Raw genomic sequence first — 57671 nt, forward strand, 5'->3', positions numbered from 1 at the left:
GTGGTTTGATTAAAGATTAGAAAACACGATATTATTTCTTCTTTTTTTTCATAATAGAGATTTGTTGTGGTTTGATTAAAGATTAGAAAACACGATATTATGCACGGAATTATATGGACAGACGAAAGAGTTGTGGTTTGATTAAAGATTAGAAAACACGATATTCTTCACGCCTCCTGTATAGCCTGCATCTTGGTTGTGGTTTGATTAAAGATTAGAAAACACGATATTAAGAAGCGTTAATAAAACAACTGCAGCAAGTTGTGGTTTGATTAAAGATTAGAAAACACGATATTAATTCAGGATTAAGTGAATCGCAGATACAAGTTGTGGTTTGATTAAAGATTAGAAAACACGATATTCAAAAATCAAAATTTCATCCAACACAAAAGGTTGTGGTTTGATTAAAGATTAGAAAACACGATATTTCTGGTTTCGTTTCTTCTACTGGTGCGTATGTTGTGGTTTGATTAAAGATTAGAAAACACGATATTATTTTATAATTCTGATATACGGGTTTCTTGGTTGTGGTTTGATTAAAGATTAGAAAACACGATATTATTAGTCCATATTTTTTAGCGAATTTATATGTTGTGGTTTGATTAAAGATTAGAAAACACGATATTTAACTTCTGTTGTTTTTTTATCTCGTTCCAGTTGTGGTTTGATTAAAGATTAGAAAACACGATATTGAAACAGAAATTATAGGCTGCACATCAGCAGTTGTGGTTTGATTAAAGATTAGAAAACACGATATTTTTATGAGTAATCTATGGGTTGATATACAGGTTGTGGTTTGATTAAAGATTAGAAAACACGATATTGGAATTAATGCCGGTAAACCATAAGCATCAGTTGTGGTTTGATTAAAGATTAGAAAACACGATATTAAAGTTTTAATTTTACAGAGGAAGGAACTGGTTGTGGTTTGATTAAAGATTAGAAAACACGATATTGAAGCTGCCCTTTGCAATACTCAGCAATTGGTTGTGGTTTGATTAAAGATTAGAAAACACGATATTAAATCCTTTAAATGTGAATAGTCAGATTCAGTTGTGGTTTGATTAAAGATTAGAAAACACGATATTAGTTGGCTTGTTACCATCTAATAATCAAAAGATTAAATTGAAATATCGTATAAAAAAATGCTTCTTTTTTGGATTGATAACCCACGATTGAAGCATTTTTTTGTTTCTAACAATAATTCAGTTCAGTTTGGGCTAAAACAATTCCAGTTGTGTAGGCTGAGGAGCAGATGGCACGGCTGCTTTTCCCCAGAAATTCAAAATATTACCAAATTGTTTATCGGTTATTCGTAGCACGCTTACTTTGCCTAAAGGCGGTAGTAGTTTGTGGATTCTCTTTTCATGAACATCGGCGCTTTCACTACTTGCGCAGTGACGTACATAAACAGAATACTGCATCATCGAAAAGCCATCTTTCAATAAATTAGTTCTAAATCCGGACGCATTTCGTCTGTCTTTTTTTGTTTCTGTGGGGAGATCAAAAAAAACAAACAGCCACATTATTCGATATCCGTTAAGCTCCATAGTACAGGATATTTAATTTTTTTTCGATTTCCCGTGAAGCATTGTTGGAGAGAACTTGCTGTTTTTTGTAATGCAATCATCAAAGGACTTTTCTCATCTTTAAAATAAACTGTTCTCGTTAATATTTGCAATAATTCAGATTTGATAGCAGTGTTTAGTTCCTGTTCACCAAAACGCTGCATAATTTCAAAGACTTTTTCGTCTACAATAGGACGAAAAGGTTCCATAATATCATCGGCAAGTGCAAAAGCATTGTATTTACTTTTATGGTGGATTCCTAACGTATTCAATAATCCGCTTCCGGAAAGGGCTCTTGCAGTTGCAGCTCTTAAAATGGCATAACCATAATTCAGGAAATTATTAGGATAGTCGCCATATCGTTCCCGTTTTATTCCGTCAAATTCTAAATTAGGCTGAGGGAAATATTTCCAGTATTGCTGTGCAGCAACTCCTTCCATATTTGTAGAATCTCCACTTAAGACTTTACTGGCCAGAAACGAAAAACTATTTTTGGATTCGGTTATTTTTTCAAGTAACTGCCCCTGATTTTTAATTTTTTCAACTATTGTCTGCTGCCATAACTGTTTCTTTAAAGGTATGGAAGCTTCAATTTGATTTTTGAATATTTCCTGCTGAATATGATGGCTGTTCAGGTTTAAGAACATTCCGTTGGGAAGATGGTTTTTTCCGCAGATAATGATAGAAGTGTTATTGTCAACCAGTAAATTCATGGCCGGTATGCTGAGGTAGATCTCATTATGATCAAGAACGAGAAAGCCTATATCTTCAATGGGAATAGCGCTTTCCTTCATTTCTGATTTTAATACAAGCTGATTGTTTTTAGCTGTTATAGAAAATTTGTTTTCAATTAAAATGGTTCTCTTTAGCATAAATTTAACTTGAAATTATACATCCCCGTTATTGTCGTCTTCAACAGGTATCTTTAATTATTGTTTTAAATTTAGGCTTTAAGGTGATGTTGTTTTTACGGTTTTCCTTAATTCACGTGTTTTTAATTTTGACCTTATCTAAAAAGAGATAAGCTAATCTATCAGGTAATACTTTTACTCGTTATTTTTCTTGAACCATCTTCTGGGCGCATCACTTTCATGAAGTACAATTTCGGAATGTAAGAACTCTGCGGCATCGGCTGAATCTTGCACTTTTGAGGCACTGCGTGTCAGCATTTCGGATTCAAATCCGGTTAATACACTTTCCCTCAAACCAGTTTTTTTCCAGTGAGATAAAGATTTACATCCTTTTGCAATTTCCCGTGCAAGCGCAAGTGCGTCCAGCAACGCCTGATTCGCACCCTGACCTTTAAAAGGACTCATAGGATGAGCAGCATCTCCAATCAGAGTGACTTGTCCTGAGTTCTCTAATAATTCCGGTGTGAGTAATTCGCGGTCATACACGGGATATCCCGAAATCTGAGCTTCCTGGGTAGCTAATAAAATTTGAGGAATCGGGTCGTGCCACTGAGTTCTTCGGCAGGCTTCTTCCTTGAGTGCCTGAGGACCTTTAGCACTTAACTTTTTTGCTTCATCTTCCGACATTGGAAAGCTAAGCTGCCACATTACAGAATCGGCCGTGTAAGGCATGACATAGATTCGTTCATTGCCATTAGCAGTTTGGAATACAGTAGCGGAATCTAATAAAGCACTATTCAGATTTTGGACAGCACTCAAAGGGCAAATTCCTAATATTACGATACAGCCCAAATAACATAGGGGAGTAATATCTTCTCCAATAAGTAATTTACGGACCGAACTACGAATACCATCGGCTCCAACTACAAGATCTGCTTTGGCACTCTTCATCTTTCCATCGACCTGAAAGTTGAGATGAACATTACGATCACTATGTTTAAAATCTATTAACTGATGTCCCCATTGTATGTTATCGTTTCCACCAAGTTGCTCCAATAGTGCGAATCGCAAAGATTGTCTTGCGATATGAATATTGCTACGTTTTGGGGGCATTCTCTCTTTTGACTGAAGCCACTTTCTGACTCCCCATTCACCGATAACTTTTCCTTCGGGAGTATGAACCAGATGTCTGGTTGAAAATACTCCTTCTTTTAAAGAAATAATACCTAAGCCCTGAATTGCTTTACTGGCTTGCTGTAATGTTAGTCCATAACCCTGAGATCGGGCATTAAAGTCTTTATCGCGCTCATAAAGAGTAAAAGGGATTCCACGGTGTAAACAAGCAACAGCCAGGGCGATTCCGCCTATACCGCCGCCAATAATTGCCACGTGAGGATAATTCTCTTTATTTGCAACAGGAGGCATGTGGGCAGGAAGCAGACCGGTTCCGGAACAGTTTACGCATGAATATAAGTTGCCTTTAGGCTGAACAGGAGCAGTACCTTTACCATTAGTTTTTTCAAATTCATCTAATGCGATTTGGTAATGGAGTCTTACTTTTTTAGTTAGCCTTCGACTTTTTTTTCCGCGTCCCTGGCATTCCGGACAAATAGTCCAGCTTTCCATTTCATTTTGCACTTTTTTTACTTCCACTTTTTACCGGATCTTGATTTACATAAGAAAACAAACACAGATACTATTGATGCTGAGCTCAAGAGTCTAAATAATTATAACTCTTATTTCTAATAGATACATCTGTAAGTTATATTTCCATGTTTTTGCTTTTACAGGTGCGCAAAGTTACTATAAAAGATAGGTCTCTGCCGAAGCAGGAGTAAAGATTTTCATCTATGGATATATTTGACATCAGATTAAGACTGAAAAATATCCTAATAGTTTAACAACATAAAGCAATTATATAAAAAGAATTAATTATTTGAAATCTTCATTGATTATAGGTTGTTTTCTCTAAGATTTCAATTCTTTTGTATAACGGAATCTATTGGATTCCGTCGCAAATAAGTCAGTGTAATTCATAGGTTTTGACTTATGTATTGTTTCTCAACGGGCTAAGTGAGTGTATTAGAATCTTTAAACCAATACAATTTTGTGTTTCACTGCATATAGAACCAATCCAATTCGGGTTTTTATTTCTAGTTTATCAAATAAACATTCCCGGTATCCGTCGATTGTTTTTGGACTTAAACACATTTCTGAGGCAATCTCTTTATACGTTTTTTCGGTACAGGCATGTTTTATAAAAACAATTTCTTTTTCTTTCAGATTGATTTTTTTAGAGTCATCATTGGCTTTTTTTACCAGCATCCCCGAAACTAATTCTGTTAAATAAAAGCCTTTTTCAATAACTGAAATCATGGCTTCCTTAAATATTTCCGGAGAAGTATCTTTTAGTAAGTAACCTTTGGCACCATTTGTAATCATTTTGATGATTATTTCTTCATCATCATTTACAGAAAGTGCGATTACCTTCAAATCAGGTCTGTTTTCTTTAATCCATTTCATGGTGCTAACGCCATCCAAAACCGGCATATTGACATCCAGTAAAATTAAATCGACATCTGCATTTTCATGATCTTGCAGGTAGGAAACGAAGACTTTGCCATTTTCGAATCGGTTAATTACCTCAAAATCCTTAAAACTATTGATTAAAAGTTCCAGTGATTGTGAAAAAAGCTGATGATCATCTACAATAATAATTTTGTTTTTAGGTTTCATTGTTTTGGGTTAAAGGATATTCTAAAATTACGGTTGTTCCTGATGAATTTGATTCCATTATTAAGATTGCTCCAATTAACTTGGCTCTTAATTTCATGTTGTTTAAGCCTAATCCCGAATTTATCTGACTGGTATCGTAGCCAATTCCAAAATCTTTTATTTTTAATCGAAAAACAGTATCAGTTGTATTAATGGCTACTTCAAATAAATCACTGTGAGAATGTTTAAGGCTGTTGTGCAGGGCTTCCTGAAAAATACGATAAATAAACAAATCATGTTCCTGATCAATCTGGGGAATTTCTCCCGTAACGGTATAATTGTATGGAATGTTTTTTAGTTTTTTTATACGCTCAAGATCTTGTTTTATGGCTTCAATAAAATTGCTGTGCAGTAGATTGTCTTTATTGATGATCCGGGATAAAATCCGAATCTCATCCAGTGATTTGGCTAGTATTTCTTTAAGATCATTAAGCTCATTTACCAGGACAGGTTTTCCATTGTTAAGATACATATTGAGCTGCATAATACCCACAGAAACTATCTGACCTATATTGTCATGGAGTTCTTTACTAATTTCGCTGAGAGTCTGATCTTTAATTTCAATCCTGGTTTTAATTAACTCGGATTGAAAATACAATTCTGATTCCATTTTCTCTACCAGATAATTGTTTTTCTTTTTTAAAAAATAAAAGAATATCACAAGCAAAGTAATCAGTAAAGTTAAAAAAACAATACTTAACGAAATGACTAATAATTGTATTTCTTTTCGCTCCATAAGAATCCAATAATATAGCAGCTGTGGGCCAGGACATTTAAAATAAACACTACTAAGCTAAAAATAGATTCGTCATGTTTGATCAGGAACCAGTTTAAAGCAAGCATAAAGGGCAGAAATGGTACATGAAAAACTAAAATTCCTAATATGTACCAAAAAAAGACTGATTTTTTAAAATTTAATATTTTGTTTGAATTAAAAATTTCGACTAAGTATAAGCAGGATAATATCATAATTAACAGTACACCAATGGCAAAACTATAGGTATATGATTGGTTAATATCTTCTTTAAAATATAAGATATTCAGAAAAAATGAAAGGATAAACAGTATTAAACTGAGAAGTCCTATTATTCGATAATTTGTTTTGGACAAAACACTCCTTAAAAGTAAGATAAAAGCACAAAAACTGACCAGCATATAAAAATTAAAAACATAATAATTTAATATGCCTGTCCATGCCGTAAAATAATAACCTACTCTTTCTATTGCGGCAGAAAACCAAATCAAAATTACTAAAAATTTAGCTTTATTCGTAGGAAGTTTGTGCCAGGAAATTAGGCCGATAATTCCGGAAAATAAAGCTAAATAGACAGTATAAAATCTTAAAAATTCAAACATAATCTTCTAGTATGTTTTGCTGGGAGGATTTCCGATACTTCCGTAATTCATTGGTTCAATCCCTGGTATTTCTTCGATACCTATTTGACGAACCAAAGCAAAAGGTTGTATATCATCAGGTGCAGTTTTTCTGATTTTTGTTCCTGTAGGTGTTAAAAAAATGGTCATCCGGCCTGCTTTTTCTTCATATTTTCTTTCATCAGGATATACACCATAGTAAAAACGGATTCCGTTTACATCATATCCTTTTTTCTTCCCTTTAGCCTTAATATAATGAATATAATTTTCAAGCTCTTCTACAGAAAACCAAACATTATTGGCATCTTCTTTTGTAATGTATTTAGCAATTACCCGGGCACGGTATTTCATAAAATTCAAATGCAATTCCTTCGCGAATCTTTTTGTAATTAATTGAGTGGGTCTTTCTGGTTCTCTTTCCATGATTTTTTTAATAGTTAGGGGTTAATTAATTGTTGTTTAATATTTTAAATACGTTTGTTTGAGCAAAATTATTTTAAATTCTTACAAAAACAAAGGGGAAATTCACCCTTTTTTTGTAGGGTAAATTTATTTAAAAATTTGGGTTATAACACTGTTTTGTAGGAAAATAAATAAAATCAATTTTACATCGTTCATTTGGTGCACAAAATGGATAGGTGAAATCTGAAAAGCCTAGTTAAAAGAGTAAGAGTTAATTATAATACTAAAGTTATGAGTTTATATCACGAAGTTTTTGCAGGAGAATCATTCAGCGAAGACAATTATTTTGAAGCTGTACGATATGTTTTAGGACCGGAATATGCTAATTTGAATGAAAGTGAATTAGAAGATGTCCTTTTATCAAGAGTAGATCAAATGTCTGAAAGTGAAGCAGAAGGGTTTTGGTCAAGTTTAGGAAATGTAGCCAGCAGTATTGGTTCAGGAGTTTTGCGAGGTGTTTCGGCAGTGGCTCCAATAGTAGGAACTGCTGTTGGTACTTATTTTGGAGCACCTCAAATAGGCGGAGCGGTTGGTGGACTGGTTAGTAATCTGGCAGGAGCAGGAAGTGCTGCATTAGACAACAGTCGTCAGCAACAACGCAGACAAGGACCTCCGCAACAACAGCGAAGACCAGCTAATAATAACAGACGCAGACAAGCACCTTCGCCACTGGGTCAAGCGTGGGGAAATACAACCCGCTATTTGGCCGATGCTGGAAGAGCAGCTTTGCCGGCAATCCAGCAATATGTTCAGGATAACCCTGTTCAGCTCCGTCCGCAGGCGGCACAGGATATTGCCAGAGTACAAGGTTTGTACAACCAGTTGGGAGGCGTAATTAATAATCCTCAATTTCAGGCAGGACAGGCGCAGCAAAGTTTAGGTACTGCAAGTCCAAATGCACCTATTGAAAGCCATTCTTTTGCTGAACTAATTGAGACTGTTAATTATCTAACCGAGAATATTTTATATGAATATTACAACGGAGGACTAATTCCGACAGAAGACTATTATGTAGATCAATATGGACAATTTGTGGGGTCGAATACACCAAACAGAATCAATAGAATTGAAAATTCTATTGCCAGTTTATAAAACTTAAAAGTTATACAAATGGATGCTTATATAGAATATTTGAAAGAACATAATCCCGAGATGGCTAAATATTTTGAGCTTATGCAGCCCCTGATGGAAAAAAAAGAACCGGAAGAGAAAACAGAACCGCCAAAAGTTGATTTGGAACTTGAAGAAAGAATCAAGAAACTTAAAAAAATCAATCAGAAACTTTTCACAATAATCGAGGGATTGAAATTTCAGCTGGAGTTTGAGTTAAATCAGAACGATGATTTGGCAAAAGCCATTGGAGCCTGTTCTGAATGTTTCGGTGAAAATGACGATTGCCCGGAATGTTTTGGAATTGGAAAACCGGGTTACAGCATTCCTGATTTTATTCTGTTCAACAAATATATTCAGCCTGCCATCCAAAAATATAACAAACATTATTTCAATAAAAATTAACCATTAATATTTAAAATTATGAATTATTTCGAAAGTTATTTAGATGAAGATTTATTAAATGAAGATTATTTCAACGAAGACCTTTTAGGCGAAGATTTATTAGAAAGCTATGACGAAAGTTATGATGAAGCTGCCAAACGCAGAAGACCTTCAATAAAAGGAATAAGACCAAATGTGAGTTCAGCCGTAAAGCAAAGATCTAATTTTGGAAAAGCACTAAGCGGAAGAGCAAATGATTATGCTACCAAAAGTGAGTTAAAGAAATCATTAGACGCGATTTCAAGCCAGGTAAACGAATTGAAGAAAACCTCTTTGGCAACAAATAAAACATTGGTTGCATTAGATCAAAAACATACAGAACTTGCAAAGTTGGATGCCCGTAAAGGTGAAAATCAAACTAAGGTTTTAAAGAACATGCAAATGATGAGTATGATGGGGTCTTTATTGAATCAGCCAAAACTTAAACCTGAAAATTTAGAGATTATTGAAGTTCTTGATAAAGAAGGGAATGTAATTTCAAAAAATATAGCTGAAAAAAAAGATACAAATGCTATTTATGTTGATCAGACAATGTCTATGCTTTTACCAATGATGACAACTATGGGAGATTCTGGTTCCGGAAAATCAGACAATATGAACATGATGTTACCAATGGTAATGATTATGTCTCAGCAAAATCAGGGTAATACCAGCAATAACAATAATACGATGATGCCTCTTGTCATGATGATGATGATGAATAAATAAATGTAAAAAGGGCAATTGACACCCAATTGCCCTTTTATTCTATTAACCCTTAAAAATAAAAAGATGAATCCATTTAATATATTAGTTAATTACATAATAGCAAACAGCAGGGCAGCATTCTATAATGTTCCCGGTAATCAGGAAATAACGAATACAGCCTTGTTAACAGGTATGGTTTCTGAAAATCCATTGATGAGTTATTTAATTATCGACAACAAAGCTAAAATAGAAGGGGAGAAGTTTAGTACGGCAGTTGCTGTAACAACATCTGCAGGTACCGGCAGTAATCCTGGTACACCAGCACCGGATACTACTCCGGGGACAAACCCTGCAACGGATACAGGTGCACCCACAAATCCGTCAGGAACTTCTACCGAAACTCCAACCGGAACCCCAGCAACACAGGCAGAGGTTATAACATTAGAAGCGGTAAAAAATGAAATTTCAAATAGTAATCAAATTTTAAAAGATGAGATTACTAAAGGTTTAGAAGCCAACAAAGCAGAGTTTAATAAGATGATTGCAGAAAAATTAGAAACAAAAATTACGTTTTTAGAAAAGAACCATGTAGTAATAAATGAATCAATTCTGGAAATCAAAAAGAAACTGGAGGAAATTTCTAAAGGAAATCAGTCCCCTGAGACTTCTGGAGGTACAAAAGACCAAAAAGGGCTGCCTAAAAATAATCAGAAATGAAAACGGTAGTTGATCACCCTGAAACCGTTGTATTAGGCAGGATTGAGAAAACGACCACTGAAATTCTGAAAAAAATCAATTGTATTCGTCCCGGTTTGTTTTCCAGTAATCTGAAATTTTCAAAAAAAGCCGAGGAAGAAAAAAAAATATTATTTAAAGAATTAATTCCCAAAAAGGTTTTTTCAATTGATAAAACAATCGAACTGGTTAGTAAAATAGCAGCTGATACTAATTTTTTGAAACTGCAGCAAATAGATCAGGATTTTATTTCAGGATTAAAAAAAATTGATCTTAAAAATACACAATATATTAGCGAAATCAACAATTTCATCACTCAGGAAAACGAAATAAATGTAGTTTTCTTCTCTTTGGTCGAAGAAAATCTTTATTTCACGTATCTCAATTCTGAATTGTATGAGATAAAATATAAGTTAGACCAAATTAATCTACAACCTTAAAAACAAACTAATGGATCCAAGACTCAAAGTTATATTATATGGTAATCCTGACGAAGAACTATCGTTGTTAATGCGTTTGGAAAAAGAAAAAGACTATCCTGATCATTGCAAAATTATTTCAGAATTTGGAGAAATTGTAAGCATCCAAACGCAACGTCGTTATTTATGTTCTATTTACAACAGTAAAAAAGTAAAAAGTCTGAAAGCTCCGAGTGTGATTCCTGCAAATGACGATGTTGAGCCTAATCCTGAAACCAGGGTTTTAGATAAAAAAAATGAGGTTTTAAGCGATACTGTCTCGAATGTGGTTTTTGGAATTATTGATTTTGGTTTCGATTTTAGCCATCCCGATTTTATTAATAACGGTAAAACACGCTTTGAAAAAATTTGGGTGCAGTCTGACAGATATGATGGTAATGAATTTGGATATGGAAGGATAATTAGCCAGGCACAGATCAATGAAGCTTTATTAGATGAGTTTCCTTTTAAGAAACTTGGTTATCATCCGGGAAAATCCGATTTGTTTGGTAACGGAACCCATGGTACGCATGTACTCGGAATTGCCTGTGGAAATGGCGCCGTTGCACCCCAAAGTTTTGCGCCAAATGCCTCGATTATAGCGGTAGATATGGGGACCAATTATGTAAACGGATCTAATTTGTCTTTGGGCGATTCTGTAAAAGGCTGCGATGGTTTATATTTTATTACAAAACAAGCCGGTGAACGGCCTCTTGTAATAAACATGAGTCTGGGAGGTCATGGCGATCATCATTTTGGATTAACCCTGTTTGAACAGGTCATCGACTATATTGTGACGCACAGAAAAGGAACAGCGATTGTACAAAGTACCGGAAATTATCATCAGGCGAATGCGCATACTTATGGTGATATTAAATTGAATCAGAAAGTCAAAATTCCGTGGATGTTCAAAAAGCATGATCGTACACCAAACGAAATGGAAATCTGGTACGACGGTGATGATATTTTAAGTGTGAATATTTATGATGACAATCAAAAAATATTGCTTTCGTCAACACCTTTTAAAGATGAATTAATTGTAAAAGATGATGATCAGGTTGGAATTTGTCTGCACAGATGTAAAGAACCTAATACCGGTAAAAATCAAATTAATATTCTCGTTAATGGAAAACTGAATTCTAAATTCTGGACGATTGAATTAATAGGCAGAACTGTCAACAACGGTCGCTACCATTGCTATATCGAGCGCGATGATGGCGGACAATCTATCTTTTTACCAGCTATTGTAAATAAAACGCATACAACAAACTCGATCTGTAATTCAAAATACAGTATTGTTGTAGGAGCCTACAATCAGAATGATGATACAAAACCGATCCTTTCTTTTAGCAGTTCCGGACCAACCGCTGATGGGCGAATGAAGCCAGAACTTGTCGCCCCTGGGTTTAAGATAAAATCATCCTGCTCCTCTTCGAGCAGAGAAAACAGAGCGTCAAATAAGCTTACTTCTAAAAGCGGTAGCAGTATGGCAGCACCCTATGTTGCTTCTTTGGTAATGAAAATTCTGGAGAAAGAACCTAACCTGGATATTATTTCAATACGAAAAAAACTTTTTAGCGCCTGTGATACTGCTTCTTTCAAAGATAATAAATTAGAGATTTTTAGAGCCGGACATGGTTACATCAATCCAAACAGAATAACTTAAACCTGAAATACCATGGAAAATTTAATTTCAAATACCCCGATAATTAATTCTAATTTGCCAGTTGTAGTAACACAAGGTGGCATAAATAACAGTGTTGGATTGAATGGGGTAAACAATCCGTCAGATGTTTCGCAAATTCATGATTATCTCAAAATATTAGGATATCCCATAACCAATAGCGGCAGTATTACAAACAGTTTAACGGACAATACTGTTATTTCAATTTTGAATTTTCAGACCAACTATAAAATTGTAGTTACCGGTTTGATTAATCCAAATGATGAGACTTATAATGCATTGAAGCAGTTGAGCCTGTCGGGCATATCGCTGGCAGAAGGAGAAGATGAGTCGTTGCATCAGCCGTTTTTGACCAATTCGTTTTTATTTAGGAGAAATGCCGGAAATACCGATACACTAAATGTGATTTTTGAGGGAGATTCCTGGCTGGATTACCCTGTACCAAGAGTTCTTGACTTATATGACACCATTACTGACCGAAATCAAAGGCTTAATCTAAATTGCCTGCATTTGGCAAAATTTGGAGAAACAACTTCGCAGATGTATGCTGACAGAACTCATTTTGTACAATATGTCAGTGGTTACCGAATTGACCGGATTTATTTTAGTGGTGGCGGAAATGATGTTTTTCCACAGCTGGGCCGAATATTAAATGCCGGAGTTACTTCTTTTAATTCGAATTTCTTTACTGATCAGGCAAAATTAAGTGAACTTATAAACCTTCCTTCCGGAGATGTTTTGTATCAAAAATGTATTTTATATAAAAGATATTTAAATACAGCTACTTTTGATAATGCACTTTTTAATTCAGTCAATCTGGATTTAATTTTTAATACAATTAAGCGAAATTATCTTGGTTTTGGAAGTATTGTTAACGCACATGCTACTCCCAATACAATATTTTATATGCATACTTATGATTACCCTTTATACAAACTTGGTGTGAGACCTTCAATTATAGGAGTTGATTTGCCTTTAGGGCCCTGGATTAAACCGGTTTTTGATGCTTTAGCTATTACTGATGAAATTTTGAGATGCTATATCATTATTCGGTTATTGGATAAATTTTATTCGTTATTGTGGCAAATCAAAAATCATTTTACCCATCAGGGTTATCGTTTTCAAACCCGAATCATAGATTATCGCGGACTCTTAAATTCATCCCAGTACTGGCGAGATGAAATTCATCCCAACTCAGCAGGAGCAAGAAGATTGTCGACCAGAGTTAATTTTTAAACAAAAACCCGATCACTTCGGGTTTTTTGCTTTTTAGGAAGGCTTTTTAAATATTTTGATTTAAAATTATAGGAATATTTGACTTTTTAAGACTAGTTATTATCTTTACCAGATGAACAAAAAGTTTATAGTTAGTTTAAAAAAAGGTAATGAAGCTGCTTTTAAGGAGGCTTATCTAAAGTATTACGACAAACTGATAAACATTGCCAAACGTTTTAATTTTACAGTTCTTACTCCCCAGGATTTTGTTCAGGAAACTTTTTTGAGGTTGTATAATAAAAGGGAGTTACTTAATGAAGATGTACTGTTTGATAAACAATTGTTCACCATCTGCAAGAACATTATCATCAATCATGTTAACCGTGAAAATAAAATAATTCAGCTTGACCCTTTGCAACTCGAAGTTGAACAAGAGGATACTGATAGCGGAATTTTTGAAGAAAGACAGGAAAAACTACAAATTTTCATTAATCAGCTTCCGGAGCAGCAGCAAAAAATATTTACGCTACATAAACTCGAAAACCTTAGCTATAAGGAGATTGCGGAAATTACAGACCTTTCTGAAAAGACAATTGCCAATCATATTTATCTTGCCAGTAAATTTATTCGAAAAAAAGTCGAAAACCATTAGGAACTTTTTTGTTCTCGTTTGTTATATATAAAAACGAGAACAAAAATGCATATTGAAGCGTATAAAACGAATGTCAGAACAAAGAAAGACGCAGGTCTGCTTGTAGCCCTTTTACAATTCATCATTTCTGATTGTATTATCAATTTTGATTTCAAAAACCGCGAAAGAATTCTTAGGATCGAAACCAACAGAGAGATTCAGGAAATGGTGTATGGTGTTTTTTCTAAACAAGGATTTTATTGTAAAAAACTTAACCCATAAAAGATCATGGATAAAGAAAAACTCGACAAAGAATTTGAAAAATTATGGAATGAAACTCCTATTTCACATTCAGATAGCGAAAAAGAAGCTTCGTGGGAAGAATTTCAGTCTAAAACCTTTGATGCTAAAAGACCAAAGATTAAAATTTGGCGCTATGCAGCAGCGGCAGCGGTTATCATTTTTATGCTGACAGGAACCGGTATTTATTTTAACAGAAGCCCGTTACAGGATGCTTTTTATCTTACTTCAAATACAATTGAAAATAATACTTCAATAATAAAAACGGTAGCCTTGCCGGATAGTTCAAGGGTAGAACTGAGCCCGGATTCTAAAATTGTTTATGCCAATAATTTTGAAACCAACAGAAAGATTATAGTTGAGGGAGAAGTTTATTTTAAAGTTAAAAAAGATAAAAAACATCCTTTTCAGGTTTTCTGCAATGAAACTACAACGACTGTGTTAGGTACTAGTTTTACGGTTCAGGAAAATGTACAAAAAGGAGTGACCGTTGCTCTTTATGAAGGAAGTGTTCAAATGAATGTAAAAGACCAGAATAAAGTATGGATACTTAAACCGGGAGAAAAGTTTGTCTACGGAAACAATACTGCTGAAGTAGCCGAATTTAACAGATTTACGGATTTTGAAAATGAAAAACTGAGTGCTTTCAGTAATTACATAATGGAGAACTATGGTTACAAAATGACTATTCCACGGGATTTTGATAATCAGCGAATTACAGTTCGAATCAATAAAAAAGAAGATTTAAAAACAATTGTTCAATTAATATCAGAAATGTATAACCTAAACTTTGAAATAAATGAAGATTTAAAACAGATTACTTTTCGATAGAAAAGAAAAGGATGCACTAGCCGCGAAACTAAACATCCTCATCATAATCAAGGTAGTATAGAACTATCCCATTTAATAATAATTCAAAAATACAAAATTTCATGAAGCATATAATTTCAGCGTGCTTTTTTTTATTCAGTCTGTCTATGTTCTCTCAAAACGTAACGGTAACTGTAGATCAAAATATGACATTAAAAGAAGTGTTTACGCAAATTGAGAACCAAACGGATTTTAAATTTGCTTTTACGGATCAGATAAATACAAATCAAAAGTATTTTAATCAAAAAAACACTTACAAAAATATCGAAATAAAAGCACTTATCAAGGAACTGAATAAGAACACTTCGATTCAGTTTTCTATCGCCGGAAATAATATTTTCGTAAAGCAAAAAAGTGCTAAAGCAGCTACAGCTAAAAAAAAAAACAAGCTAACCGGTCAGGTTTTAGATGAGAACAAAGAGCCCGTTATTGGCGCCAATATTTTCATCAAGGAACTTGAAATAGGAGCTACAACAGATGCAAACGGAATGTTCTCATTAGAATTAAATAAAGGAACTTATACTATTATCGTCAGTTATGTTGGTTTTAAAAATGGAGAAAAACTGATAACAATTTCTGATGATGAAAGAATAAACTTTGTTATGGATGCCGATAGTCAGCAGCTGGAACAGGTAATTATTACCAACACCAAAGCAGTTGATGTGAGAAATACTCAGATGAGTGTTAATAGGCTTACCATGGAAGATATTAAGAAGATTCCGGCTGCAATGGGCGAGCCGGATCCCTTAAAATCTCTATTGACACTGCCAGGTGTTACCAATGCAGGCGAAGCTTCGTCTGGCTTTAATGTACGTGGTGGCGCAGCCGATCAGAATTTGATTTTATTGGACGGCGCTCCCGTTTTTGGAGATTCGCATATGTTTGGTTTTTTCTCTGTTTTTAATGCTGACATGATGAGTGGTTTAGATTTATACAAAGGAGGTATTCCTTCTAAATTTGGAGGAAGGGTTTCTTCTGTTCTTGATGTAAACCAACAAACTGGAGATCTTGAAAATTATAAGGTAAATGGGGGAATAGGCTTAATCTCAAGTCGGCTTTTGGTGCAGGGACCTATAAAAAAAGGCAAAGGTTCTTTTATAATTGGCGGACGTACTTCTTATGCGAATTTGTTTTTAAAATTAGGTGATGTTAATGCTGGCATTGGTTTTTATGATCTTAACGCTAAATTTAATTATCGTTTTGATGCCAACAACACGGTTAGTTTTTCAGGTTATTTAGGACATGATGTAATCCGTTTCAACGATCTGGTTGATATCAATTTTGGAAACACTATGGGAATTTTTAACTGGAAACATAAATTCTCAGATGACTTAAATACCAACTTATCCGTTTTCTACAGTGATTATAAATTTAACCTTAACTTGGATATTCAGGAATTTAAATGGAAGAACACTGTTCAAACGTACGGTTTAAAATACAATTGGAACCAGTCCGTTACTCAAAATTTTAAACTGAACTATGGACTTGAGGGTACTTATTATAATTTTAATCCAGGAACAGTACAGCCTACCAGTTCAGATTCACAGTATAATTACCAACAATTGGATAGAAAATATTCTTTAGAATCTGCTGCTTACTTAGACTTTGAGCATCAGATTACCGAGAAATTAAATCTGCGATACGGACTTCGTTACAGTTTGTTCTATCGTTTAGGAAGCGAGGAAATAAGTATTTATGAAGATGGACAATCAGTAGTATACAATCCAAAATACAATATTTATCAGGAAGGTACTCCAACAGGAACCATATCTTATAAAAGTGGCGAAATCATAAGTAAATTTGACAATTTTGAACCAAGAGCTGCATTGTCATACACTTTTAGCGATGATGCATCTGTAAAAGCAAGTTATAACAGAATGGCACAATACATTCATATGTTATCTAACACGCAATCGCCTTTGCCAATGAATCTCTGGACACCCAGCGGTCCTTTTATGAAACCGCAATTACTGGATCAATATGCGATAGGATATTTTCAAAATATAAAAGATCGTGATTATTCTTTTGAAGGTGAATTGTTTTATAAAAAAATACAAAATCGTATTGATTATGTAGAAGGTGCCAATTTATTGGCAAACAATAATATAGAACAGGTAATCCTGAGTGGTAAAGCCAGATCGTATGGTATGGAATTATTATTTAGAAAAAACACTGGTCGCTTTAACGGCTGGGTTTCTTATACTTTGTCAAGAGCAGAGCAAAAAACTCCGGGAAGAACACCTGAAGAACCAGGAATTGCAAACGGTAACTGGTATTTGTCAGGATATGACAAATTACATAGTTTAAGTGTTGTAGGCACATATGAATACAGTCCAAAATGGTCTTATAATGCTAATTTTTCTTTGCAATCGGGACAGCCTGTGACCTATGCTAATGGATATTATGATTTTGGCGGGTTAAACGTACCGAATTTTTCATTACGAAACGGAAACCGGCTTCCTCTTTACCATCACTTAGATTTAGCCGCGACTTATACGCCCAAACCAGATAAAAAGAAGGGATGGCAAAGCTATTGGGTATTTAGCATTTACAATATCTATAATAGAAAAAATGCTGCATCGATAACATTTTCAACAAATGAAGATACAGGACAAAATGAAACCAAAAAATTATCAATTTACGGATTAGTTCCAGGCGTTTCTTATAATTTTAAATTTTAACAATATGAATAAAGCAGCAAAAAATAATTTTAAAAGTAAAGTACTAATCTTATGCAGTCTTCTTTTTATTTTATTGTTATCCTCTTGTGAGGAGGTTGTAAATCTTAATCTTGAAACTGGGGAAGCTAAAATAGTAATTGATGCTGAAATCCTTTGGAATAAAGATACTGACGGAAAGGTACAAACCATAAAAATAAGTAAAATGGCTCCTTATTATAATAGCAGCACACCAAAAGTTTCGGGAGCGCAGGTACGTGTTGAAAACAGTGAAGGTGCTGTTTTTACTTTTACAGAAACAGAAACGGGCTTTTATGTTTGTAACGATTTCGTTCCGGTACTAAATATGGATTATACTCTTTTTGTTGAGGCTGAAGGAAAAAGTTTTACAGCCGTAGAAAAAATGACTCCTGTAACACCAATTAACAGAATAGAACAAGAATACAGACCAGACATATCAGGTCCGGATTTATTGGTGCTTTCTATCTTTTATGACGATCCTGCTGATCAGCAAAATTTTTATCTGTCTTATTTTACAACCGATTTTTTAAAAATTCCTTACACTTTAATGTCAAATGATGATTTGTATAACGGAAATGAAATAAAAGACGAATTCTCAGATACAGATTTAAAACCGGGCAAAGTGGTTCAAATTGTCCATCGTGGAATTTCGAAAAGCTTTTATAATTATATGAATTTAATTTTTGAAGCATCAAGTGCAAATCCTTTTGGTACCACACCTGGTAATATTAGAGGAAATATTGTCAACACTAACGATACAAAAGATTTTGCATTAGGCTATTTTAGGCTTTGTGAAGCTAATAGTGTTTCGTATACAATGAAATAAGATTTGTATTTCTATTGTATTTGGTATTAAATATTTTAAACAATTAGATTTAATCCTTTCCGATACTATTGTAAACCGATTTAAATTTGATTCTTAAAGCTTATGTTCTTTATATATCTGTACAATAAAAACAATTTGATTTAAAACGACGCCCTCTAAATTGATAATTTAGAGGGGCGTCTTATAATATATTTTACCTTAATTATGTAAAATCTGTTCTATTGCATATCCTGATGCAGAAGACCCAGCTATAAAAACAGTATATACTTTTCCTGAAGCAAAATTTGTAGGCTGCAGCATTGCCAGATTTTCAGTTCCGCCGTTTCCACGAACCTGAATACTTAATGAGCCCGCATTAATTTCAGAGTAATTACTTTGACTGTAGCGTGTAATATTTAAAGCAAGGTTGTTGCCCTGCCCATCAATAAAATCAATATTTGAGGGAGCTCCACTACTTAAATGAATAAATTTTACTTTGGCTTTTCCACTAGAGGGAGCACTAATATTATCTTCATAAAGTCTTACCTCAGAATCTGATCTTGATTCTCCGGTCAGGTATACCGTATATCTTTTATCATCATCCAGATCAAGTTCTTCGGTAGCATACAAATTATTATCATTTTCATCTCTGAACTGGCTCACCAAATTGTTTCCCGAAGCGACATCATGATAGGACACAGAATGATCCAAATAATCCAGATCACCAATGTAAGGGATATTGGCCATGACAAATTTTTGAGAGCCTGAGTTGGGAGCAGCATTAACTACTTTAAGACTTGCAGAACCGAAGGGATCTACATCATTATTGTCACAAGAAGATAAAGATAGCAGTGCTGTTATTACTAAGGCCTTTACATAAATCATTTTAAAGATTGTTTTCATAATTTTAATTTTGGGTTTTACTTCGTTTTTCATCTTTTACCTTAAATGGTAGTTTTGTTATTTGGGTTTTTATAGAGCTTTTAAAGACATCTAAGACTGTTTTTTATCTTTCCTTAAAGCCATATTCTGGTTCCGGATCATAGAAGGTTCATGAATCACCTTTTTAGAAAATTTTATTTTGAATCATTATATTTAGTTTTAATAAGATATTATACTGCGAAAGTAAGAGAGCAATTTCTTATAAAGCTTAAAAAATAAAGTCAAACGGACAATTTTGCGGGTGAACCGTTATAGAAATTATACGTGAGGATTTTGATTAAAGGAAACGAAGAAAATGATACATTAGAAGTATTGAGGTTGCTTAAGTTTTAGCTTTATGCCTCCTCCTTGAGTGTTTGAGTATTTATTTTAAAGGAAAACTCAAAAGTTGATTTATAAGCGAATGCTTTTGCTAAGATCAGTTTCCTAACCATGCTAATACTTTTGACCTTTTTTCCCTACTGACAAAAATATCTTTGTGAAAAGGTAATGAAAGGTTGATTTTTAGCTTTCGCGGAAAATAATCTGTTACATCTGCTATTGCATTACGGTTTACAAGGACTTGCCTGTTCATTCTGAAGAAAAATTGGTTGGTTCTCTTTTCCATATCTTCAAGGCTTTCAGTCAGGGTGTAACTTTTTCCATTATGTGCGAGCATAACCGTTGTTTCGGTTTCGACATAAAACAAAGCAATTTTATCTAAGGAAAAAGGAAGGAGACGATCTCTGTATTTTACCAGTATAGAGGTGCTAACAGGCTGCTCGAGATTTGAAATTATCTCCATTGCTTTCTGATATTGTTCAGCAATCTGACTGCTCATTAATTGCTGCATGCTGTGAAATTTAGCCAGGGCGGCTTTCAATTCGGCTGCACTAAAAGGCTTCAGAATATATTCGATTCCATTGGCCTTAAAAGCATCAAGTGCATATTCATTAAAAGCAGTACAAAAAATTACAGGAACATTAAGAGGCACAGTTTTTATAATTTCAAAACTCAGACCATCTCCTAACTGAATATCGCTAAAGATAAGATCTGGCTGCGGATTTGTTCTGAAGTAAACAATTGCTTCTTTTACAGATCCCAATAAGGCTACGATTTCGATCTCGTCACTACAGTTTTTCAGACTGGATGCCAGATCTTCTGCTACCAGTGATTCATCTTCAATAATTATGATTTTCATCGGTATTTATTTTAAAGCTTACAGAAAAAGTAACGCCGTCATTGTTGATTATAATTTCATTTCCAGAACAGATGAAGCAGCGCTCAGCCAGATTTGCCAGTCCACTTTTTAAAGATGTTTCACCGGATTGCTTTAGGTTCATTGTATTCGATACTGATATATATTGCTCTTTTTGCTCAATTTTAATTTTTAAAGGCTGTTGTTTTGTAAACCGATTGTGCTTGATAGCATTTTCTGCCAAGGGCTGAAGAGAAAAAGTAGGAACACTGAATTTGAGCATATTGGGATCATTAATTTTGATATTCCATTCTAATGCTTCGCCAAAACGCATTTTCTGCATTTCAAGATAGTTTTGACAAAAATCCAGTTCTTCCTGCAAAGTTGTAACCATACTGTCATTGAGTGTAACCGCAGCTCTTAGAAAACCGGCCAGCTGTATAAGATAATGCTCTCCAAGAGCGAGATCTTTTTTGTATAGCGCTTTTAGTGTATTGAGCGAATTAAATAAAAAATGTGGATGTATCTGCTGTTTTAAAAGTAGATTCTCAGCTTCTGCAGTGCGAAGCTGTAATTTTGAATTTTCAAGTTCAGTTTGTGTTTTAGCTAATCTTAAAATGGCAAAATCCTGCAGTAAAAGTACGAGAAAAGCAATAAAAAAAGCTTCCATTAAAAAGGTCATAATAAGTTCAATATCGTAAAAACTCCAGACAATATTAGCCATGTAAGCGAAAAACGGCCATAATAACATTTGAAGTATTATGGATGTACAAAAACTTGTTCCATAACGCCAAATCCTGAATTTAATAATATCATTTGGAAATTTTACGGCGCAGAATTCCAAAATGGCGGAGAGTGAAAATGTTACTGTAAAAATGTAAAAAACACTTTTTAAGGTCATGAACAGTATGAGAATAGCCGAATTCTTAAAAATGAACAGAAAAAATAATGCAATCAACGATATTAAAACCGTCAAAAAAATGTTCATTTTATAAATTTCCCTCAATATTAAAGGAGAGAAAGATTTTGCGATATTATTCATTACTGTTGTAAGTGTGGATTTATTCTGTTTTTGTATTCTAATGGAGGAAAAGTACAAAAAATAGCAATACTGCTCTTATAATTTTAATTAACAAATAATACCGCCTGCAACAGGTGGTACTATTTGTCTTTTAGCTATAAAATGAAATTGATTTGCTTTAAAAAATGTAAAAAAGACTGACTTGTGACATATGATTTTGAAAATCAGTTTTTACAGAGGTTGATTTTATTTTGCTTACATCGGTCAATCCCATGTAGTATCTGGCTCCAATACCTAAACCATTCGAAAATTGATACCCAATTCCTCCGACCATACCGGCATCAATTTTTTCTGCGAAATCATCATTGGTTATTTCTTTAAAATCTTCAGAAGCTAAAATTCCTACTTGAGGACCTGCTTCAAAATATAACCCGAAGTCTGTTTTATATTTTACGACAATTGGCACTGAGATATAAGATAGTTTTAGGTCTTTGTCATCAGAGAATTTGCTTTTTAACTTTGCACCTTGTGTAGAGTATAAAAACTCTTCCTGTACCGACCAGTTTTTATTAATATCAAAGGCTATAATCGCCCCGGCATGAAATCCGGGAAGACCTTCTGTGTCAAAATCAGCATTGTAAAAATCACTGTAATTACCACCAGCTTTAAGACCAAAATGTAGTCTGTCGAAAAAACTTTGGCTAAAAGAACTTGTGGATACCAGAACAATGCAGAGCAAAAATAAATTTTTCATGATTTACTATTTTAAATGTTATCAGGCAACATGCCTTTTTAATTTGATAGTACAAACGTAAAAGTCATTAGTGAGTGAACGCTAAAAAAAATAGTTGAAACGGACAAAATTTAAGGGGAAACGGTCTTGCTTATTTAAGAGTAGTGATGTCTTTTTCTAAAAGGTAAAAAAAAACGGTATTATACAGCAGGCCATAAAAATGGTATATTAGTACAGTGCGGAATTTTTTTTAACCTGATAAAATACAAAAAGAGAGAGCGTAGAGATTAGAGATTTCAATAAAAATGGATATAAGTTCTAATTTTTTAAATGATGTTTTACGGTCAGGGAATTGTAATAAATTTATTGGGTTAACTTTCTTATTTATTGAGTTAATATGATTTTTTGAATGCCGTAAATTAGTATAAATCCAAAAATAACTACAATTTACATAAAGAATGTACTTTAAATACGTATTAATTTTCGTTGCTTTGTTTTCAATCAAGGCGAACGCTCAAATTTTAGAACACGGAAAAGATTTTCGCGCAGCAGATTCACTTTTAAAAGAACCTGGTTTCTCTGTTCACAGAGATAATTATTTTTTAACAGGAATACCAATAAATGCTGATATTGACCGCAACTCTGCTGATGTAAAATATCAGGTTAGCTTTAAATTACGATTGAATTCAAAACCTTTGTGGGGTGGTTTCTTTCCTTATTTAATGTACACTCAAAAAGCTTTTTGGGATATTTACGCAAGTTCAAAACCATTTTCAGAAATCAATTTTAATCCAGGTGTAGCCATTGTTCGTCCATTTTATTTAAAAGGAGGAAGGCTGACCTATGGCGCAATCTCATTAGAACATGAATCAAACGGCAGGGATTCTATTTATTCCAGAACATGGAATATGCTGGCTTTTTCGTTAAAATCTCAGGTTTCGCCACGATGGACAGTTGGCATTAGAGGATGGTTTCCTCTTGTTGATAAGGAAGATAATCCTGGACTAACTAAGTATGTAGGTTATGGTGAAGCAAGCGCAACCTACCAGCTACAACCGGGTCGATGGAGTGCAGACATACTTTTTAGAAAAGGAAGCGGCCTTATCAATTACGGATCCCTGCAGACACAGGTAAACTGGAGACCCTACAAAGATGAGAATTATTACCTCACACTTCAGTGGTTTGTAGGATATACGGAAAGTTTAATTGATTACCGGGAACATAAAAGTATGGTGCGTTTAGGATTTACGATTAAACCTGAGAATATGGGCATTTTTTAAATTTTGTTTATATTTACCTAAACACAGTAATCTTCATTATGAAAGTAAAATCACCATTAACTACAGTTACAAATTTGTTTTTTTTTCTGATATCTTTTTTTTGGACTTCTTCTTCCATAGCTCAAAATGAAGTGTATACATCTGAAACTACAATTGCCGATAGTACTTTTGTTAATTTAAAAGAGTACAGTAAAGATTTTATCTACGATATGAAATATGCAACTGAGGATAATTTTTTAAAAGCCAAAGTTTATGATTGTGCCGAATGTTTTTTGCGTTTAAAAACAGTTAAGGCTTTGATAGCAGCTAATAAAAAGTTTATGAAAAAAGGCTATAGAATAAAACTGTATGACTGTTACAGACCTTTGTCTATTCAAAAAAAAATGTGGGAAATTGTTTCCAATCCTGAATATGTAGCAGATCCAAAAAAAGGCTCCATTCATAATAGAGGAGGAGCCGTTGATATTTCTATAGTTGATGCCGGAGGTAAGGAAGTTGACATGGGAACTCCCTTTGATTTCTTTGGAATTCAGGCAAGTCATAACTATACTAAACTTTCAAAAAAAGTAATTTCTAATAGAAAATTCCTTAGAAAAATAATGGCTGAAAATGGCTTTAATTCTTTTGATTCAGAATGGTGGCATTATAATTTAAAAACAGGTTTGAAAGACAAGGTTTCCAGTCAAAAATGGAATTGCGATTAATTATTCAACACATCTGATGTTTTCCATAAAATAAGTATCCGGATGATATACTTTTCCGTTCATTTCAGACGTTAATTCACTTCGTACAATATAATCCTGAGTGTCGGTTAAATATTTGATTCTCATAATGGTAACAGGTGATTTCTTCAATTCTTCATAATTATCTTTCATAAACACAAAAATTCCTGAATTTATCCTGTTGTTAAACTCTTTATCACGAATAAGTGTTCCGCAGTTTTCCTGATTAATGTGCAATAGGGTTACAATTTTGCCATTTTGCAATTGTAAAAATACTTTCGAGTTTTTGTCAAAACAATCCGCTTTTATAAAATCTTTGCTTTTTTGAATTAATTGAAGATTTAATGTTGGCAAGGCATCAGTTTTTGCCAAAGAAAAAAAGATATAATTTGATGTTCCGCCAAAGTTTTTTTCACTGATTAAATACTCATTTGTAACTTTATAAGTACCAATTGAATCCGTTACATTCGTAGCATATTCACAAGGTTTTTGGGCAAATGTGGAGAAAGTTAGCAGAAAAAAAGTTAGTGTAATTAAGTGTTTCATTTTTAAGTTATTTTTCTGCAAATTAAAACTATTTTGCTATTATTTTTATCAGTTGTAAAAAAACAATATGAATTTCCTCCATTTTTTATTTTCCACTTTTTTCGAATGCTTTCTACTGTTTCAGGAAAATTCCGTGTAGTAATATTTGCCTGCTGATTTAAAAGTTCCGATTTCATGTCATTTTTGTTGTATGATAACACTTTTTCAATTTCAAAACTCCGTCCTGGAAAAGCAATTAATTCATCAGAAGTGTATAAATGAGAATGTTTATGAAGTTTATTTATTTGGAAGGAAGCACTAACTTCATCAAAACCTCCCGATTTCATAATTGCCGAATTGGGTTCGTACAGAAATTTTTGTGGTAAATGATATGATGCATATTCTAATTTGTCCAAAACAAACTCAAAAGTTTCAATGTTTGCTTTTAAAATATTAGCAGTTTTTACGGTTACTTCGCCAGTATAATGATTATGAATTTCAAAAAGCAATTCTTTTACTTCGTTTTCCAAAGCAATAATATGGATGTTTTTTACGAATTTTAATTCTGATAAACCTGCTGAAATATCTAATAAAGGAGCTGTTTTAATTAATATTGAATCTGTTTTTTCAAAATAAAAATCCAATGATTCCGGAACATTTGGCGAGCAGTCTTTTAGCATAAACACTTTACCTTTAGCATCATTTCTACGGGAAGGATCTATGTAAATCCAATCCCATTTAAAGTCTGGTTCAGACTCATTTAAGATATTTGCAGAATCGTTGGCGTAGCAAAAACAATTTTTTACACCTAATTGCGTGAAATTATGTTTTACAATTGCCGATAAATCTTCGTTGATTTCGCAATGTGTAACGACTTTAAATTGTTTAGAAAAATAATAATCATCAACCCCAAAACCACCGGTAAGATCTATCAGCGTATTTCCTGAAATTAATGAAGCTTTATAAGAAGCAGTTTTCTCTGAAGAAGTTTGTTCTACAGAAACTTTACCCGGATAAATTATGTTTTCTGTAGAAAACCATGTGGGTAATTTTTCCCTAGCTTTTGTTTTGGCCTCAATTTGATTCAAAATTAAAATCCAGTCAACCTCTGGGAAAGGATTTTTCTGAAGTGCTAATTTTGAAATGGATGCACCACTATTTTTAGATATAAATTCCTGAATGTTTTTGTTTAAAATCGAATAGTTCAATGCTAAATTCTTTCTGTTAATACGGTCACAATTTTGTTATCAGGAAAAAATTCCTTCAAAATTACTTTTACCATTGTAAAAACCGGAATGGCGATAATCATTCCTACAATTCCAAAAGTAATTCCGCTGATTATCGTAATCAGAAATATTTCCAGCGGATGCGAATTTACACTTTTTGAAGAAATTATAGGCTGACTAATATTGTTATCAATAGCCTGGACGATCAGGAATCCTATGATGACATAAATAGTTGTTGGTAAAATTTCAGATTGAAAATCAGCACCAATCAAACTAATCATGGTTAAAATTCCGGCTAATATTGTTCCGATAATTGGTCCTATGTACGGAATGATATTTAAAATAGCACATAAAAAGGCAATTACAAAGGCGTTTTTATTTCCAAAAATGATTAATACAATCAAATACAAAATAAACACAACTGTTAATTGTAATAATAACCCAATAAAATAGCGTGTTAAAAAGTGATTTATTTTTGTAATTGAGTTTATAATTTTATCTTCATTATTATCAGGCAAAATTTTTCTGGCCTTTGCTTTAAAATCATCCTGATCCTTTACAAAGAAAAAAGTAATAAAAAATACCGAAACTAATCCCATTCCCATATCGGCAACAAATCCTAAGATAGAGTTTATAAACCGCGTAAAATAACTAAAATTAAACATTGATGTTATTTTTGATTCTTTAAGCATTTGATTTATATCTACATGTTTGATATTAAAATAGGTTTCTATGCTTCTTTCAGTTTCAATAAATTGTGATTGCAGCTGATTGGAGTCTAACAATGCTAAATTGTTGGCTTGTGAAATGATTAACGGAACAAACAAAAAGATAAAACCAACCATCATTAAAATAAAAAAAAGGATAGCAGTTGTAGCAGCCAGGGAATTGCCAAACTTTAATTTGGTTTTTAAAAACTGAACCATAGGATTTGCGATCAAACATAATATAAGTGAGATGCACAGATATACAATTACGGTTTGTATTTCATACAAAAAATATAAGACAGCTCCAATAATCAAAATAGTTGTTAAAGCTCTTAAGATTCCATTTGAAATAATCTTTGATGTTATCATGTTTTGAATTTTGACCATAAATATAGGAAAAGCTTTTTAGATTATTTGCTGCAAACAAAAAAAGCGAGATTGTTATATCTCGCTTTGATGTTTTATGATGTATGCTTTTTTAGATTCCAAAAGAAGCTCTTGGCCCTCCGGAAACAAATATAGCAGCCATTCTGTTTTTTTGGCCTGTTGAGAACATATACATGGCATTGTCATTAGTATAATCCATGTAGTTCATTGTCATTTCTACAGGAGTTCCAGGACATGTACTGTAATGCGGGTAAGCTGGAACACCATAGTTTTCTTCGTTATGAACAGGAGTATCTGATACCAAATCACTTCCACAAGTTGCATCTCCCCAAATATGACGTAAATTCATCCAGTGACCTACTTCGTGAGTTCCTGTTCTTCCTAAATTAAAAGGAGCATTGGCAGCACCTGATAATCCAAAATATCTGTAATCAATCACAACACCATCAGTTGATGATGGTCCACCCGGAAATTGCGCATATCCCAAAATATCATCACCAATAACACATGACCATAAATTAAGTTTGGTTGTTGGCGAAGTTGGAGCCAATCCCCCCTGAGCAGTTTTTTTCATAGCATCGTTTGTTCCCCATTGGGTTTTGGTAGTCGATTTTCTAATCACCTGATCTAAAACAAATGTAATTCCAACATTTGCTTTTACACCAGAAAAAAGCGCAGGAACATTGTTGTAATCTGAATTTAAGGCATTAAAATCCTTGTTTAAAACATCAATTTGGGATTGAATTTGTGCTGTTGAAATATTCTGCGCAGCGGTTCTGTATAAAACATTCACTACAACAGGAATTTCGATTTTACCATTTACTAAACGGTTTGTCAGGATGCTTTTGTTTGTAAATGATTCAATTTCATTCATTCTGATAGCCAGCATTGGATCCGCTTTTAACTGTGCGTCTAAAACTTGTTGGGACGCGCATCCACGTCTGGTAGCAACACTTGAATTTAAATTTGAACTTGAATCTGATGATTCTGTTTGTTCATTTTGACAAGAAAACAGCATAAGAGCTGTAATTGCGGAAAAAAAAAATTTTTTCATGATAAAGGGGTTTTTGTTATAAAATTACTTTTAGGTTAAATATTAACCCAATTTTATAACAAATATTGTAAACTACCAAATTTTTATAACAAATTATTAACCAGAAATTTACGAACCCTTATGTAGTCTAGTTCTTATAAAAAGTTAAATTTTTCATTTGGAAGTTAATTCGTACAAAATTATACTTGCAGCCTGAACAACATTCATACTGCTGTTTTTTCCAAACATATTAATGTGAACGATTTGATTTGAAATTTCTAAAAGCTTATCAGAGATTCCCTCAATTTCACTTCCTATCAAGAGTGCTATCTTTTTGTTTTCAGGAATTATGACTTCTTTTAGGGGTTTACTGTTACTCGTAATTTCTAACGCAATAATTTCAAAATTATTTTCGATTAAATAGTCAACTAATTCAGCTGTTTCTTCAATAACAATATGGGGCACGTGGAGATGAGTGCTTCTTGAAGTCTTGTTTATTTTTCTGGGAGTTAATGGAATATCTTTTCCTAAAAAGATGATATTTTCGACACCAAAAGCTTCACTGATCCTAAAAAGAGAACCAATATTTTGCTGAAAATAGATGTGATCACAAACAAGGGTTATTGGAAATGTTTTTCTTTCAAATTGATTTTCTTTGTGAGTAAGCTGCACTGTCTGGAAATTAATTGGTAAAAATATAGTTGATAATGTTGGCCCCCATTTTTAATGCCTTTTGACGTACTTCTGCCGGATCATTATTTACTTCCGGATCTTCCCAACCGTCACCAAGATCACATTCGTAAGTATAAAGTAAAACCAGTTTGTTTTCTACAAAAATGCCAAAGGCCTGAGGTCTTTTTGCATCATGCTCGTGAATTTTTGGTAACCCGTTCGGAAAAGGGAAGGGTTTTTGAAAAATAGGATGACTGGCAGGAATTTCAATCAGATTATTGTTAGGGAATATTTTTTTGATTTCTTTTCGAATATATTGATCCATTCCGTAATTATCATCAATGTGAAGAAAACCGCCACCATTTAAATAATTCCTGAGATTACTGATGTCAGAATTGCTGAAAACAACATTTCCATGTCCGGTCATGTGCACAAAAGGATACGAAAGTAAATCCGGACTGCCTGGTTCAACAGTTGATGGTTTTGCTTTTATCTGTGTTTGAATGTTCGAATTGCAAAACCGTATTAAGTTTGGCAACGAAGTAGGATTTGCATACCAATCACCGCCACCGCTGTATTTAAGCAAAGCAATTTCTTGTGAAAATGAAGAGATGGAAGCGAATAGAAACAAGAAAAATATTTTTTTCATAACTATTTATATTTTTTGTCATTTCGACGAAGGAGAAATCACATTCAATATTCGACAAAGATTGAAGATTATAAATGCGGAGTTTCTAGTGTGATTTCTCCTTAGTCAAAATGACAAGTTGACGATTTAATTAATATTCTCATTAAAAAATACAACACTGTGACAAGCCACCACGGCGGCAGTTTCAGTACGTAAACGAGTGTTTCCTAAAGTCACAGGCTGGAAATTATTTTCAAGAGCCAGTATAATTTCTTTTTCCGAAAAGTCTCCTTCGGGTCCAATTAATAAGGTAACATTTTCATTTGGTTTCAAGACTTCTTTCAATGATTTTTTATCAGTCTCTTCACAATGAGCAATTAATTGCAGGCCTTCATTTTTTTGTTTAATAAATTCCTTAAATGAAATGGCTTCGTTTAGTTTTGGTAAAAAAGTTTCATTAGATTGTTTCATTGCTGATAAAATAATCTTTTCAAAACGCTCTTTATTAACCACTTTTCTCTCAGATCGATCGCAAAAAACGGGTGTGATTTCCTGTATACCAATCTCGGTTGCTTTTTCTAAAAACCATTCAAAACGATCATTCATTTTGGTTGGCGCTACGGCTAAGTGTAAACGGAATCTTGGTTTCGGAGATTTTTTTATAGAAAGCACTTCCACAATGCATTTATTATCTGAGGCAAGTGTTATTTCGGTTTCAAATAATAATCCCAAACCATTTGTAACGTGTAGAATATCGGAATCTTTTTTTCGTAAAACCTTTATGATATGACGGCTTTCTTCTTTATCAAAAGAAAAAGTTTCAGTCGTTTCGTCGATATTTGGATTGTAAAATAATTGCATAATTAAAATTGAATTCGTGCTTTTGAAACAACTGCTGAAGTTTCAAAACGCCCTGATAAATATTTCTGATAACCAACAATTCCTATCATTGCAGCATTATCTGTTGTATATTCAAATTTCGGAACAAAGGTTTTCCAGCCGTATTTACCTTCACTTTCCTTCAATCTGGTTCTGATTCCTGAATTTGCCGAAACACCTCCGCCAATAGCAATTTGCCTGATCCCTGTTTCTTTTACAGCTAATTTTAATTTATCCATTAAAATTTCTATAATAGTATGTTGAATAGAGGCGCAAATATCATTCATGTTTTCTTCAATGAAATTCGGATTTTCTATTTTTTTCTTTTGGATAAAATATAAAATAGCGGTTTTTAATCCCGAGAAACTAAAATCTAATCCCGGTACTTTTGGTTTTGTAAATGCAAATGCTTTCGGGTTACCTTCTTTTGCATATTTATCGATCAAAGGTCCTCCAGGGTAGGGAAGTCCAAGTATTTTGGCACTTTTATCAAAAGCTTCTCCAACAGCATCATCAGTAGTCTCACCAATGATTTCCATGTCAAAAAAACCGTTAACTTTTACAATTTGTGTATGTCCTCCGCTAATGGTTAGAGCTAAAAAAGGAAATTCAGGTTTGTCAAAGCCCTCTTCATCTATAAAGTGGGCTAAAATGTGTGCGTGCATATGATTTACAGCAATCAACGGAATTTTTAATGCCAGTGATAATGACTTACTAAAAGAACTTCCAACGAGTAATGAGCCCATTAAACCAGGACCTTGGGTAAAAGCAATGGCTGTTAATTGCTCTTTTTGTACATTTGCTTTACGTAATGCAGCATCAATTACAGGCACAATATTCTGTTGATGTGCTCTGGAAGCCAGCTCCGGAACTACACCGCCATATTGGTTGTGAATTAACTGATTCGCTACAACATTTGAGAGTACTTTGTCGTTATGTAAAACCGCGGCGGCAGTATCATCGCAGGAACTTTCGATGGCAAGAATAAAAACCTCTGAATTTTGCATATAAAGGCACAAATTTTGAATTATATTTGACAAATCAAATTTTTAATTTGCTTTGATTGTAAAGGAGGAGCCAAAATTAAAGAATTTTTATCAAAAACAGTCGTACTTTGTCTGTTCAAAATAAATTTAAAAGAAAACTAAAATAAAAGCAGCTATCAAAAAAGTAAAGAAAATAGTATCCAGAACCCTAATGGGCTTAGTTTTGCTTATACTGGTATCTGCTATTACTTTGTCTTTGCCTGTGGTGCAAACCAAAATTGCGCATTACATAGCTGAAACACTAAATACCGATTTTAAAACGAATATCAGTATCGATAAAGTGGCCATAAATGTTTTTGGAGGTGTTAAACTTAAAAAAGTATTGATTCTCGACCATCATAAAAAAACTTTAATTTATTCGGATATTATTACCACCGATATTTTAAGTTTAACCCGATTGATTGATGGTGATTTGATTTTTGGAGATGTTCGCTTAACAGGTTTGATTTTTAATTTGAAAACGTATAAAAATGAAGATGAAAATAATATCAATGTTTTTATAAGATTATTTGAATCAGGAAAACCAACTAAATCCAAAAAACACTTTTTGTTAACGGCCAGGAATGCCTATATTTCTCAGGGAGCATTTTCTGCAATTGATGAGAATAAAAAAACGCCAAAGATTATTGACTTTAAAAAACTGAATACTTATATCAGTGAATTTAAAATATATGGTTCTGAAATAAACACCAATATTCATAGATTTTCTTTTTTAGATCACAGAGGTCTTTATGTAACAAATCTGAGTTCAAAGTTTAGTTATTCCAAAAAACAAATTAAACTCGAAAATTTAGCGATAACAACCAAAAGATCCAATATTTACGGTAAGGCGATTTTAAATTATAAAGTTAAAGATTTTTTAGAATTCACTGATAAAGTAAGGTTTGATGTGGCATTAGATTCAGCTTCTTTAGCTTCAAACGATATACGCTATTTTTATAAAGGCTTAGGGAAAAATCAGCACTTTAAAATTAAAACTAAAATAGAAGGGCCCTTAAATAATCTTAATTTAAAAGGATTGAGATTAAGAGATACAAATGGCTCAAGAATAACAGGTAATATTAATTTCAGAAATCTTTTAGGAAACAAAACTCAAAAGTTTTCTATGAATGGTAAGTTTGATAAACTGATTTCGAGTTATGATAATTTAGTTGTTTTGCTGCCAGATGTTTTAGGAAAAAAACTTCCAAAGGAACTGCAAAGAATTGGTAAATTCAATATTGTGGGTACAGTAAAAGTATCGACAACAGATTTAGAATCCAAATTTAAAATGGCAACTGATTTAGGGAACGGTCAGATTCAATTAAATATGAATAATATTGATTTTATTGATAAAGCTTCCTATTCAGGAAATGTTATTTTGGATAATTTCAATGTGGGTGCCTTATTAAATAGAAAAGATATTGGTAAAACGACCTTAAATTTAGATGTTGACGGAGTTGGCTTTTCTAAGAAATATCTAAACACGATTATAAAAGGAGATATTGCCAAACTCGACTACAATAAATATACTTATAATAATATTGTAGTAAATGGGAATTTTAAATTGCCTTATTATAAAGGGCAGGTCGCTATTAATGACCCTAATTTGAACCTGACATTTGATGGTTTGGTTGATTTGAGTAAACGCGAAAACAAATACGACTTTCATATTAATGTAGAAAATTCGGATTTAAGAAAACTGAAACTGGTTAAGGATTCAATTTCCACATTTACTGGAGATGCTATTGTTCAGGTCACTGGTAATTCTATTCAAAATTTACAGGGAAATATATATATAAAAGATGCTGTCTATCAAAACCCGAAATCAACGTATGTTTTTGATGAAGTAACTGTGAACTCAAGTTTTGATTCGGATAAATTACGCACAATAACCGTTAATTCGACAGATGTTGTAAACGGGAAAATAGTAGGTAAATTTCAGTTTGATCAGTTAGATAAATTGGTAATGAATTCTGTTGGAAGCCTTTATACAAATTATAAACCTCATAAAGTCAAGAAAGGGCAGTTTTTGCGTTTCAATTTTCATGTTTACAATAAAGTAGTTGAAATGCTGTATCCGGATATTAAAATTGATTCAAGTACAGTTTTGCGCGGCAAGATAGATTCTGATAAACAGGAATTTAAGTTTAGATTTAATTCACAACAAATAACGGCTTCAAAAAATACATTTGATAACGTCCGAATCAATATTGATAATAAAAACCCATTGTATAATGCTTTTGTCGAATTGGATAGTATAAAAACACCTTACTATAAAGTTCGTGATTTCAGCCTGATTAATGTAACTTCTAAAGATACACTGTTTGTTCGTTCTGAGTTTAAAGGAGGAAACAAAGGAGAGGATTATTATAATTTGAACTTATATCATACTATAGATAAAAACAAAAATAATATAGTTGGAATTCATAAATCTGAAATGAAATTTAAAGACTACTTATGGTATTTAAATGAAGATGAGGAAGATAACAATCAGGTAGTTTTCGATAAAAACTTTAAAAACTTTACTATTGATAATATCATATTGTCACATGAAAATCAAAAAATTGATTTGAATGGAGTTATAAAAGGAGCTGATTATAAGGATGTTGTTTTGAATTTTGAAGATGTTGATATCAATAAAATTACTCCTTTAAATAATAAATTTGTAGTAAATGGGAATTTGAATGGAAGTATAAATTATAAGCAGAATAAAAATGTCTACCAGCCTACAGCTTCTATTGAAATTGATCATTTAAATTTAAATAAAATAGATTTAGGAACTTTAAAGTTCGATATTTCGGGAGATGAAGCGTTTAAAAAGTTTACTATAAATTCATCTATTGAAAATAATTTTACTGAATCTTTTAAAGCAGAAGGCAGTTTTGCTATTCAGAATAAAGAAACCATGTTAGATTTAAAATTAAAACTGGATGGTTTTAATTTGGCTACTCTGGGAACAATTGGAGGAAATGTTTTGTCCAATATAAGAGGAACTGTTTCAGGAAATGCTGCAATTGCCGGTAATCTTAAAAAACCTGAAATTAATGGAAGGCTGTATGTTGAAAAAGCAGGTATGACTGTTACATACCTTAATACAGATTATGAACTTAACAATCGTACTGTAGTAGATTTAACAGATGAAAAATTCTTATTTAGAAACAATCAGTTGACGGATACCAAGTTTGGAACAAAAGGTTTATTGAATGGCAGTATTGAACATAAGAACTTTGGAGACTGGAAATTAGATTTAACCATAACTTCAAAACGATTATTGGCATTAGATACAAAAGACAGTGAAGATGCTGCTTATTTTGGAAAGGCTTTTATTAATGGAACTGCAAGTATCAAAGGGCCAACAGAAGCCTTGTTTATTAAAGTTGATGCAAAATCTGGTAAAGATACACAGATAAAGATACCCATAAGTAATGTACAAAGTGTTGAAGAAAAAAGTTTTATCCATTTTGTAACGCCCAAGGAAAAATATAATTTAGCTAATGGTATTGTAGAGAAAACAAAAAACTATAATGGCCTGGAATTAGAATTTGATTTTGATATTACCCCCGATGCAGAAATAGAGGTTATTTTAGACAGGGATTCCGGACACGGTATGAAAGGTAAAGGATATGGATCGCTACTGTTTAAAATCAATACTCTTGGTAAGTTTAACATGTGGGGGGATTTTCAGGCTTATGAAGGAACCTATAATTTTAAATATGGCGGATTAATAGATAAAAAATTCGCTGTTAGAAAGGGAGGCTCAATTATTTGGGAGGGTAACCCTATGAAAGCACAATTAAATTTAGAAGCTGTATATACAACTATAGCAAATCCTGCTGTTTTATTAGAGAATTCTTCATTTAATAAAAAGGTTACGGTAGAGGTTGTTATAGGCTTAAGAGGAGATTTAACTAGTCCGGAACCAAATTTTGATATTCAGTTTCCTTCTGTAAGTAATGTTTTAAAATCAGAAATACAATATAAACTGGATGACAAAGACATTCGTCAGACTCAGGCATTATATTTATTATCCACTGGTTCTTTTATGAGTACAGATGGTTTTAGTCAGGGAGATTTGTCAGGAACATTGTCTGAAACAGCTATGAGCTTATTGGGAGGGATAATTAAGTCAGATAATGATAAAATCAATGTTGGGTTTAATTATGTTTCTGCAGACAGACGTATTGGTCAAGAGGCTGATGGTCGGGTTGTAGCAACTGTAACGTCGCAAATTAATGAACGTATTGCTATTAACGGAAAACTTGGAGTGCCGGTAGGAGGTGTAAATGAATCGGCAATTGTAGGTGATATTGAAGTACAATACAGAATTAATGAAGATGGAACTGCAAACCTTCGTTTATTTAATAAGGAAAATGATATTAGTTATGTAGGTCAGGGAATTGGTTACACACAAGGTGTTGGTATTAGTTACGAAGTAGATTTTGATACTTTTAGCGAGTTAGTCAATAAAATTTTCAAAAAATATAAATTAGAAAAAACGGGTAAAAATTCCAATGACTTGCAGGATTCTAATTTAAACCCAGATTATATTAATTTTGTAAACTCTAAAAAAGAAGCTGAAAAGGATAAAAAGAAGTCCGATAAAAAAGAAGAAAAGAAACAAGAACAACAACAAAATAACAACAATCAGGGACTAATACCAGACAATGACTTTTAAAAATATCATTATAAATTTAACCCATTGGGAAATTGATTACATTTGATTTGATGAAAAGACAGATCTGAAATGTAATTTGAGTATAAAAACATTCTTAATGAAAATTTGTCATTATGAGTTGAAGGCTTTTAACAGAAATGGGTTTTGAATCTAAAATTAGCACATATTTTTATTCGTCAAAAGGTTGTGATATAATATTTTAAACATCTTTTCTAAATCATTATAAAATACAAAATTTTGTAACACTTCATTTCTGGATTGTTAATTTTACATTTTTAATTAAAAAAGGATACTTTTATTATTTTAAATGAATTTTTTGCGATATAAAAACTTATTAACCGAAAACGTTTGAATTTGGTGATTTATACCAATTTATAATAATCATCTACTGAAAAGTGGTGAATGTTTGCTAATTTTACACTTTAATACTTAAATAATGCCAAAAACAATAAAAAAAGTAGGTGTTCTTACTTCAGGAGGAGACTCACCAGGAATGAATGCCGCAATACGATCAGTTGTTCGAACATGCGCCTATCATAATATAGAATGTTTGGGAATTTATAGAGGTTATCAGGGAATGATTGAAGGAGACTTCAAAGAAATGGGACCTAGAAGTGTAAATAATATTGTAAACAAAGGTGGAACGATTTTAAAATCGGCACGTTCAATTGAATTCAGGACACCTGAAGGAAGAAAAAAAGCACACGACAATCTTGTAAAAGCCGGGGTTGATGCTTTGGTAGTTATAGGTGGAGACGGAAGTTTTACCGGGGGGTTAATTTTTAATTCTGAATACGGTTTTCCTGTTATGGGTATTCCGGGTACAATTGATAATGATATTTTTGGAACAAGTCATACTTTAGGTTACGATACTGCCTTAAATACAGTTGTAGATTGTATCGATAAAATTAGAGATACTGCAAGTTCACATAACCGATTGTTTTTTGTGGAAGTTATGGGTAGAGATGCAGGTCACATTGCTCTTAATGCCGGTATAGGTGCAGGGGCAGAAGAAATTCTTATTCCTGAGGAAGATTTAGGTCTTGAAAGGCTTTTAGATTCTCTTCAAAAAAGTAAAGCTTCAGGAAAATCATCAAGTATAGTAGTAATCGCTGAGGGTGATAAAATTGGTAAAAATGTATTCGAATTAAAAGACTATGTTGAAGCTAATTTACCTGAGTATGACGTGCGTGTATCTGTTTTGGGACACATGCAGCGTGGAGGTTCTCCTTCATGTTTCGACCGTGTTTTAGCAAGTCGTTTAGGAGTAAAAGCAGTAGAGTCATTAATAGATGGTAAATCAAATTACATGGTTGGTTTACAGCAGGATAAAGTAGCTTTGACTCCGTTGGAACAGGCAATTAAAGGAAAGTCTGAAATTGACAGAGAATTATTAAGAGTATCAGATATAATGTCAACATAAAAAGAAACGAAGTTTATAGTGAGAAAATTAAACTTTAAATAGTTAAATAAAAACAAAAACAAAATCGAGTAAAATGTCAAAAGTAAAATTAGGAATAAACGGATTTGGACGTATTGGAAGAATCGTTTTCAGAGAATCTTTCAACAGAGATAATGTAGAAGTAGTTGCAATCAATGATTTATTAGATGTAGATCACTTAGCTTACTTATTAAAATATGATTCAGTTCACGGTCGTTTCGACGGAACTGTAGAAGTAAAAGAAGGAAAACTTTATGTAAACGGAAGAAATATCCGTATTACTGCTGAAAGAAATCCAGCTGACTTGAAATGGAATGAAGTTGATGTTGATGTAGTAGCTGAATGTACTGGTATTTTCACAACTATCGAAACTGCAAATGAGCACATTAAAGGTGGTGCTAAAAAAGTAATCATTTCTGCTCCTTCTGCAGATGCTCCAATGTTTGTAATGGGTGTAAACCACGAAACTGCAAAAGCTTCTGATTTAGTTGTTTCTAACGCTTCTTGTACTACAAACTGTTTAGCTCCTTTGGCTAAAGTTATTCACGATAATTTCGGAATTGTAGAGGCTTTAATGACTACTGTTCACGCTACAACTTCAACTCAAATGACTGCTGACGGACCTTCTAGAAAAGACTGGAGAGGTGGACGTGCAGCGGCAATCAATATCATTCCTTCTTCAACAGGTGCTGCAAAGGCGGTTGGAAAAGTTATCCCTGAATTAAACGGGAAATTAACTGGTATGGCTTTCCGTGTACCTACTGCTGACGTTTCTACAGTAGATTTAACGGTAAAAGTGGCTAAAGAAACTTCATACGAAGAGATTATGGCAGTTTTGAAAAAAGCTTCTGAAAATGAATTAAAAGGTATCTTAGGATATACTGAAGATGCAGTTGTTTCTCAGGATTTCATTTCTGATAAAAGAACTTCAATCATTGATGCTACTGCAGGAATTGGTTTAAATTCAACTTTCTTCAAATTGGTATCATGGTACGATAATGAGTACGGGTACTCTAGTAAATTGATTGATTTATCTGTGCATATCGCAGGTTTAAAATAATATTTTATTAAATGATAAAATCCCGTTATCTCAAAGTAACGGGATTTTCTTATTTTGTTATGTCTTTAATTAATGTGAAAAACACACTTTTAATTAAAGTTAAACTAACTAAAAAAAACTAAACTAAAATGAAATTAATAGTTGATAGCGGTTCTACTAAGGCTGATTGGATAGCGATTGATGATAATGGTAAAGTATTGTTTACTACGCAAACTTTAGGATTGAACCCGGAAATTCTTGATGGTCCTGAAATTATTGAAAGAGTAAATGATCGTTTTGATATTTCTCAAAATCGAAAAGAAGCTACACATTTGTTCTTTTACGGTGCAGGTTGCGGAACTGAAAGAATGCAAACTGCATTAAAAGAGGTGTTTAGAGTGTATTTTGAAAATGCAATTGTAGAGGTTCATGAGGATACCTATGCAGCAGTTTATGCAACTACACCAAAAGGAGAAGAGGCAATTGTTAGTATTTTGGGTACTGGTTCTAATTGCAGTTATTTTGATGGGAAAATATTGCACCAAAAAGTACAGTCATTAGGCTATATTGCGATGGATGACTGTAGCGGAAATGTTTTTGGAAAAGAATTGATCAGAAAATATTATTTCAATAAAATGCCTAAAGAACTGGCAGTTGAGTTTGAAAAAGAATACGATTTGGATCCTGATTTTATTAAAAATAAATTATATAAAGAGCCAAACCCAAATGCTTATTTAGCAACTTTTGCCAAGTTTTTGATTCAGCATAAAGAGTCTGAGTTTTGTAGAAAAATAATTTTCAAAGGGATGAAATCTTTTGTTAAAAACTATATTAAACAATATGATAATTGCCAGGAAGTTCCTGTTCATTTTGTTGGTTCTATAGCTTTTTATTTAAAAGATGAATTACAGGAAATATTTGATAAGTATGAACTTAAATTAGGTAATGTTTTGAGACGTCCAATTGACGGTCTGATAGCTTATCACGTTGCTAATAAATAAGAATTTAGAATGGAAATTGCAATTATTGCACATGATGGTAAAAAAGCAGACTTGATTAATTTTTTAATTAAAAATACAGAGGTTCTGCAAAATGAGAATGTAAGTTTAATTGGTACTGGTACAACAGGAGGCAAAGCGGAAGCAGCCGGTTTTAAAACAAGGCGAATGCTCTCAGGGCCTTTGGGCGGAGATGCTCAGATTGCCGGAAGAGTAGCCGAAGGATTAACTCAAATGGTTTTCTTTTTTAAAGACCCTTTGTCCAGTCACCCGCACGAAGCAGATATAAATATGTTAATAAGGGTTTGTGATGTACATAATGTGCCATTGGCAACCAATGAAGCAACGGCACAATTATTATTAGAGGCTATTGCACAGCGATTATAGAAATCTCAACATTTACATTTTTTGGCAAACAAGCCACTTGAACCGTTTCACGTGCTGGAGCGGTTTTTTCATTAAAATAAGATCCGTAAACAGTGTTTATTGCTGCAAAATTATTCATATCCATAATAAAAATAGAAGCCTTTACAATATTCTCAAATGTCATATTTGCGGCTTCAAGAATGGCAGAAATATTTTGCATAACCTGATGTGTTTCATCGTTTATGTTTTCTGTAACAAGTTCTCCTGTAGACGGGTTTATAGCTATTTGTCCGGAAGCATACAATGTGTTTCCTGATAAAACAGCCTGATTATAAGGTCCTATTGGTGCCGGTGCTTTTTCGGTAAAGATTATTTTTTTCATATCACAAAAAGATTAAAATTGTATTTTGATTATCTGTTAGAAGCGCTTCGTTTATTCCATTTAATATCACTAAGCATTCCTGATTTTATTCCAATAAAGAAATTCCAGTTAGCATAGGTACCAAGAGGTGTCCAGTTAAAAGACATTCTCCAGCTTAATAAATCTCTTTCAAAACGCAGTTGGGTAAAAGTAACGCCTTTTTGTACAAAATCATAACCGGTTGAGATTCCGCCTTTCCATTTAGGGGTAATATCCATATTTGCAGAAATCATTAAAGAATTACCCGAAATCTTATTTTCTCTTTTTGTATTTGTATAAGTCAACGAATAAGCCATAGTCATGTCCCAGGGAAGTTTTGAATTGAAGAATTCTGTAATTACATTCTCAGAATCTTCTTCGGCAAATTGGCTTTTCCTGGTGTCATTAAGGTCGGTGTTTGTTCCAAATAAATCATCACTACGGCCTCCATTTCGCTCACTTTGTTTGTTTTCATCCTTTTTGTCGTTTTTGTTTGAAAAAGAATAATTCAGGGTCATATTGGCACTTGTCATTCTAAACAAGCTTCCTCCATTATTGATGTTGAATACATTAATTTGCTGTCCGGAATTATCAATAGCATAAGGGTTTAATGTTGCGGCAAAATTGACATTCATTTTATTATCAAACAATTGAGTTCCTCCACTAACCCGAACAGGCTCAAGTGCGAATGTTGTTTTTCCGTCAGCATTAAAATTATAACTGGTGCTGAAATTTAAATTATTTAACAACATCACTTTCTTAGGCTCTGTTTTAGTGCTGTCCTTATCTGTTACTTTTGCTTCAAAAGTATTGCTTAAATCAAAACCGATTATATTAGAATTTGATTTTCCTGGTTGTCCGTAAACTCCGTTTTCAAATCGGGTGTAATCTTTATAAGTGGCTCCGGTTGCATCTATGGCGTATGTGTCATAATATCTTTCAAAACTAGGTGTGTAGGAGTAGGAGAATGATGGGCGCATTACATGTCGTATAGCTTGTATTTTCTTTGTGTCCCCAAATTTGAAAGTACCATAGATAGTGGTTCCTAAACTTGAACTAAAGTTATACGTTCTAAAGGCATCAAAACCATTAACTGTTTTATCAACAACAGTATTTAAGTCGCTATCAAAAGATCTGTTAATTGTTTTTGTTACCCAGGTCTCCTGATAATTTGTTGATGCACTAGCACTAAAATATTTGAATATTTTAAAATTGGTGCTAAGAGGGATGCTGTGTTGCATTCCAATTTGTGCGTTATCAAACATTTGAGGTTTAAAAAATAAAGAATCAGTAGTTACAAAACTGTTTTTACCACTCAGATTGTATTGTAGGTTAATATTTTTAATTAGACCTTTTTTGACACCGTCTTTTCCAACAAATGGATAAATACGATCAACACTTGCCTGTAACGAAGGTAAAGTCATATTTATTTCTTCGGTTTGTGTATTTTGAGAATGCGTTGCAGTTAAGGCTATTCTGGCTTGTGGGATAGTATTGAATGTTTTATTCCACGAAATGGAAGAACTAAGTGTGTTGTTTAAACTGGAACCAATATTAGCCTGATTAATGGATTGTTTGAAATATTTACTACTACCCATATTCACAGAAGCAGAAAAACTCGAATTAGGATTCGATTTGGAATCTTTTGAGTGTGACCACTGAATATTGTAAATATTTTGTTTAGAATAATCAGGATAGCCTCTTTCGCTTGATATTAAATTCTCAAATCTAAAATTAACATTCCCTCTATACTTGTATCTTTTTGCATATGAGGATTCAAAACGCCAAGAATTGGAGCCGAAGTTACAAATACTCCGTTCTCATCACTTAATTCTACATCAAAAACGACATCTGAAGAGAAATCGCTATATGTAAAGGTCACATTATACTCATTAAAGGGTATGCCGCTTACTATATCTCCTGCGCAAATATTTACAAAATCAAACTTACTGGCTGAAATTGTTTGCGCATTAGAATGGTAAACGGTAAATAAAAATACTCCTGAAAAAAGTAATGTTTTTATCAGAGAAAGAGTAGTTTTTTGCATCATATAGTACGAATTCTTGCTAAGTCTATATCTTCAAAAAACAAAATGTCTATAAAAGTTTCAGAAAAGTCATATTTATAATTCTCAATAATATCTTTTGCAAGAACAGAATAAGATGAGATTTTTTTTGATTCTTTTTCTGAATTGACAGCTCTATTTGTTTTGTCAATTCCTTCAGCTTCTACAGCAAAGCTACCCTTGGGGATGGATAGCTCTACTATAAACTGTTTAGAATACTCTAAATCAATTACAGATGTAATTTCCGTTATTTGGTTTAAATTTTTTAACGTATGATCTTGTTGACCAACAGCAACATTTGAATTTATAGGTTTTTCAATTTTGCATTGGGCATATAAACTTAACGATAAAGGGGAAACCAAAAATATTGTATATATAAAATACTTTTTAATACTTGGAGCCATATTCTATTTGATCTTTATTTGGGTCCTGTCTTAAGACATATACATAAATTGTCTGGGGACTTTTATTAATAAAATTTACGCTTTGAAATAAAAATCTAAATCTATTATCTATTACCGCTTGAAGCAGTAATTTTTCCTAATTGAAGTCTGAAATCTGGTTTTTTTGGATTAAAAATATCTATAAAAGTTTCTTTGTTATCACTTTGAGAGTATACGTTAAAAAACACACTGTTACCATACCAACTCTCTAAATCTTCATTGTTAGAATTGAATTCTGTAAATATATTACCTTTACATAGGTTGAAAAACATTTCTTCAAATTTAATTTTCTTGAGATTAGCATCGTTAATCTCTGTTTTACTATCTAATAAAACTGCAGGATTAAAACCTGAAATTACACTACGTTTTATTTCCAATGAAGCATTTTCAGCAATATATACAGCTTCTTTTACTAAACCTGACTGAATATCTGCATTTATATTTTCACTATCATTAAGCATTGTAATGTTTGATGCTACAACTAAAGTTTGTTTTTTAGTAAAATCTGTTTCACTCTTTTTCTCATATGAAGCAACTTCTAAACAACGGGATCCATCTTTGTTACTTGATAAGTAAGAAGATCTTACTGCAAGTGAGTTATGCAAACGACATTGAACTCCTTGAGTAAACTTATAATCATCATTGATAGATTTATAAGAAACTAATTTAGTAGCATTAAGATCTCCTCCAAAAAATCCAAATGAATCTCCTGCAGAATAACTTACCATTACATTTTCTAAGATTGTTTTATTTCCAACACCAGCAAGTGTTAGACCATTGAAAGTTCCTGAACCTTTTACTTTTTTACCGGCAAATTCAATTCTTACAAATCTTAATATCCCTGAGTTTCCTGCAACATTATCACCACCATAAGTAGTTTTTGTAGGATCAAGATCTAAATTATAAGAACCAACATTTCCAAATTTATTAATCGGAGCATCGCCAAGAATCACAATACCTCCCCAGTCACCAGCTTTTTTCTGACTTCTGTTAGAAGTAAATACAATTGGGTCAGTCTCTAAACCGTCTGCAATAATTGATGCACCTTTTGTGACTACCAATGTTCCTTTTGTTTCGAAATCACCGATAATTAATGTTCCCGGCTCAATTGATAAAACAGCATTGTTAGTAATATAAACATTTCCCTGCAAAACATAAATGTTTTTCTTAAGCAGTTTTGTGTTTGTTGAAATGTTTCCAGCTAAAATTTGGTTGGCTTCACCGTATTCAACTTTGTTAGGCTTAAATTCGGTCCAGTTATTCAACCAATTGTTGTAGCCCATAATTCCTTTTTCTTGTTGAGCACTCATACTTGCAACTGTCAAAAGAACGCAGATAATTTGAGTAAATTTTTTCATGATAAGGGGGTATTAGGGTTAATAATAAATTTGGGTATGCGTAAATTATAAAAACTCATCCCGCGTTTTCCAAAAAAATCAGAATACATCGAGAACGAGCTGTTTTTAATACCCTTTTTAAAATGCTAAATGAAATTTAATCCATTTACGTAAACATTTTAAAAAGGGTTTCAAAAATATTTAAAAAATTACATTTCGTTCAATTCGTTGAATTCATGTAAAGATTTCAATGTTCCTTCGTAAAATAAAATTGCTGCTATTAAATTTGCCTTGTCTGAATAAGGCATCATTTTTCTTTGAAAATCTACAGTAGTATCTAAAAATGCACTAGTTCCTAAAGCTTGATTTTCTAAAGATTTTTTGTGTTCATTATCGTCTGGTATACCTAAGTCTGCCATAGTAACACCAGGTTTGGTAACCAAAGCAATGTAAGGAAGTGTTTTTACTAAAACTTTAATACGCTCAATATACAACTCTAATAATTCTCCTTTTTGCATTCCACTCAATTCCTTTTGATCGTGATATTTACGAATAAGAGCTGTAGTACTAATGATACTGCGAGGAGCATTTTTAGCCTGGGCATTTATAGCCCCTGTAGTCAATAAAAAAAATGCACTTAAAAAAATAATTTTCCCTTTCATAGATTCTTATTAAAAGTTCGTTGTTGATGAAAACAAAAATATATAAATTAACTTAATCTGCAACTTTAATATTTTTTTTTTTAAAAAAAAGACTTAAAAAAAACTTAAAATCATGTTTTTATATCAGTAAAATATGCCCTTAACGTCTATTACTGTTTCATTATATCAAGGCCTTTTTATGTAAGATTTTTATTTGGATTTAGAAAAAAATGATGTTTGTATGTTGAACAAAATATCAAAAAAAAACATGATTTGATGTTGGATCTGAAAAAACTATTAACAAAAAATTCTTAATATCTCTTCGAAATAACATCAATGTTAACAAAACTTAAGAGAATAAAAATTAACAATTAAGTTAAAAACAAATTACACAACTAGAAATTAAATGAATAAATAAAGTTTAATTTATAATTTTTTTGACTCTCTCATTTTCTTATATCTTTGCTCTATGCAATTTTCAGAAATTTTAGGTCAGGATTATATCAAAAGCCACTTAATAAAAAGTGCTTCTTCAGGGAGAATTCCTCATGCACAACTCTTCATTGGGCCAGAAGGAAGTGGTACATTATCGACTGCTATTGCTTATGCCCAATACATTTTATGCAATAACAAAGGGAATGAAAATTCAAATGGGAATGATTCCTGCAATCTAAAATTTCAAAACATTTCTCATCCCGATTTACATTTTATCTATCCAACAGTAACAACTGAAGATGTTAAAACAAAACCCAAAAGTTTAGATTTCATTCAGGATTGGAGAAATTTTATTCAGGAAATGCCATATGGTGGCTTATTTGACTGGTATAAAATTTTGGGTGTACAAAACAAACAAGGTGAGATACGTGTAGAAGATGCTCAGGAAGTTTTAAAATCACTTTCGTTAAAATCATACGAAGGAGGATACAAAATCATGATTATCTGGATGGCCGATAAAATGAATATTGCAGCATCAAATAAACTTTTGAAACTGCTGGAAGAACCATCTGATAAGACCATTTTTATTCTCATTTCTGAAAATGAAGAAGATATAATACAAACCATTCGATCACGTTGTCAGGTAATTCACTTTAATGGCTTGCCTGAAAAAATAATTTCAGAAGCGTTAATTTCTCAGGAAAATATAGATCAGAACTTAGCTAAAAAAATTGCACATCAGGCTCAGGGAAATTTCAATAAAGCTATTTCTATCTTAAAAGAAGATGATTCCGAATATCCTTTTGAGCAATGGTTTGTCAATTGGGTCCGTGCTGCGTTCAGAGCTAAAGGAAATGCTGCCGCTATTCAGGATTTAATTTCCTGGAGTGAAGAAATTGCAGCTTTAGGTCGTGAAAGCCAGAAAAAATTCATTCATTTTTGTATTGAAATGTTTCGTCAGGCTCTTTTATTGAATTATGAAGCTCCGGATTTAGTTTATATTGAACCAAAAGTGGACAAATTTAAACTGGAAAATTTTGCTCCTTTTGTAAACGGAAACAACATCCACGATATTTTCAAAGAACTTTCAGATGCGATGTATCACATTGAAAGAAACGGAAATTCAAAAATAATTTTAACTGATTTATCTATAAAACTGACTCGTTTAATTCATAAAAAATAATTTCCGTATGAATAATGTTGCATCCATTTTACTATTAGCCTTTTTAGCCTTAACTTTTTTACAATCAGGTTATGAGAAAATTTTTTACTGGAAAGATAATGTTAGCTGGCTCACAGAGCATTTTGCAAAAACAATATTAAAAAAACAAGTACCACTCGCCTTACTTCATCTTTTAGTTTTAGAATTAATTTCCGGTGTTCTATGCGTGGTTGGTGCTATACAATTGTTAACAAACAGTGGTCGGGAATTTGGTTTTTATGGAGCTATCTTTTCCTGTATTTGTTTATTAATGATGCTTTTCGGACAACGATTAGCAAAAGATTATGATGGTGCAAGAACTATTGTAATCTATTTTATTCCAGCCGTTATGGCTGTTTATTGGTTGAACTAAATCAACACAATTATTTTAAATTTTATATCAAAAAAATGAATCCAAAACATCCTTCAGAATCTTTGACAATATTAACCGACTTAGTTTTACCTAGCGAAACAAATCCTTTAAATAATCTTTTTGGAGGTGAATTATTAGCACGTATGGATCGTGCTGCCAGTATTGCCGCAAGAAGACATTCACGAAGGATTACTGTTACCGCATCTGTGAACCATGTAGCTTTTAATAGAGCAATTCCATTAGGAAGTGTTGTAACTGTTGAAGCTAAAGTGTCCAGATCATTCAAAAGTTCTATGGAAATTTTTATTGATGTCTGGGTAGAAGATCGAGAATCCGGACTTAGAACAAAAGCCAACGAAGCCATATATACTTTTGTCGCTGTTGATGATACCGGCAGACCTGTAGAAGTAGCACCAATTGAACCAGAAACAGAAATTGAAAAACAACGTTTTGATGCTGCATTACGTCGCAAGCAATTAAGTTTATTATTAGCAGGAAAAATAAAACCCGAAGATGCTACAGAATTGAAGGCTTTGTTTGTGTCTTAAAAATCTTACTTTTTAAGGTGTCATATTTGATTGCTACTTCAAAAAAAAGAAGTATTTTTACAAAATTACAAGCCATATAAATATAAATCAGAAGGTTATTGATTTTCTGATAGTATGTTTGAAAGAGAAGAATTATAAAAATTTAGATGAAAGAAAAAGAAAAAAAAGAGATGAGTTCAGAGAAAGATGCCAAATTAAAAGCGCTACAACTTACGCTTGATAAATTAGATAAAACTTACGGAAAAGGAACCGTAATGAAAATGGGGGACAAAGCCATTGTAGAAGTTGAAACAATTTCTTCAGGTTCTCTGGGTGTTGATTTAGCACTTGGAGTAAATGGCTATCCAAAAGGAAGAATAATTGAAATATACGGTCCGGAATCTTCAGGTAAAACTACATTAACTCTACATGCGATTGCAGAAGCTCAAAAAGCTGGAGGAATTGCAGCTTTTATAGATGCTGAGCATGCTTTTGACAGAAATTATGCTGAAAAATTAGGTGTTGATATAGAAAACCTGATCATTTCTCAGCCAGATAATGGTGAACAAGCTTTAGAAATCGCAGAAAACCTTATTCGCTCAGGAGCAATTGATATAGTTGTAATTGACTCTGTTGCAGCCTTAACTCCAAAAAGTGAAATTGAAGGTGAAATGGGAGATTCTAAAATGGGTCTTCACGCACGTTTGATGTCTCAGGCTTTAAGAAAACTTACCGGGACTATCAGTAAGACAAACTGTACTGTATTCTTTATCAACCAATTGAGAGAAAAAATTGGTGTTATGTTTGGTAACCCTGAAACTACAACTGGTGGTAATGCATTGAAATTTTACGCTTCTGTTCGTTTAGATATTCGCCGTTCTTCACAAATAAAAGATGGAGAAAATGTGATTGGAAACAGAACGAAAGTTAAGATTGTAAAAAATAAAGTGGCTCCGCCTTTTAAGACTGCAGAATTCGACATCATGTATGGGGAAGGAGTTTCTAAAACAGGAGAAATTTTAGACTTAGCGGTAGAATTCGAAATAGTTAAAAAAGCGGGATCATGGTTTAGTTATGGAGAAACAAAATTAGGACAAGGACGCGATGCTGTTAAATCATTAATCAAAGACAATCCTGAATTAGCTGATGAATTAGAAGTAAAAATTAAAGCACATATTAAAGAATCTGCTAATGCTTAATCTTTAAAAATCTGCAAATTACATACTTTATAAAACCCGACAAATTTAACTTGTCGGGTTTTTTATTTAAAAGTAAAACTAAAGACGCAACCTTTTATAAATTTTACCATCTTATTAGTAACGTACAATTTCGAATGGTGTTTGTTAAAATACTTTCGAAACTTTTTAGAATAAATTGGGTTGGTTATTTCAATAAAAATCCGTTAGTTTTTTTGTTTTGGTTACTAGCGGGTTTTTATTATTTTGAAGATTTTTATCGATTTTTAATTTTTAATCATCTAAAAATCGGTCAATATTTGTAATCGAAAAAGAAAAACATTCCTAAAATTAAAAAGACATACGCTTTATTTCTTAGAAATAAATTTACAGATAAAATTTTTGAATATAAAAGGGGTTTTAATTCAAAAAGAAAACCCGACAGAAACTAAAAATTTTGTCGGGTTTATTAATTTATTTAAATTCTTCTTTCTTAAATTCAAGTAAACCTTTATAAATCAATTGTCTGGTCTGATCCCTCAGGTCTTTTCTATTGTCACTTGTTAAAGATTTTGTTTCGATAAAAGGAAGTATTTTGACTCTCATTTTTCCGGGACTTCCACTTAAAAAAGTATAAGAAAACCGTTCTTTATTATCGGCAAAAACAATTGGCACAATTGGAATTTGATGGTCTATTGCTAATCGAAAGGCTCCATCTTTAAACTCATCGAGTAAAATTGATTCATCGTCAGGAACTCCTCCCTCGGGAAAAATACAAATACTAAGTCCCTGATTCAATCTGTCCTGAGCTCTTTTGAAAACTTCATTTTTGCTTTTTGAAGAATTTCTATCGACTAAAATACAAGTTCTTTTATAGAAAAACCCAAATAACGGTATCTTGGCCAACTCTTTTTTACCAACAAAAACAAATGGATTACGTACCACTGCCAACATCAGCATAATGTCTGTCATTGAAGTATGATTGGCAACAATCATATAGCTTTTTCCTTTTTCAAGCTTTTGAAGACGTTCAATTTTATAATAAAAACCCATCCCAAAAAGAATGAACTTTGCCCAAATACGAGCCATTTTAAAGAAATAGGGATAACCTTTTTCAGTTATAATTGAAGCCAGCAAAAACGGCAGCATGATTAATATTGGAATCGCCATTACAATGTAAAACCAAATACGCCAAATAATCCAAAAAACAATTTTAATTCCTTTCATAGCTTCAAATGTAAGAAAACCGATGTAAATTTAGATTTTAGACCATTAGATTTTTAGAATATTTAAATTTTTCTGAAAATAAAAGCTGAAATCTCAGAGAACTTTTAGAAAACTTTTTTAATTTTTGCAGAAGAAAAAAATAAACCTTGCATCCTTTGCAAAAAAGTTTGCGAACTTTGCAATTAGAAATAAGAACCAGAATGGCAAAAATACTTACCGGTGTTCAGAGTACCGGAACCCCACACTTAGGCAATTTATTGGGAGCAATTATTCCCGCAATCGAATTATCAAATAATCCGGCAAACGAATCTTATTTGTTTATAGCCGATTTACATTCGATTACTCAAATAAAAGACGGGAAAACATTAAGAGAAAACACCTATAGTACTGCAGCAGCATGGCTTGCATGTGGTTTAAACCCCGATAAAGTTACATTCTACAGACAATCTGATGTGGCGCAGACAGCTGAATTGACGTGGTATTTAAGTTGCTTTTTTCCATACCAGCGTTTGACTTTAGCACATTCATTTAAAGATAAATCTGATCGTTTAAGTGATGTCAATGCCGGGCTTTTTACCTACCCGATGTTAATGGCTGCAGATATTTTATTATATGATGCTGAATTTGTTCCAGTTGGAAAAGATCAAAAACAACATATAGAAATCACGCGTGATGTCGCTTCAAGCTTTAATCGTCAAATGGGAGAAACATTCGTACTTCCGGAAGCTATAATTCAGGAAGAAGGCAAATTGATTCCAGGAACTAATGGCGGGAAAATGAGTAAATCTGCAAATAATATTATCAATATTTTCCTTGATGATAAAGTTTTGCGTAAACAAATTATGAGTATCGAAACTGACAGTACTCCGCTTGAAGATCCTAAAAATCCAGATACCTGTAATGCGTTTGCTATTTATTCTTTATTGGCAAATGAAACTCAAATAGCCGAAATGAGAGCCAATTATCTTGGAGGAAATTATGGTTATGGTCATGCCAAACAAGCGCTGTTTGAATTGATTACCGAAAAATTTAAAACTGAAAGAGAAAAATACAATTACTACATAAACAACCTTGAGGAAGTAGATGCGCTTTTGAAAAAAGGTGCTGAAAAAGCTTCTGTTGTTGCTGATGGCGTTTTGGCCAGAGTTCGTGAAGTGCTCGGATTTGAAAAATAATTAAAATATTAAAACCCGGCAGGATTGTGAAAACTTGTTGGGTAATATTGAAAATTTTAACTCATTGGGTCAAATTTATTAAGCAAAATGCTGAAAAAAATATTTACAAAATACCTGTTTTTTCTCTTAATATTGCTTTTCGGATTTGGATTTATACTGGCTTATCTATTTGGATATGAGCAATCTTATGGAATAAATAAAACCGTGGGATGGGCATATGATATATCCAATCAGGTTTTCTTCACTTCATTAATTTTTACCCTTTCTCAAATTCTTTTTATCATTGGATATTTGATCATTTTCCTTATTCGGCGAAAGACTAACTATTATCTTTCTATTGTTCATTTCGAGATTATTATCCTCACATTAGTATTTTTAGAAAATTTTATAGTGAATGCAATTTTTTCTCTTCTCTCAATGATCCTATTTTTTACAAATGCTTTCAAGTCACATAAATAAATTATGATCTTTTAAAATCAAATCGCCTCAAACAACTTTCCTGGCAAAGGTCTAATAACGCCTTTTAGCTCCATATTCAATAACATCCCGGAAATTTTATAGATTGGAAATTCACAGTGAAGCGCAATTATATCCAACAATTCTTTTCCATTTTTAAGCAGGTAATCGTAAATTTTTTGCTCGTCTGATTCTAAATCTACAAACAATTGTTTTTGTACCGGTTTTGACTTGTTTTCGATATCCCAGTTGAGCATATAAACCAAATCGGCAGCATTAGTGAGTACATTTGCTTTTTGTGTTTTAATCAATTGATTACAGCCCTGACTATATTTATCTGTGACACGGCCAGGAACAGCAAAAACATCCCGATTGTAGTCATTGGCCAGATTTGCTGTGATAAGCGAACCACCCCTATCAGCAGACTCTATAACGATTGTTGCTTCGCTCATGCCTGCAACTATTCGATTGCGTCGTACAAAATTTTCTTTATCAGGATTGGTAGAACTCCAAAATTCGGTAATGAAACCGCCATTTTGTTCCATCTTTGTCATGTATTTTTTATGCGTTTTCGGGTAAATTTGATTTAATCCATGCGCCAGAACTCCAATAGTTTGTAACTCATTTTCCATCGCTAACTGATGTGCCACGATATCAACTCCATACGCAAAACCACTAACAATTATAGGATCAAGCGGAGCCAAATCTTCTATCAGTTTTTTACAGAATTCCGTTCCGTAAGAGGTTATTTGGCGTGTACCCACAATACTTATTATTCGTTTGTTTTCTAAATTGATATTTCCTGCCGAAAAAATTAAAACCGGGGCATCAATGCAATGCTTCAACCTTTCCGGATATTTATCGTCCTTAAAAAAAGAAGTTTGAATGTTATTTTCCTTAATAAATTCCAGTTCCTGATTCGCCTTTTCAAAAACAGATTTATCTTTTAAATTTTTTAGTAATGCTGATCCAACACCATCAATAGCTACAATTTTATTGGATTTTGTTTTGAAAATTTCTTCAGCGCTTCCAAAATTTGATAATAATTTTTTAGCCATAATATCTCCTACACCTTCAACCCTGAGTAAGGCTAATAAATAAAATAAATCTTGTTCTGTCATGGCTTGTATAATTTTAGAAGGATGGATAATTTGAAAAACAGGTTTAGTTTTTCAAGATGGCAAATATATGAATTAGAAGTAAATTCTTTCAAAAATAAAATACAAATAAAAACAGTTACAAGAAGTTCCTGTAACTGTTATCATGATAATTTAGATTGATAATCTACCAAACTTAAATGTTGCTAAACAGCAGTTATATAAATTTTAGACGGCTAAATATTCATTCAGAGTTTTCTTTTCTGTTACATTTAATTCATTAATTGCATTATCGATACTGATTAAAGCCTCTTTTTCCTTGTCTACTAATTGCCTTTTTAACTCTAGAAGATTAACTGTTTGACCATCAGATGACTTCAGATTTGAGGGATCAAAACCATTCGTATTTAATTGTTCTATGTTCAAATCAATTTCCTTAATTGAATTTAAAAAACTATTCGTTAACTCATCTCTTTTTATTAAAAGATTATTTCGTTGGCATTGAAAATTTCCTGAAATTGCAGTAGCAAAATCTTTTTTTTGTTCCCCTATCAAATCTTGGCTGTAATTCTTCAATTCTTCAGTTTCTTTTTCCATTTGTTTGGTTTCTGCCTTCACATTTTTTATGGTTATGCTAGGTAAATTCATTTTAATATCCTGTCTTACCATCTTAAACTCAGGAATAGCGGTAATAAATTCAGTTATTGCCATTTTAAATTTTGGTAAATTTGTTTTTATTTCGACCGTTCTTGTGTGAACTTCTGGAACCTCAGTCAAAATATCTTTCCAAATAGTTGTACACTTTGGAACCCCTTTAGTTTTACCGCCAAATGGGAGGTGTATCCACGTGTCTTTACAATGGATTTGAGGATATTGCCCTGTTTTTTTTAAAACCATTTTTGTATAAACCTCATCGAATTTTATAGATTTCATTTCCATTGTAATTTGAGGTATTCCAAAAGATATTTTCTTGTCTTTCATTGTAATTGAAACTAAATCTAGGGCAAAATGCTGTTCTTTCATTTCAACTACAAAATCAGTTTGAATTGATTGTTCTGCGATATTAGGACTTGGTGCATCATCCTTAATATCTTCAGCTTTTTTTTCAACATCTTTGTACTTAGATTCATATTTAAGTTTAATTGCATCTAATTCAACTTGGTTTCCTTCGCATTGGCTAAATGAAAATTCTGTATTTATTAATGAAAAAAATGTCATTAATGCTGCTAAGTAAGTAATTTTTGTTTTCATAATTTTCTATAATTTTGGTTCGCCTACTCTAATTCCCCTTTTCGGCTAACTGGTTGATTATTAAATCAAAATTCCAAATTACAGCGCACAAAAAAATCCCTACAAATGGGGATTATTTGGAAAAAACTATTTTGATTTAATTTACAAATGGAAAGCTGAGTAAAAATAAAACTCAAAAATCATACTTGCGTTCTACTGCAAAACGTATTAAGTCTGTTTTGCCATAGAGATTCATTTTTTTGAGGATGTTTTTGCGGTGGGTATCAACAGTGCTTTTACTGATAAAAAGTACATCGGCAATTTCGTTAGATGTTTTTCCTTCGCCAATAAGTCTAAGGATTTCTTTCTCACGATTGCTTAAAAGGATGTTTTGTTTAGTTAATTCATCTTTTACAATAATAGTGTCGTCAAAAAAAGTTTCGTTGCTTAAAACAGCTCTAATAGCTTCAATCAATTTCTTGAGCGGGGAGTTTTTCATAATATACCCTGATGCCCCTGCTTCTTTCATTTGCTGAATAGCTTCAGACTGGTCAAACATACTAAAAGCGATGACCTTAATCTCGGGAAATTCTTTCTTAATAATTTTGGTAGCAGAAATTCCATCACATTTTGGCATTCGAATGTCTGTAATAACAACCTGTGGTCTTTTTTTTCGAACCAATTGTATTAGCTCATCCCCATCATTGGCTTCTCCTACAACGGTAATGTCACCTTCAAATTCCAAAGAAAGTTTGATACCGTCAATAAGAGACTGATGGTCTTCGGCAATGATTATTGTGATCATAATGGTAAGTCTATAATGATGGATGTTCCTTTGGTCAAAATTGAATCTATCGTAAATGTCCCGCCCATTTGTTCTACTTTTTTCTCCATATTTTTGAGACCAATTCCCGATTTACTCACAATGATTTTCGGATCAAAACCTTTACCGTTATCTTCTATAATAATATTAATTTCAGCAGGTGCCCCCTGAGTTAAATAGATATTAACTTCGGTTGCTTCAGAATGTTTTATGATGTTAGTGCACAGTTCCTGAATCATTCGGAATAAAGTAACTTCTATAGTATTTTCTAATCTTTCTGTTAGACCAAACGGAATAACATTAATTTTTAAATGTTCTAAAACACTCATTTTATCCGCCATTTTATTAACCGCAACCAACAATCCCTCACTACCAATAACACCCAGATTTTTAAGGTGTGCAATATTGCGTACTTTTTGATATGCTTCTTCTAATAAAGCATCAGTTTTATCGTAAAGCTTATTTTCTTGTTGATTTGTAGTCGCATTTTGATGTTTCAGATTTTGAAAATTTAGTTTTAATGTGGCCAGCATACTCCCCAAATTATCATGTAATTCGTTAGCTATATTTTGACGTTCCTTTTCCTGGCTTTCAAGCATTAAATCAATTTCATTAAGCTCTTGATCTTTAAGCATTTTTTCGATTTTTTGTATCCCGATTAGTTTTTCCTGTTCAGCAATTTTTTTCTTTTTAGTAATGTTTTTATATCCTAAAACACTTACTACCAATACAATAATCAATATGCTTAAAATCAGATATAAAATAATATTATTTATTTTAATGTTTGTTTTTAATTCAAGATTTTCGAGTTCTTTTTCCTGAGTTTTGTATTTGGTATCAAAATTATTGATAGCAATATTTTGCTGTTCCGTATTTAGAGAGTCGTGATATTTATTTGCAATTTCTAGATGGAGCAATGCCTTATCCATGTTTTTAGCATCTTTGTAATTTAAGTAAAGGAAATTATTGATGTTCTCTTTATTAACCTTCTTGTACTCAATTAGTTTTATTTTATCAGCCTGATGTAATAAAGCAATTGCCTTATCATATTGACGAAGCTGTGAATAGTTAGAAGCCTGATTCATCAAATTATAACAGATGTAGTTTGAATTTGGTGTTTTTTCCTGATGCAAAAGCAAATTATCTTTATGGAGATAATACAAACTGGAATCTGGTTTATATAATACATCACTAAAAAGAACTGCAAGATTATTATAGATTTTACTTTCCAGTTTTTTATCCTTGACGATTTTGTTTAAAGCTATTGCCTTTCTAAAATAAAGCAAACTTTCCTCAGCTTCTTTTTTATTTATTTTTAAAGAAGCTATTTGAACATATCCCTTAAGAATTTTAGCATCATTGTTTGTTGCTACGGCATAATCCATATATTCTTTGAGATAGAACTGGTGCTTTTGTGTATTGTCTTTGTAACTAACTAATAATGAAGCAATATTGAGATTAATTTCCATTGCTTTCTCTACAACTTTGGCTTTTAAATATTGCTTTTTAGCTGTTAAATAATTTTCAATCGCTTTTACATCGTTGTTTTCTTTACTATAACTTTTTGCTGTCAGAAAATAATAATACCCCAAATCTTCCGGTAAAAAAGCAGTTGTGTTTATTAGAGAAAGTTGTTTTAGTGCCTCTTTTGATTTCCCTTTTTCAATATTCTTATCGATCGTACTGAGGACTTTATTTTGCCCAAAACAAATGCTCACCATACAAAGTAAAATGAGCAGAAAACTAATGGTTTTATGTAATCTTTTTTTATACACTTTCACGAATTGTTCCTCTTCCTGTAGTGTCTGGAATAAATGGACCACTATATTTATCCGTATATATTCTTTGAGGAGTTCTCGTTAATTCATTATTTTGATGATGAAAAGCAACTTTAATTTCTTTAGTAAAATCAATTTCTAAAATTCCGTTTTTTTCAGTTTCATTCAAATCAATTATAAACGATACAAAATCACCGCCATCCCCTGTAAAATCTTTTCCTAAAAAATCTTTAAAATGAATTACAATTTTATTTCCTTCCTCATCCGAAATATTATAGATTTTGTATATTCCATACATATTATTCCTTGCCGGTTCAGGTAATGCTACTGCTATAACTGCTTTTTTACCTTCTAAAAGAATACCTTTTACATCATAATTTTTCATAATTTTATTTTATTGGTTTGTAATATTCAAATCTATGGATTTATGAAAGAAAAAGAATACCTACAAATGGGTATTTATTAGAATATCATTAAATTAGATTTAATAATCATACGTTCAAAAGTAACTCAAAAATAAATTTTTAAAGATATTTTATAATATTATAAAAACAAAAAAAATACTTAATCATTTAAAAACCAAATACCTACAAATTGTTAATAAAAATTGTGAATAAAATTTTGATAACTATATTGGAGTTATAACTTTGTTACTATGAAAATCGAAACTTACATCGCGCAGTTATTATATCGTTATCAGTGTGTAACGGTTCCAGGATTCGGAGCTTTTTTAACCGAAATTCAGTCGGCACAGCTTAATGAAAGCACAAATTCGTTTTTTCCACCGAAGAAAATGGTCTCTTTTAACAGTCAAATCAAAAACAATGATGGTTTACTGGCAAATCATATAGCTAATTCAGAAAAAACATCTTATGGTTTTGCTGTTAGTGCCATTGCTTTTGAAATTTTAAATTGGAAAAAAACCTTAGAAGAGGATGGAATTTTACATTTAAAAAATATTGGTGAAATTCGTCTCAATAGTGATAACAACTTCGTTTTCAGTCCAAACCAAGAAAATAATTATTTAACAAGTTCATTTGGATTGAGCCCTTTTGTTTCACCTTTGGTAAAAAGAGAAAATTTCGAGAAAGAAATTCAAAGAATCGAGAAAAAAGAACCTGCAACTCTCTATGCTGACGAA

54 protein-coding genes, 1 pseudogene and 1 CRISPR repeat array (2 of these 56 cut by a window edge) are annotated in these 57671 nt (G+C 32.6%); of the genes and pseudogenes, 25 read left to right on the forward strand and 30 right to left on the reverse strand.

Features of this window, described 5'->3' with window-relative positions; translation table 11 throughout:
• Positions 1–1088: a CRISPR direct-repeat array (repeat unit 36 nt; unit sequence GTTGTGGTTTGATTAAAGATTAGAAAACACGATATT) (it extends 3032 nt beyond the left edge of the window).
• A 132-nt stretch (positions 1089–1220) separates the two neighbouring features.
• The 6 genes from cas2 to BXU10_RS06705 all read right to left on the reverse strand — a co-directional run bounded on the left by cas2 (position 1221) and on the right by BXU10_RS06705 (position 6991).
• Complete coding sequence (cas2, locus tag BXU10_RS06675) at positions 1221–1550, reverse strand: CRISPR-associated endonuclease Cas2 (protein ID WP_031455830.1); 330 nt, start codon at positions 1548–1550, stop codon at positions 1221–1223.
• Positions 1526–2440 (reverse strand): type II CRISPR-associated endonuclease Cas1, encoded by a 915-nt coding sequence (cas1, locus tag BXU10_RS06680; RefSeq protein WP_078226685.1) that lies wholly within the window; start codon positions 2438–2440, stop codon positions 1526–1528. The genes cas2 and cas1 overlap by 25 nt, the downstream gene beginning before the upstream one ends.
• A gap of 174 nt (positions 2441–2614) precedes the next feature.
• The gene (locus BXU10_RS06685; protein ID WP_078227925.1) at positions 2615–4045 is read right to left on the reverse strand and encodes an NAD(P)/FAD-dependent oxidoreductase; all 1431 of its coding nucleotides are present in this window, start codon (positions 4043–4045) and stop codon (positions 2615–2617) included.
• Between the two features lie 465 nt (positions 4046–4510).
• Positions 4511–5155, reverse strand: coding sequence for a response regulator transcription factor (locus BXU10_RS06690; protein WP_031455833.1), 645 nt, complete (start codon positions 5153–5155; stop codon positions 4511–4513).
• Positions 5145–5930, reverse strand: coding sequence for a sensor histidine kinase (locus tag BXU10_RS06695; RefSeq protein WP_031455834.1), 786 nt, complete (start codon positions 5928–5930; stop codon positions 5145–5147). Before BXU10_RS06695 ends, BXU10_RS06690 begins: the two co-directional genes overlap by 11 nt.
• A 626-nt stretch (positions 5931–6556) precedes the next feature.
• Positions 6557–6991 (reverse strand): hypothetical protein, encoded by a 435-nt coding sequence (locus tag BXU10_RS06705; RefSeq protein WP_031455836.1) that lies wholly within the window; start codon positions 6989–6991, stop codon positions 6557–6559.
• 270 nt (positions 6992–7261) lie between these two features.
• On the opposite strand from BXU10_RS06705, the gene BXU10_RS06710 reads away from it, so the two are divergent.
• From BXU10_RS06710 to BXU10_RS06765, 12 genes are all read left to right on the forward strand, one after another.
• Positions 7262–8122: a hypothetical protein gene (locus tag BXU10_RS06710; RefSeq protein WP_031455837.1), complete on the forward strand. Its 861-nt coding sequence runs from the start codon at positions 7262–7264 to the stop codon at positions 8120–8122.
• Positions 8123–8140: 18 nt separating this feature from the next.
• A complete protein-coding gene (locus BXU10_RS06715; RefSeq protein WP_078226687.1) occupies positions 8141–8545 on the forward strand; it encodes a hypothetical protein in 405 nt (134 codons plus the stop codon).
• Between the two features lie 18 nt (positions 8546–8563).
• On the forward strand, positions 8564–9292 hold the full coding sequence (locus BXU10_RS06720) for a hypothetical protein (protein ID WP_078226688.1): 729 nt from the start codon (positions 8564–8566) through the stop codon (positions 9290–9292).
• Positions 9293–9355: 63 nt separating this feature from the next.
• Complete coding sequence (locus BXU10_RS06725; protein ID WP_078226689.1) at positions 9356–9988, forward strand: hypothetical protein; 633 nt, start codon at positions 9356–9358, stop codon at positions 9986–9988.
• The gene (locus tag BXU10_RS06730; protein WP_078226690.1) at positions 9985–10446 is read left to right on the forward strand and encodes a hypothetical protein; all 462 of its coding nucleotides are present in this window, start codon (positions 9985–9987) and stop codon (positions 10444–10446) included. The genes BXU10_RS06725 and BXU10_RS06730 overlap by 4 nt, the downstream gene beginning before the upstream one ends.
• 10 nt (positions 10447–10456) lie before the next feature.
• The gene (locus BXU10_RS06735; protein ID WP_078226691.1) at positions 10457–12130 is read left to right on the forward strand and encodes a S8 family serine peptidase; all 1674 of its coding nucleotides are present in this window, start codon (positions 10457–10459) and stop codon (positions 12128–12130) included.
• 12 nt (positions 12131–12142) lie between these two features.
• Entirely contained in the window at positions 12143–13384 is a 1242-nt protein-coding gene (locus tag BXU10_RS06740; protein ID WP_078226692.1) for a peptidoglycan-binding protein, read from the forward strand.
• Between the two features lie 112 nt (positions 13385–13496).
• Positions 13497–14015, forward strand: coding sequence for an RNA polymerase sigma factor (locus tag BXU10_RS06745; RefSeq protein ID WP_078226693.1), 519 nt, complete (start codon positions 13497–13499; stop codon positions 14013–14015).
• 45 nt (positions 14016–14060) lie between these two features.
• Positions 14061–14276, forward strand: a complete 216-nt coding sequence (locus BXU10_RS06750; RefSeq protein WP_031455845.1) for a hypothetical protein — start codon at positions 14061–14063, stop codon at positions 14274–14276.
• 6 nt (positions 14277–14282) lie between these two features.
• Positions 14283–15125, forward strand: a complete 843-nt coding sequence (locus tag BXU10_RS06755) for a FecR family protein (protein WP_078226694.1) — start codon at positions 14283–14285, stop codon at positions 15123–15125.
• A gap of 101 nt (positions 15126–15226) precedes the next feature.
• Complete coding sequence (locus tag BXU10_RS06760) at positions 15227–17845, forward strand: TonB-dependent receptor (RefSeq protein ID WP_078226695.1); 2619 nt, start codon at positions 15227–15229, stop codon at positions 17843–17845.
• Between the two features lie 4 nt (positions 17846–17849).
• Positions 17850–18689, forward strand: a complete 840-nt coding sequence (locus BXU10_RS06765; RefSeq protein WP_078226696.1) for a DUF4249 family protein — start codon at positions 17850–17852, stop codon at positions 18687–18689.
• A 198-nt stretch (positions 18690–18887) separates the two neighbouring features.
• On the opposite strand, the gene BXU10_RS06770 is transcribed toward BXU10_RS06765, so the two are convergent.
• The 4 genes from BXU10_RS06770 to BXU10_RS06785 all read right to left on the reverse strand — a co-directional run bounded on the left by BXU10_RS06770 (position 18888) and on the right by BXU10_RS06785 (position 22562).
• Positions 18888–19571 carry a DUF4397 domain-containing protein gene (locus tag BXU10_RS06770; protein ID WP_189328065.1) on the reverse strand — a complete coding sequence of 228 codons (684 nt, stop codon included), beginning with the start codon at positions 19569–19571 and terminating at the stop codon, positions 18888–18890.
• A 457-nt stretch (positions 19572–20028) separates the two neighbouring features.
• Positions 20029–20790 carry a LytTR family DNA-binding domain-containing protein gene (locus BXU10_RS06775; protein WP_078226698.1) on the reverse strand — a complete coding sequence of 254 codons (762 nt, stop codon included), beginning with the start codon at positions 20788–20790 and terminating at the stop codon, positions 20029–20031.
• Positions 20771–21538, reverse strand: a complete 768-nt coding sequence (locus tag BXU10_RS06780; protein ID WP_189328066.1) for a sensor histidine kinase — start codon at positions 21536–21538, stop codon at positions 20771–20773. The genes BXU10_RS06775 and BXU10_RS06780 overlap by 20 nt, the downstream gene beginning before the upstream one ends.
• Before the next feature lie 448 nt (positions 21539–21986).
• Entirely contained in the window at positions 21987–22562 is a 576-nt protein-coding gene (locus tag BXU10_RS06785; RefSeq protein WP_078226700.1) for a porin family protein, read from the reverse strand.
• Between the two features lie 437 nt (positions 22563–22999).
• On the opposite strand from BXU10_RS06785, the gene BXU10_RS06790 reads away from it, so the two are divergent.
• Positions 23000–23821 carry a phospholipase A gene (locus BXU10_RS06790; RefSeq protein ID WP_078226701.1) on the forward strand — a complete coding sequence of 274 codons (822 nt, stop codon included), beginning with the start codon at positions 23000–23002 and terminating at the stop codon, positions 23819–23821.
• Positions 23822–23859: 38 nt separating this feature from the next.
• Positions 23860–24525: a M15 family metallopeptidase gene (locus BXU10_RS06795; RefSeq protein WP_078226702.1), complete on the forward strand. Its 666-nt coding sequence runs from the start codon at positions 23860–23862 to the stop codon at positions 24523–24525.
• Here the strand turns inward: BXU10_RS06795 and BXU10_RS06800 are convergent, their stop codons facing one another.
• The 8 genes from BXU10_RS06800 to tsaD form a co-directional block, all read right to left on the reverse strand.
• Positions 24526–25089: a hypothetical protein gene (locus tag BXU10_RS06800; protein WP_031455855.1), complete on the reverse strand. Its 564-nt coding sequence runs from the start codon at positions 25087–25089 to the stop codon at positions 24526–24528.
• Positions 25090–25091: 2 nt separating this feature from the next.
• Positions 25092–26276: an SAM-dependent methyltransferase gene (locus BXU10_RS06805; protein WP_078226703.1), complete on the reverse strand. Its 1185-nt coding sequence runs from the start codon at positions 26274–26276 to the stop codon at positions 25092–25094.
• Between the two features lie 2 nt (positions 26277–26278).
• Positions 26279–27370 (reverse strand): AI-2E family transporter, encoded by a 1092-nt coding sequence (locus tag BXU10_RS06810; RefSeq protein ID WP_078227926.1) that lies wholly within the window; start codon positions 27368–27370, stop codon positions 26279–26281.
• A 109-nt stretch (positions 27371–27479) separates the two neighbouring features.
• Positions 27480–28442 carry a zinc metalloprotease gene (locus tag BXU10_RS06815; protein WP_078226704.1) on the reverse strand — a complete coding sequence of 321 codons (963 nt, stop codon included), beginning with the start codon at positions 28440–28442 and terminating at the stop codon, positions 27480–27482.
• A gap of 153 nt (positions 28443–28595) precedes the next feature.
• Entirely contained in the window at positions 28596–29093 is a 498-nt protein-coding gene (locus BXU10_RS06820; protein ID WP_078226705.1) for a TrmH family RNA methyltransferase, read from the reverse strand.
• Positions 29094–29103: 10 nt separating this feature from the next.
• Positions 29104–29742 carry a DUF4159 domain-containing protein gene (locus tag BXU10_RS06825; protein ID WP_078226706.1) on the reverse strand — a complete coding sequence of 213 codons (639 nt, stop codon included), beginning with the start codon at positions 29740–29742 and terminating at the stop codon, positions 29104–29106.
• 126 nt (positions 29743–29868) lie between these two features.
• Complete coding sequence (locus BXU10_RS06830; protein WP_078226707.1) at positions 29869–30582, reverse strand: 16S rRNA (uracil(1498)-N(3))-methyltransferase; 714 nt, start codon at positions 30580–30582, stop codon at positions 29869–29871.
• 2 nt (positions 30583–30584) lie between these two features.
• Positions 30585–31607, reverse strand: coding sequence for a tRNA (adenosine(37)-N6)-threonylcarbamoyltransferase complex transferase subunit TsaD (tsaD, locus tag BXU10_RS06835; RefSeq protein WP_078226708.1), 1023 nt, complete (start codon positions 31605–31607; stop codon positions 30585–30587).
• Between the two features lie 190 nt (positions 31608–31797).
• Between tsaD and BXU10_RS06840 the strand changes: the two genes are divergently transcribed.
• The 5 genes from BXU10_RS06840 to BXU10_RS06860 all read left to right on the forward strand — a co-directional run bounded on the left by BXU10_RS06840 (position 31798) and on the right by BXU10_RS06860 (position 40168).
• Positions 31798–36303, forward strand: a complete 4506-nt coding sequence (locus BXU10_RS06840) for a translocation/assembly module TamB domain-containing protein (protein WP_223255401.1) — start codon at positions 31798–31800, stop codon at positions 36301–36303.
• 436 nt (positions 36304–36739) lie between these two features.
• Positions 36740–37726 (forward strand): 6-phosphofructokinase, encoded by a 987-nt coding sequence (gene pfkA / locus BXU10_RS06845; protein WP_031455864.1) that lies wholly within the window; start codon positions 36740–36742, stop codon positions 37724–37726.
• Positions 37727–37799: 73 nt separating this feature from the next.
• The gene (gap, locus tag BXU10_RS06850; protein WP_078226710.1) at positions 37800–38804 is read left to right on the forward strand and encodes a type I glyceraldehyde-3-phosphate dehydrogenase; all 1005 of its coding nucleotides are present in this window, start codon (positions 37800–37802) and stop codon (positions 38802–38804) included.
• A 128-nt stretch (positions 38805–38932) separates the two neighbouring features.
• A complete protein-coding gene (locus BXU10_RS06855; RefSeq protein WP_078226711.1) occupies positions 38933–39784 on the forward strand; it encodes an N-acetylglucosamine kinase in 852 nt (283 codons plus the stop codon).
• A 9-nt stretch (positions 39785–39793) separates the two neighbouring features.
• Positions 39794–40168, forward strand: coding sequence for a methylglyoxal synthase (locus BXU10_RS06860; RefSeq protein ID WP_078226712.1), 375 nt, complete (start codon positions 39794–39796; stop codon positions 40166–40168).
• Here the strand turns inward: BXU10_RS06860 and BXU10_RS06865 are convergent.
• From BXU10_RS06865 to BXU10_RS06890, 6 genes and pseudogenes are all read right to left on the reverse strand, one after another.
• Positions 40149–40529: a RidA family protein gene (locus BXU10_RS06865; RefSeq protein WP_031455868.1), complete on the reverse strand. Its 381-nt coding sequence runs from the start codon at positions 40527–40529 to the stop codon at positions 40149–40151. The two genes, BXU10_RS06860 and BXU10_RS06865, sit on opposite strands and share 20 nt — an antisense overlap.
• 29 nt (positions 40530–40558) lie before the next feature.
• Positions 40559–42346, reverse strand: a pseudogene (locus BXU10_RS06870) (putative LPS assembly protein LptD); the annotation flags it as partial.
• Positions 42262–42597 (reverse strand): hypothetical protein, encoded by a 336-nt coding sequence (locus BXU10_RS06875; RefSeq protein ID WP_189328067.1) that lies wholly within the window; start codon positions 42595–42597, stop codon positions 42262–42264. The pseudogene BXU10_RS06870 and the gene BXU10_RS06875, both read right to left, overlap by 85 nt.
• Positions 42594–43016: a hypothetical protein gene (locus BXU10_RS06880; protein ID WP_078226713.1), complete on the reverse strand. Its 423-nt coding sequence runs from the start codon at positions 43014–43016 to the stop codon at positions 42594–42596. The genes BXU10_RS06875 and BXU10_RS06880 overlap by 4 nt, the downstream gene beginning before the upstream one ends.
• A 104-nt stretch (positions 43017–43120) precedes the next feature.
• The gene (locus BXU10_RS06885) at positions 43121–44413 is read right to left on the reverse strand and encodes a hypothetical protein (RefSeq protein ID WP_078226714.1); all 1293 of its coding nucleotides are present in this window, start codon (positions 44411–44413) and stop codon (positions 43121–43123) included.
• A 188-nt stretch (positions 44414–44601) separates the two neighbouring features.
• Positions 44602–45054: a hypothetical protein gene (locus tag BXU10_RS06890; RefSeq protein ID WP_031453801.1), complete on the reverse strand. Its 453-nt coding sequence runs from the start codon at positions 45052–45054 to the stop codon at positions 44602–44604.
• A 448-nt stretch (positions 45055–45502) separates the two neighbouring features.
• Between BXU10_RS06890 and BXU10_RS06895 the strand changes: the two genes are divergently transcribed.
• The 4 genes from BXU10_RS06895 to recA all read left to right on the forward strand — a co-directional run bounded on the left by BXU10_RS06895 (position 45503) and on the right by recA (position 48768).
• Positions 45503–46651: a DNA polymerase III subunit delta' gene (locus tag BXU10_RS06895; RefSeq protein ID WP_078226715.1), complete on the forward strand. Its 1149-nt coding sequence runs from the start codon at positions 45503–45505 to the stop codon at positions 46649–46651.
• A gap of 7 nt (positions 46652–46658) precedes the next feature.
• A complete protein-coding gene (locus tag BXU10_RS06900) occupies positions 46659–47042 on the forward strand; it encodes a hypothetical protein (RefSeq protein ID WP_031453803.1) in 384 nt (127 codons plus the stop codon).
• A gap of 35 nt (positions 47043–47077) precedes the next feature.
• Positions 47078–47590: an acyl-CoA thioesterase gene (locus BXU10_RS06905; protein WP_078227927.1), complete on the forward strand. Its 513-nt coding sequence runs from the start codon at positions 47078–47080 to the stop codon at positions 47588–47590.
• Between the two features lie 170 nt (positions 47591–47760).
• Positions 47761–48768 carry a recombinase RecA gene (gene recA, locus BXU10_RS06910; RefSeq protein ID WP_031453805.1) on the forward strand — a complete coding sequence of 336 codons (1008 nt, stop codon included), beginning with the start codon at positions 47761–47763 and terminating at the stop codon, positions 48766–48768.
• A 450-nt stretch (positions 48769–49218) separates the two neighbouring features.
• Here the strand turns inward: recA and BXU10_RS06920 are convergent, their stop codons facing one another.
• On the reverse strand, positions 49219–49971 hold the full coding sequence (locus tag BXU10_RS06920) for a 1-acyl-sn-glycerol-3-phosphate acyltransferase (protein ID WP_078226717.1): 753 nt from the start codon (positions 49969–49971) through the stop codon (positions 49219–49221).
• A 200-nt stretch (positions 49972–50171) separates the two neighbouring features.
• Here BXU10_RS06920 and trpS point away from each other — a divergent pair, with 200 nt between their 5' ends.
• Positions 50172–51146, forward strand: coding sequence for a tryptophan--tRNA ligase (gene trpS, locus BXU10_RS06925; protein WP_078227928.1), 975 nt, complete (start codon positions 50172–50174; stop codon positions 51144–51146).
• Between the two features lie 476 nt (positions 51147–51622).
• Here the strand turns inward: trpS and dprA are convergent, their stop codons facing one another.
• The 5 genes from dprA to BXU10_RS06955 all read right to left on the reverse strand — a co-directional run bounded on the left by dprA (position 51623) and on the right by BXU10_RS06955 (position 56915).
• Positions 51623–52723 carry a DNA-processing protein DprA gene (dprA, locus tag BXU10_RS06935; protein ID WP_078226719.1) on the reverse strand — a complete coding sequence of 367 codons (1101 nt, stop codon included), beginning with the start codon at positions 52721–52723 and terminating at the stop codon, positions 51623–51625.
• Between the two features lie 204 nt (positions 52724–52927).
• Entirely contained in the window at positions 52928–53950 is a 1023-nt protein-coding gene (locus BXU10_RS06940; protein ID WP_078226720.1) for a hypothetical protein, read from the reverse strand.
• Between the two features lie 172 nt (positions 53951–54122).
• Entirely contained in the window at positions 54123–54734 is a 612-nt protein-coding gene (locus tag BXU10_RS06945) for a response regulator transcription factor (protein ID WP_078226721.1), read from the reverse strand.
• Positions 54731–56473: a sensor histidine kinase gene (locus BXU10_RS06950; protein WP_078226722.1), complete on the reverse strand. Its 1743-nt coding sequence runs from the start codon at positions 56471–56473 to the stop codon at positions 54731–54733. The genes BXU10_RS06945 and BXU10_RS06950 overlap by 4 nt, the downstream gene beginning before the upstream one ends.
• A gap of 46 nt (positions 56474–56519) precedes the next feature.
• Entirely contained in the window at positions 56520–56915 is a 396-nt protein-coding gene (locus BXU10_RS06955; protein WP_078226723.1) for a hypothetical protein, read from the reverse strand.
• Positions 56916–57185: 270 nt separating this feature from the next.
• On the opposite strand from BXU10_RS06955, the gene BXU10_RS06960 reads away from it, so the two are divergent.
• Positions 57186–57671 carry the 5' portion of an SPOR domain-containing protein gene (locus BXU10_RS06960; RefSeq protein ID WP_078226724.1) on the forward strand. The gene runs 477 nt beyond the window's last position, so 486 of the gene's 963 nt are visible here — the first part of the coding sequence; the start codon lies at positions 57186–57188; its stop codon lies off the right edge, out of view.

Source organism: Flavobacterium sp. LM4 (genome assembly GCF_002017935.1).
In the GTDB taxonomy this organism is placed as follows: Bacteria; Bacteroidota; Bacteroidia; order Flavobacteriales; family Flavobacteriaceae; genus Flavobacterium; species Flavobacterium chungangense.

Excerpts from the sequence above, each read along its gene's own strand:
- cas2 (WP_031455830.1), bottom strand. The coding sequence starts at position 1,550 with ATGGAGCTTAACGGATATCGAATAATGTGGCTGTTTGTTTTTTTTGAT.
- cas1 (WP_078226685.1), bottom strand. The coding sequence starts at position 2,440 with ATGCTAAAGAGAACCATTTTAATTGAAAACAAATTTTCTATAACAGCT.
- BXU10_RS06685 (WP_078227925.1), bottom strand. The coding sequence starts at position 4,045 with ATGGAAAGCTGGACTATTTGTCCGGAATGCCAGGGACGCGGAAAAAAA.
- BXU10_RS06690 (WP_031455833.1), bottom strand. The coding sequence starts at position 5,155 with ATGAAACCTAAAAACAAAATTATTATTGTAGATGATCATCAGCTTTTT.
- BXU10_RS06695 (WP_031455834.1), bottom strand. The coding sequence starts at position 5,930 with ATGGAGCGAAAAGAAATACAATTATTAGTCATTTCGTTAAGTATTGTT.
- BXU10_RS06705 (WP_031455836.1), bottom strand. The coding sequence starts at position 6,991 with ATGGAAAGAGAACCAGAAAGACCCACTCAATTAATTACAAAAAGATTC.
- BXU10_RS06710 (WP_031455837.1), top strand. The coding sequence starts at position 7,262 with ATGAGTTTATATCACGAAGTTTTTGCAGGAGAATCATTCAGCGAAGAC.
- BXU10_RS06715 (WP_078226687.1), top strand. The coding sequence starts at position 8,141 with ATGGATGCTTATATAGAATATTTGAAAGAACATAATCCCGAGATGGCT.
- BXU10_RS06720 (WP_078226688.1), top strand. The coding sequence starts at position 8,564 with ATGAATTATTTCGAAAGTTATTTAGATGAAGATTTATTAAATGAAGAT.
- BXU10_RS06725 (WP_078226689.1), top strand. The coding sequence starts at position 9,356 with ATGAATCCATTTAATATATTAGTTAATTACATAATAGCAAACAGCAGG.
- BXU10_RS06730 (WP_078226690.1), top strand. The coding sequence starts at position 9,985 with ATGAAAACGGTAGTTGATCACCCTGAAACCGTTGTATTAGGCAGGATT.
- BXU10_RS06735 (WP_078226691.1), top strand. The coding sequence starts at position 10,457 with ATGGATCCAAGACTCAAAGTTATATTATATGGTAATCCTGACGAAGAA.
- BXU10_RS06740 (WP_078226692.1), top strand. The coding sequence starts at position 12,143 with ATGGAAAATTTAATTTCAAATACCCCGATAATTAATTCTAATTTGCCA.
- BXU10_RS06745 (WP_078226693.1), top strand. The coding sequence starts at position 13,497 with ATGAACAAAAAGTTTATAGTTAGTTTAAAAAAAGGTAATGAAGCTGCT.
- BXU10_RS06750 (WP_031455845.1), top strand. The coding sequence starts at position 14,061 with ATGCATATTGAAGCGTATAAAACGAATGTCAGAACAAAGAAAGACGCA.
- BXU10_RS06755 (WP_078226694.1), top strand. The coding sequence starts at position 14,283 with ATGGATAAAGAAAAACTCGACAAAGAATTTGAAAAATTATGGAATGAA.
- BXU10_RS06760 (WP_078226695.1), top strand. The coding sequence starts at position 15,227 with ATGAAGCATATAATTTCAGCGTGCTTTTTTTTATTCAGTCTGTCTATG.
- BXU10_RS06765 (WP_078226696.1), top strand. The coding sequence starts at position 17,850 with ATGAATAAAGCAGCAAAAAATAATTTTAAAAGTAAAGTACTAATCTTA.
- BXU10_RS06770 (WP_189328065.1), bottom strand. The coding sequence starts at position 19,571 with ATGAAAACAATCTTTAAAATGATTTATGTAAAGGCCTTAGTAATAACA.
- BXU10_RS06775 (WP_078226698.1), bottom strand. The coding sequence starts at position 20,790 with ATGAAAATCATAATTATTGAAGATGAATCACTGGTAGCAGAAGATCTG.
- BXU10_RS06780 (WP_189328066.1), bottom strand. The coding sequence starts at position 21,538 with ATGTTATTATGGCCGTTTTTCGCTTACATGGCTAATATTGTCTGGAGT.
- BXU10_RS06785 (WP_078226700.1), bottom strand. The coding sequence starts at position 22,562 with ATGAAAAATTTATTTTTGCTCTGCATTGTTCTGGTATCCACAAGTTCT.
- BXU10_RS06790 (WP_078226701.1), top strand. The coding sequence starts at position 23,000 with ATGTACTTTAAATACGTATTAATTTTCGTTGCTTTGTTTTCAATCAAG.
- BXU10_RS06795 (WP_078226702.1), top strand. The coding sequence starts at position 23,860 with ATGAAAGTAAAATCACCATTAACTACAGTTACAAATTTGTTTTTTTTT.
- BXU10_RS06800 (WP_031455855.1), bottom strand. The coding sequence starts at position 25,089 with ATGAAACACTTAATTACACTAACTTTTTTTCTGCTAACTTTCTCCACA.
- BXU10_RS06810 (WP_078227926.1), bottom strand. The coding sequence starts at position 27,370 with ATGATAACATCAAAGATTATTTCAAATGGAATCTTAAGAGCTTTAACA.
- BXU10_RS06815 (WP_078226704.1), bottom strand. The coding sequence starts at position 28,442 with ATGAAAAAATTTTTTTTTTCCGCAATTACAGCTCTTATGCTGTTTTCT.
- BXU10_RS06825 (WP_078226706.1), bottom strand. The coding sequence starts at position 29,742 with ATGAAAAAAATATTTTTCTTGTTTCTATTCGCTTCCATCTCTTCATTT.
- BXU10_RS06830 (WP_078226707.1), bottom strand. The coding sequence starts at position 30,582 with ATGCAATTATTTTACAATCCAAATATCGACGAAACGACTGAAACTTTT.
- tsaD (WP_078226708.1), bottom strand. The coding sequence starts at position 31,607 with ATGCAAAATTCAGAGGTTTTTATTCTTGCCATCGAAAGTTCCTGCGAT.
- BXU10_RS06840 (WP_223255401.1), top strand. The coding sequence starts at position 31,798 with ATGGGCTTAGTTTTGCTTATACTGGTATCTGCTATTACTTTGTCTTTG.
- pfkA (WP_031455864.1), top strand. The coding sequence starts at position 36,740 with ATGCCAAAAACAATAAAAAAAGTAGGTGTTCTTACTTCAGGAGGAGAC.
- gap (WP_078226710.1), top strand. The coding sequence starts at position 37,800 with ATGTCAAAAGTAAAATTAGGAATAAACGGATTTGGACGTATTGGAAGA.
- BXU10_RS06855 (WP_078226711.1), top strand. The coding sequence starts at position 38,933 with ATGAAATTAATAGTTGATAGCGGTTCTACTAAGGCTGATTGGATAGCG.
- BXU10_RS06860 (WP_078226712.1), top strand. The coding sequence starts at position 39,794 with ATGGAAATTGCAATTATTGCACATGATGGTAAAAAAGCAGACTTGATT.
- BXU10_RS06865 (WP_031455868.1), bottom strand. The coding sequence starts at position 40,529 with ATGAAAAAAATAATCTTTACCGAAAAAGCACCGGCACCAATAGGACCT.
- BXU10_RS06875 (WP_189328067.1), bottom strand. The coding sequence starts at position 42,597 with ATGATGCAAAAAACTACTCTTTCTCTGATAAAAACATTACTTTTTTCA.
- BXU10_RS06880 (WP_078226713.1), bottom strand. The coding sequence starts at position 43,016 with ATGGCTCCAAGTATTAAAAAGTATTTTATATATACAATATTTTTGGTT.
- BXU10_RS06885 (WP_078226714.1), bottom strand. The coding sequence starts at position 44,413 with ATGAAAAAATTTACTCAAATTATCTGCGTTCTTTTGACAGTTGCAAGT.
- BXU10_RS06890 (WP_031453801.1), bottom strand. The coding sequence starts at position 45,054 with ATGAAAGGGAAAATTATTTTTTTAAGTGCATTTTTTTTATTGACTACA.
- BXU10_RS06895 (WP_078226715.1), top strand. The coding sequence starts at position 45,503 with ATGCAATTTTCAGAAATTTTAGGTCAGGATTATATCAAAAGCCACTTA.
- BXU10_RS06900 (WP_031453803.1), top strand. The coding sequence starts at position 46,659 with ATGAATAATGTTGCATCCATTTTACTATTAGCCTTTTTAGCCTTAACT.
- BXU10_RS06905 (WP_078227927.1), top strand. The coding sequence starts at position 47,078 with ATGAATCCAAAACATCCTTCAGAATCTTTGACAATATTAACCGACTTA.
- recA (WP_031453805.1), top strand. The coding sequence starts at position 47,761 with ATGAGTTCAGAGAAAGATGCCAAATTAAAAGCGCTACAACTTACGCTT.
- BXU10_RS06920 (WP_078226717.1), bottom strand. The coding sequence starts at position 49,971 with ATGAAAGGAATTAAAATTGTTTTTTGGATTATTTGGCGTATTTGGTTT.
- trpS (WP_078227928.1), top strand. The coding sequence starts at position 50,172 with ATGGCAAAAATACTTACCGGTGTTCAGAGTACCGGAACCCCACACTTA.
- dprA (WP_078226719.1), bottom strand. The coding sequence starts at position 52,723 with ATGACAGAACAAGATTTATTTTATTTATTAGCCTTACTCAGGGTTGAA.
- BXU10_RS06940 (WP_078226720.1), bottom strand. The coding sequence starts at position 53,950 with ATGAAAACAAAAATTACTTACTTAGCAGCATTAATGACATTTTTTTCA.
- BXU10_RS06945 (WP_078226721.1), bottom strand. The coding sequence starts at position 54,734 with ATGATCACAATAATCATTGCCGAAGACCATCAGTCTCTTATTGACGGT.
- BXU10_RS06950 (WP_078226722.1), bottom strand. The coding sequence starts at position 56,473 with ATGGTGAGCATTTGTTTTGGGCAAAATAAAGTCCTCAGTACGATCGAT.
- BXU10_RS06955 (WP_078226723.1), bottom strand. The coding sequence starts at position 56,915 with ATGAAAAATTATGATGTAAAAGGTATTCTTTTAGAAGGTAAAAAAGCA.